Consider the following 56,866-nt stretch of genomic DNA (forward strand, 5'->3'; position numbering starts at 1 on the left):
ATGTGGAATACAAGAACCAGGCCTTCTTGGATGACGAAATCCGCGGAACCACGTGGGTGGCTGCCTACGGAAAAGTGGCCAGCTTGCGCAAGTGCCGCTTTGAACGCGTCTCTGACGGCAAGGTGATTTTCGAATCAGAAACCCAGTGGGTGCTTGTGGACATGAAGCGTGGACGCCCCATGGCCATTACCGACGAAATGAAAAAACTCTACGTCGGGCACTAAAGTGATTCTGGCGTGCGAAGCGCGCCGGAAACCATCCATTTCATTATTAAAAGTTCTTCAAAAAAAATTTCATAAGCCTCTGCATTTTTGCGCGGAGGCTTTTTTCGTTGTCTTTGTGGTAGGGCGGGTAGAAGAACTGCATGGTGTCGAATGCACCTTGACGCATCACGTTGCGTTCGTGACTGAAGGTCTTGAAACCGTAAATTCCGTGATAATTGCCGGTGCCGCTCATGCCCACGCCGCCGAAGGGAACCGAGTTGTTTGCGATTTGTAGAATGCAATGGTTCACGCAGGCGGAGCCCGATGTAGTGCGGGCGATGACTTCGTTGATTTTGTTTTCGGTTTTCCCGAAGATATAGAGCGCAAGCGGTTTCGGGCGGACTTGTACGAATTGGATGGCTTCGTCAATGTTTTCGTAGGCGATGATCGGGAGAATGGGTCCGAATATTTCGGAATCCATAATGTGCATGTCGGCGGTGATTCCCATGAGAATGGTCGCGGGAGTGTAGCGGTTCTCGATGTCTTCGGGTGCGAATTGTGCGCCAATGACAGCCGTTGCTCCCTTGGCGATAGCGTCCTGAATCAACGATTGATGGCGTTCGACGGTGTTGCTTTCGACGATATGCACGAAATTTTCGGAAAGGCGGCGCGCCTCTTCGGTTTCGCCGTACATTTGGGCGATGTTCTTTGCAATTTTTTCTGCAAGCGGTTGTACTAGCTTTTTAGGACAAAGTAGATAATCGGGGGCAATGCAGGTCTGACCGGCGTTGAGTGTCTTTCCCCAGGCAAGTTTCTTGGCGGCATCCTTGATGTTTACGTCTTCGAGGACAATGGCAGGTGACTTTCCGCCGAGTTCAAGAGTGACGCCGGCATGTACTTTTGCGGCGCATTCTGCCACATGGGCCCCGATCTTGGGACTTCCGGTAAAGAACATGTGGTCAAAGGGGAGTGCCAGCAGTGTGTCTCCGATTTCAGAACCTGCGCCCTGCACCACGGCAACTTCGTTCTGCGGAAAAACTTCTTTAACAATCGACTCGATGACTTCCGCAACGTGTGGGGTCTTATGGCTCGGTTTTGCAATTACGACATTTCCTGCCGCAACGGCCGCTACCACAGGCGCAAAGAACAGCAAAAATGGGTAATTCCACGGAGCCATAATCAGTACGCGGCCCTTAGGCTCAAAATGGCTCACGCTCTGGCTAGTGGGGAACAGGGGGCTCCAGCGGCCATCCTTGTCTTCCATCCATTCGTCAAGGTGTGCGACGGTATGGTCTATTTCTTGGAGGGCGGGGAATACTTCGCTGAGCCAGGCCTCGGTTTTCGGCTTGTGGAAATCGGTCCAGACGGCATCGTAAAATTCTTGCTGTCGAGCCACAATGGCCTTGCGGAGTTTCAAAATCTTCGCGATACGCTCTTTGGCGGTACTCTTTGCGACTGCCCAGCGATTTTTTCCCTGTTCTTCGAAAATAGAATTCAACGAGTCGATCATGGAAAATAATATAATATTTTTTTATAAATTATAAACATGGCTAGTTTGATTGAATTCAAGGGTAAAAAGCCCGTTCTCGGCGAACGCGTGTTTATCGCGGAAGGTGCCAAGGTCATTGGCGATGTAGAAATTGGCGATGATTCGTCGGTGTTTTACAATGCTGTCATACGTGCAGACTTGGCCGAAATACGTATCGGTAAGCGGACCAATATCCAGGACAACGCCACCATTCATCTATCGACAGGTGTCGGGGTGCATGTGGGTGACGATGTGACGGTAGGCCATAATGCCATTTTGCATGCTTGCGATGTGGACGACCACGTGCTGATCGGTATGGGGGCAATCCTCATGGACGGTGCGCATATCAAGTCGGACAGTGTGGTGGCTGCCGGTGCGGTGGTGACACAGAATAAGGAATTCCCGGAACGCAGCCTGATTGTGGGGGCTCCGGCCCATGTGGTGCGCGAACTCACAGAAGACGAAATTCGCAAATTTCACGAAAATGCGGAACATTATTTGGTGATTAAAGACGAGTTGAGAAATTCTTAACGCTTTTTTGCTATAAAAAACTTTGCGTTGAACACGATCTCCGATATAATTATATTTTACACATAAATGTATAAGTTTGTCTTTCTCATCAATCCGATTAGTGGCGGCGGCCAGGGCAAGGTGATTCACCAGTATTTGCCCGAAATTATGTCTTCTCTGAATTACACAGAAGACCAGTGGAAGGCCGAATTTACCAATATCGATGGGTTGGACAATCAAATTCGGGAAGCCCTTGCAAATACCGAAAAGCTGGTGGCCGTCGGTGGTGACGGAACGGTTTCGTCGGTGCTTTCGGTGATGGTTTCGTCGGAGTTTGCAAAATCTGTAAAAATCGGCCTGATTCCCCTTGGAACAGGTAACGATTTAGCCCGAGTGCTGAACCTTTACAAACCTTATGTGGACAAGGGCCTCTTGTTCCTGGTGCGTCGCTTGCTGCAAGCGAAGGCGCGCCCCTTCGATATCTGGAAGGTGAACGGAAAACTGGCCTTTGCCAACTATTTTTCGGGCGGAATCGATGCCCGAATCGCTCACGATTTTAATCGGGCCCGCGCCAATGGAGAATTCAATTCGAATTCCGTGCTGGTGAACAAGCTGCACTATGTCAAGAGCTTTTTCGCAGACCGTTCCTACGCCCTCAAGAAAGGCAAGCTTTCGTTTGTGGACGCCGAAGGCCGCAGCTGGCAAAAGATTTTGGACGGTCACCGCACCGTGATTGTGGGCAATATCCCGAGTTTTGCAAGCGGAGCCAATCCCTTCTACAAGTCGGACATGGCTGACGGCCTGCTGGAAATCGTATGTGTGCCGAACATGTTCAGGTTCTTGCTGGCCATTGCTGTCGGAAACCTGCCTGTCATCGGGAATCTGGTCAAGAAGTATTTCATCAAGACTCGCAAGGCCAAGTCCATTAAGTTGGAATTTGCCGAAGACGAATTCTTGCAACTCGACGGCGAAGACTTGAGCGGCAAGCTTGGCGGCCATGTAGATATCGACTTTGCCTGCAAGGTGCAGATTATGGCGCTGGGGGAGTGATGTTTTCGGTCGAAGCCATCCTCGAATACCTGCGCACAAGTGAATCAATGGAATGTAAGGTCTTGCGTGCGTCTGCGGACGGCGCAACCTTGAGCGGATTTGCCGCCCTTTCTCAGGCTACCGAAAACGATGTGAGTTTTTGGGTGGGCCGCATCGAAAGCGTGACTCATGCGAATGGTCCGTCTAACGATGAACTTTTGAAGGTGCGGGCGGGGCTCCTGTTCGTGCCCATGGATTTGGCTGAACAGAATGCTGCTGAGACTGCGTCGGAAGTTTTTCCGCATGTGAAGAACCTTGTGGCGGTAGCCGAACCCTACCATGCCATGGTGAAGTTCTTGGAACATTTTGTGGGCAATTCCTTTACCGAGAATATGTCTGTTGGTGGCGAGATTCACCCGACTGCCGTGGTAGAAGGCTTTGTGGATGAAGGCTGCTTTGTGGGCCCCGGCTGCGTCGTGATGCGCGGTGCCAGTGTCGGCCGTAATTGTCGCCTGGAATCCAACGTGACCATTTACCCGAATGTGGTGGTGGGCGAGGGCTGCATCTTTCAGGCAGGAGTCGTTGTCGGTAGCCGCGGATTTGGATTCTACGAGCATGAAGGCGAACGCCGCATGGTGCCGCATTTTGCAGGAGTCCGAATCGGGAACCGCTGCAGCTTTGGCGCAAATACCGTTGTTGCGGCAGGCTTTATTTCTCCCACCACGATTGGCGACAACTGTCATCTAGATTCCATGGTTCAGATTGCGCACAACTGCGTTCTCGGCAATAACATTTACATGGCCTCGCAGACGGCGCTTGGCGGCACCACGATTCTCGAGGACGGCGTGCAATTTGCAGGCGGAGCAAAGGCCGCGGGCCACTTGACCGTGGGTAAGAATGCCATCGTTACCGCGAAAGCGGGCGTGACCAAGAGCGTTCCCGCAGGCAAAACTGTGGCCGGATTCCCGGCCATCGATATCGAAATCTGGCGTCGTCAAATGGTTGAACTCCGCCTGATGGCGAAGAAAAACCTGAAGTGATTTGCAGTTTTCTATTTTATACTGCTAAATGTCTAACGAAATTGTTTTTAAATCTCGCAGCCTGAGTTTCGGGCAGACTTCTGTGTCGGTGGAACCGCTTGAAAAGGACCCGCAGAAAACGCCCTATGTGGATTGGAATGTGGGCGGCAAGCCTTTTTACCGCTCCGATTGTCCCAAGCTTTTTTCGGATTTGGAATTTGTGGTGCGCCGTACGGCGGGCTATCGTCTTCGCGACTCTGTGCAGGATTCTTCGGCGCAGTCGAAGGATTCGCTCACGCTTTGGTCACCGGAGCATTTGGCCCCTGTTTTCTTGATGTGGCCACACCGCCGTTTCCGCGTGAATCTCGTAGATGGTGCTCAACCCGAAGTCCCCATGATGGACGGCTCTGCGATTCCGTTCTTCTGCCAGCTCCGCCGTCTTTGCGGCGCGCCCGAAGAATTGCTCTTTTACGATGCCCCAGTTCATGCCGAATGGGATTTGCATGCCTTCGGCACGTCATCGCGAGGAGCCGTAGGTGACGAAGCGATCTATGGCCATGTGCGCATTGCGCCGGCCGAGACGTTTGAAGTGGAATACGTGCTGGACCGCAATACCGCCCGCGACGGGTACGAATTGCATTCGGCCGCATCCGTTTCCATTTATTCGCCCGAGAACCTGTACCAGATTTTCATGGCCCGCACCTTTATCCACCAGGTAGAACTGGACCGTGCCCGTGCGGCAGGCCTGCTTGCCGGTGTCGATGAATCTTGCGGCCTCTTGCTCGATGCGGGGGATTGCGCTCAAAATAGTGTGTGCTCCACCAAATTCCGCATTGCAAACGAACCTGCGATGCATAAAATACTAGATTTGATTGGAGACTTAAGCTTTATTTGTCCGGCCCTTCCCAGGGTCAGAATCGAAATCACCAACGGTGGGCATACTTCCCACCACCAAATCATGGAGAAAATCATTCCTTATGTCAATGCTGGAATCTTTACCCAAGTCTAACGTCGATGGAATCCTTTACGATGCCGAAGTCGTTCACAGCGTGCTTCCGCAGAAGGCTCCGTTTGCCTTTGTCGATGAAATCTTGAGCCTTGATGCCGAAAACATGGAAATCGTTGCCAAGTGGCACTTGACCGGTGAAGAAGGTTTTCTCAAGGGACATTTCCCGGGCAATCCGGTGCTCCCGGGCGTGATTCAGATTGAATCCATGGCCCAGGCCGCTACGCTCCTCACCATGATTGGTCGCGAAGCCGAAACTACTGGCAAGCGCCCCGCCTTCATGGGTGTGGAAAACTGCCGTTTCCGCGCTCCGGTGATTCCGAAGGCCGAAATCGTGCTCAAGGCTAAGCTCATCATGGCTCGCCACGGCATTTACAAGTACAGCGGCGAACTCCTGACCGTCGATGCCGAAGGTAAAGAAACCCTCTGCACCAAGGCCGACTTCAGCGCCGCTATGGTGTAAATCGCTTTTTAACGGATATAAAGAAAGCCGGGTTTTGCCCGGCTTTTTTATTTTTAAGGATCCAGCAGGTCGCCACGAATTACTTCGACCTGGTCACCGATTAAACTGATGATGTTGGTCGGATTAATTTCGATGGGGCCGCAGTCCACCATCATTTCGACGGAGTGCTCAAAAGTTTTCCAGATTTCGTCGGGGTCGTACATGTCTTCTTCGGTGAGCTTGGCAGCCGTGCTTAGGATGGGTTTGTCAAAGTGCTGGAAAAGTTCCTTGAAGAAGGGGTGCGTGGGCATTCTCACGCCAATTTCAGGGCGCTTGACATCCAGGCGACGGGCGATATGCGGGTCGGCAGGCAGAATAAAGGTGTAGGGCCCGGGCACGCGGGGCTTCATGATGTTGAAGGCGAAGTTGTCGACGCGGGCGTAATCGGTGGCTTTGCGAATGTCCGGAATAATGAGGGCCATGAAGAACTTCTTCATGGGCTTCTTGAGGGCATAAAGCTTGTGGATTGCCTTGGGTGATTCGGCATTGCAGCCGATGGCGTAACCAGATTCAGTGGGGTAGAGTACCAAACCGTCGTCTTCCAGGGCGGCGGCAGCAAGCTTTACGATTCGTGCTTGCGGATTTACTGGGTGTACTTCAAATCGCATGGCGATAAAATAGTAAAAACATAGGAAATTGCAATAGTTGATTTAATGGCCTAAAAACTCAAGTTTCTTGCTGTTCTGCCCGTCAATTTTTCTATTTTGTTAGCCGAAAAATATACGGAGATTTTATGTCCAACTATTGTCCTGTTATCGGTCTTGAAATCCATTGTCAGCTTGCAACTAAAACCAAGATGTTCTGCGGCTGCGAAATCGAAGTGAATACGACCCCGAACAAGCACGTGTGCCCCGTTTGCCTCGGTATGCCCGGCGCCATGCCCGTTCCGAACAAGAAGGCTGTCGAATACGCCATTCGCCTGGGCCTCGCCCTGAACTGCGAAATCGACCTGAACGCCATGTGGACCCGTAAGAACTACTTCTACCCGGACCTGCCGAAGGGTTACCAGATTACCCAGACGGGCGGACTTCCGGTGTACGACCACCCGATTTGCAAGAACGGCTGGCTTGAAATCGTCAAGGAAGACGGCACCAAGAAGCGCGTGGGCATTACCCGTATCCATATGGAAGAAGATGCCGGTAAGCTCATCCACGACATGAGCCCCACCGATTCCCACTTCGACGCGAACCGCTGCGGTACTCCGCTTTGCGAAATCGTGACCGAACCGGATATCCGTAGCCCCGAAGAAGCCGTGCTGGTCCTCAAGAAGATCAAGCAGACGCTGGAATACACCCGCGTTTCCAATGCCAACATGGAAAACGGCAACATGCGCTGCGACGGTAACATTTCTCTCCGTGCCAGCGAAGACGCCCCGTTCGGTATCCGCGCCGAAATCAAGAACTTGAACAGCTTCACGAACCTCGAAAAGGCTCTCTACTGCGAAATGAACCTGCAGGCCTCGACCCTCGATGCCGGTAAGGAAGTGGAACAGTGCACCAAGCGTTACGACCCCAATGCCGACAAGACCATCGTGATCCGCTCCAAGGAAGACGCTCACGACTATAAGTACTTCCCGGAACCGGACATGGTCCGTCTCGTAACTGACCCGGCCTTCGTCGAAGAAATCCGCCGCACGCTTCCGGAACTGCCGGATGCCCGTCGCAAGCGCTTCATGGACGACTTCGGTGTTTCCGAATACGACGCCCAGGTGTTGACCGAAGACCGCGACGTGAGCGAATGGTACGACACCGCCGCCAAGAACTGCAAGAACGGCAAGGTGCTCGCCAACTGGGTGATTACCGAACTCCTGGCCAAGATGAAGGACCTTGAAGGTGGCCTCGCTGCCCTCAAGATCAAGCCCGAAGATCTCTGCAAGCTCGTTAACCTCATCGCCGACAACACCATCAACGGCAAGATTGCAAAGACGGTCTTCGCCGAAATGTTCGAGACCGGCAAGGATCCCGAAGCCATCGTGAAGGAAAAGGGCCTCGTGCAGGTGACCGACACCGGCGCTATCGAAGAAGTGGTCCGTGCCGTCTGCGCCGAAAACGCTGCCCAGTTCGCCGAATTCAAGGCCGGTAAGGTTGCCCTGAAGGGCTTCTTGGTCGGTATGACCATGCGTAAGTCCGGTGGCAAGGCCAACCCGGGTCTCGTGAACCAGATTCTCGACAAGCTCGCGAAGGAATAATGACTAAGTTCGTTCTTGTTGTGGCAATAGCGCTCCTGCTTTCAGGGGTGTCTTTTGCTGCGGACAAGCTCGACAAGTACGACAGCGCTTACGTCAGTACGCTGAACATGTCCGATGCTGAAATTGCGGAAACCTATGGCGTCGACTCCACCAAGTTGAACCAGGGCCCTACGCTTCAGGAACTGAACGAAGAAAATCCGAGCTACGTTAAACGCGAATACAACCATAGGCAGCAGGTCATTGTGGGAAGTGTGGTGATGCTTTGCGTTGCTGTTGCCATGGTGCTCATGAACAATTACAACCCGAAACGATAAACGCCTTTTAGGGGCGTTTTCTTTTATTAATGGGTATGAAGTCGGTTCTTGAATATAAAGATTATCACCTCTTTATGCAGGATTATTATGACGAGCGCAAACGTCTCGGTGCGTTCTCGTGGCGTGAATTTTGCAAAAGTGCCGGATTTACTTCTCCCAATTTTTTAAAGCTCGTATGCATGGGCCAAAGTAGGCTCAGTCGCCCCAAGATTGCCAATGTGGCTCATGCCATGGGACTTGTCGGTTACGAAGAAGATTACTTCCGCGAACTCGTTACATTTTGCAATGCCGAAAATGATTCCGTTAAAAAGGCCGCCTTGCTTGAAATGGAAAGAATCGCGCTGGAGCATAAGGTGCGCGTTGTCGATAGTGAGGCGTTCCAGTATTATGAATCCTGGAAATATCCTGTAATTAGGGAACTTGCCCCGATGATGTCCGGCGCCAATCCTCGTGATATTGCCGATGCGTGCAAGGAACATGTGTCGGCCGAAGAGGTCCGCGATGTCCTGGATTTCTTGGTCAAGGCAGGATTCTTGAAAAAAGAGGCAGAAAAGGTCTATTCGCAGACAGAGCAGACTGTGGTTGGCTCGAAAGAGGCAATGCCTATTGCAATCCGCGCCATGCATAAGGAAATGGCTAGCATGGCGGCCCGTGCCGTTGACCGCTATTCTGCTGGCGAACGCCATTTTACGGGTGTTACCTTCAGCGTGAACGAAGAAGCCTACAAGAGGATTACTGAGGAACTTGATGCGTGCTGTAGGAAGGTTCTTTCTATCGCGAACGAGTATAAAGATCAAGACCAGGTTTTCAGAATCAATTTCCAACTTTTCCCGGTTACCGATAAAATCAAGGAGCCGCACAATGCTTAAGAAAATAGCTTTGGCCATTAGCCCTGTCGTCGCATTATTTTGGGCCGCGTGCTCCAGCAACGATGCTGACGATATTGCGGGCGGGACAATCGATCCGAACACCATTGCCGAAAACAGCAGTTCTTCAAAAGATAATCTTGATGTCACTTCAAGTAGTTCTTCGCAGAACGCTGAGACGATTAGTTCTTCAAGTGTACGCAGTGACGATTCGGGCTATTCTAGTTCGTCAACACGTGGTACAAATATTAGACCTGAAAGTTCTTCGGATGGTGACTCTAAAAACATCAATGTATCTAGTTCTTCTGAGTATCCGGATATAGTGTCGGAAAGTTCTTCGTCAGAGTTTGCTGATAATTCGTCTCTGCTGGTAACGGATGTCAGCATCCAGTGCATGATATCAAAAGAAGATTCGTTGCTAGAATCTTCTAGGGATGATATCGATTATCCGCTACCGGAAGCTTTTAGGTATGTCGGTACCGAACGGACTGGCTTTACCATCAAATGGTTGGAGCTTACCGCCGGCGTTGAGGCGAAAACCTTCGATGTCAGTGTGTTTGGTGATACGGTCTATGTATCGGCGATGTTTGATTACTCGAATGCGCAAAGGCACAAGTGTCTCTCCCAGATTGACTTTGCCGTGGATAATGATGCTGCCATCATACATGCAACGCTACTCAATTTCCAAAATAGCTCTGATTCCAGTTCTTCGGGTGTTCTGCGAATTATTGATATGGATGTGATTCCTGAGTAACCGTTCGAATAAATCTTGAAAAACAGCTTTCTTGGAAGGCTGTTTTTTTTGTATTATACAGAATGTATAATATTTGCAATTTTTGTGAATAAAAATATTTAAAATTCTTTGAAATTTGTTAAAATTCTTTAATTTTGTATAATATTCTTGTTTGAATTTATGTGGTTAAAACTTATATTATATACAGAAATCAGAAAAAATGGAGGTCATTATGAAAAAGGTTCTTACTACTGCTGCGGCTCTTTCGCTTATGCTCATTGCCTGTGCCGACGATTCGTCTTCGAGTACGGCTCCCGCTATTAGTGGGGGAGACAGTTCTTCGTCGATAGAAGAATCGTCTAGCTCGGAAAATTCTTCTTCGGCAACAACCCCGCTTTCTAGCGCGACGATTGAATCTTCATCTTCTGAAGAGATTGAATCGTCTTCATCTGCGATTTTTACGATTGAAAATCAGGTGAAAAATCTCAGTGCAAAATGTATGTACAGTAATGCTGAAGTGGCTGAAAATGATCCAGCTGAAATTGTTGACGGTCCTGGCGGACTTCCTCCGGTATCTACGATTACGATTGATGTTAACGAGGGGTTTGTGACTGTTACTTTGGATGTAGGAGACATTCCGTGCGGCTCGACTTACGAGAATATTAAGGTCTCGGTGGAAAACGATACGCTTCTTGTCGTTGGGGATTTCATCGATTCGTATGCCGACTGCATTTGTCCGACAGTTGTTTCATTCGACGTGAAATACGATCCCGCTTTTACGGCGGCCAACTATACGAAATTCAACAATCAAATCGTTTTACCGTTGCATGAAATAGATCCGTCGATTGCACAGGAGCTTGAACCCTCTTATAGCATGGTGACAAAGGCGTTTGATGCCGAATGCAAAGATCATCTCAAGAAGACTGTTGAAGAATCTGTGGACTTCAATGATGACGACTTGGTCGCTCAGATCGATACTGCGTGGAAAACCGATATTGCCTCAAGAGAGACTTTGGTGGCGTGGTACATCAATGGAGATGGAATGACTACTATCGTTATAGACGAAGTCGACATGGCTTGTGGAACCGTTTTCACTGGTTTTGATGTGGAGGCTAGGGGGGAGACTCTCTATGTTGAACCGAAAATTGATCCGGCAAGTCCGATTCAAAGATGCCTTTGCCCGACGCGTATTTCCCTTGAGATTGAGCAACACCCGAATGTTGGTTCGCTGAACTACCTTATGTTCGCAGGTTCTCAGCGGTTCGTTCTGGCTGAAGCTACGTCAAAGATTGATTAACAAGGGTCTTTTTTTAAAAAAACAAGGAGGTTCTGCCTCCTTTTTTTATATTTGTTACCATGAAATACACAGACGAAGCAAAACAGAATTTTAAGGCCCTCTCCAATAACCCCTATCCTGGCCGTGGCATTGTGCTTGGCACCAGCGCCGATGGCAAGTCCTACGTGCAGGTCTACTGGATTATGGGTCGCAGTGTCAACAGCCGTAACCGCGTGTTCGAAATGGAAGCCAGGACCGGCTTCATGAAGACCAAGGCTTTCGACGAATCCAAGCTCACTGACCCGCACCTGATTATCTACTATCCGGCTCGTCACACGGCTGATGTCCAGATTATCACCAACGGTGACCAGACCGATACCATTTACGACGCCATCAAGCTCGGCGGCACTTTCGAAAGCGCTCTCGCTACTCGCCAGTACGAAGACGATGCTCCGAACTTCACTCCGCGTATCTCCGGCATTCACTACAAGAACGCCCAGCCGGCCCTCTACAAGCTCTCTATCCTCAAGAGCCGCAACAACTGCGAAGACGCAGGCTGCGAACGCATGACGTTCGAATTCGAAAAGGCTCTGCCGGGTCTCGGCCACTTCATCAGCACCTACGAAACCGACGGCAACCCGATTCCCTCCTTCAAGGGTTTCCCGCAGCTCATGCCGATTTTCGATAACGCCGAAGACACCCTCAAGAAGTACTGGGCAGCCCTCGACAAGGACAACAAGGTTTCCCTGATGGTCAAGTGGATCGACCGCAAGACTTTCAAGGCAAAGACCTTGATTGTGAACAAAAACAAGTAATTGTTGTTGTCTTTATTTTTCCACCACGTTCCCGAGAATGTGGTGGATTTTTTTGATGCCGTCAAAAGCCGAAGGACTGCTGATGTAATAGAACATCTGCTCCACAAGCGCATCGGTATTGAAGTCGTAAGACGGGATGCGCAGCAGGTAGCTTTCCATGGAATTGTCGAAGGCGATGTAGTTCGGTCCGATATTCGGCACGGGAATTTCCATGTTGTTTTCTTCCACCATTTCCATGAAGATGCCTGCCACTTCGTCGTTTACGCAAATCCAGGGCATGTTGTTGCCGTTTGCTTCTTGAAAGGCGAGAGCTTGTTCTGCGAGAGCCTTTAGCTTTTCTTTTTCGAGGGTGCGCGCCATGATTTCTACGGAGAGCTTTTCGACTTTCTTGCGGGCAATCTGCTTGTAGTCCCAGGGACTTGCAAATTCAGAGTCTACGTAGGAGTGAACCACCAGGCCAGATTCTTCAAGACCGGTCAGGCGGTCCTTGGACCAGGAACTATTGTGGTAGGGCGAGAAGTAGCCCACTTCCGTGACGCCGAGGCCAAGCAGGTAGCGGCCGATTTCTTTACCGGGTTGCTTGCCGAAGGTGGAGTTGAAGAATACCCAGTTGTCCTTGCGCATAAAGCTGCGGGGGACCGCATCGATGGGGTGTTCCCACCACACGGCCACGGGGAATTCTGCGTCGGCAAAGAACGTCAAAAGCGGCCTGAAGTTCTGCACCAGAAGTGTCGAAAGAATGGCACCCACGGCATTCGGGTGTTCCGAAAGTTTGCAGGGCTTGCCGCTTCGGTCAATAAGCTTGCCCGAGGCATCGTTGATGCCGAAAAGGGTCAGCTTGTAATGGTTTTTACCGGCGGTCTTGTAAATCAGTCGTAAAAAGTCCAGTTCTCGTTCGCTTTCGGCGGTAAAGCCACCCCAGCTGTTGCAGCGCGTTACGAAAATGAGTTCGCTTAGCGGCGCGTCATCTCGCTTTTGCTGCTTGCGGTAAAAGAGGTACTGGCGTCCTTCTTTTTTCAGGATTCCGCGGGCAACCTTTTCTTCCAGGAATTTGCGGAGAGTTCCCTGGGATACGTTGTAGCGGGCGGAAAGTTCCTTCGAGAGGGGGAGGGGTTGAGAAGGTTTGATAAACCCCTGTGCAAAGTCTCGCTCGAATGCTTTGGCGAGTTTTTCCGAAACAGTCTCGTGCACATAGGGAATCTGGTTCTTGAGCGGGGTATTTCCCCAGAAACAGCCTTTTCCCTGGATCTTGCAAATTTTGCCAGCGGTTTCCAGCTCGGTTAGGGCGGCCTGCACCGTTCCAGACGACGCCCCGAATGATTTAATCATGGAACGAACCGACGGCAATCTATCGCCGTCATCCAAGTTCATATCGAGTAAAGCCTTAATAATCCGCTGCTTCATAGCTGAAAATATAATAAACAGTCGTGCGATCTATAAACAAAAGACCTGCACAGGGGAGGTTCCTATGCAGGCCGGGGTTGTTTGGGGTTGGATGAATTAGAAGTTAAAATCGACCTGGTAATGAGCCTTGTTGGCTTCGTTCACGCGAGCACCCTTGGCGTTAACGGTTCCGCGGATTTCCTTACCCGGCATCTGCTTTGCGCGGTTCGGCATGATTCCGGTGGATCCGCTAGAAGAACTGAAGGGGTTAAATTCGCTGCTGGAGCTTGTCGGCGGAACATTGCTGGAAGAGCTCAAATTTTGCTGGCTGCTAGAGGATTCCGGAGAGGGTTCGTTGTCTTTCGGAACCTGGCCATTGAAGCTTTCCTGACCCTTGCGAGTGAGGGCGAGAATTACCATGCCGTCCTTGGCATAAATATTATTCGGGGTCAAATCAACACGGTTTTCTTCAAATGTCCAATTAGCCTTGCTCCAGCGACCTTCGTCAAAGGTATTGAAATCATCTGTCCAAAGCAACTTGAAATCGGTGCCGTTGTCGCCTGCACCCTTTTTATATTCGTAGACCTTCACCCAGTTGATGTACTGGTAAAGCGGAAGTTTGGATTCGTCAAACTGGCCGACCCAATTGGCATCAAGCGCAGACCAGAGATTGAAGCGGAGGCCCTGGGGCTTCTTGCCAAGATCCTGAACTTGGTTCTTGTCATTTTGTCCCTTGACCGTCTTGCGAACTACTTGGCCGTCCAAAGTCCATGCAACATAGTCAGGAGTCCATTCCATGCCGTAGGTATGGAACGATGCGTTGGCGGCGGGATTGATTGCGTGGTGATCTTCGCTAGTCACCTTGCGGTTAGGCTGTCCGTCACCAGGACCGTAGCCCGTAATGATGTTCGATTGGAAACTGTTGGGATTTTTGCCTAAAATTTCAATATCGACTTCTACCCACGGTTCGTTGCCACCTAGATAGGAGTCGTTGTGGTAAAGGAACATGGAACTGACTGTGCCGGAACCTGCTGCCATCATCATGCGGGCTTCGAACTTACCATACATCCACGTATCGTTTGTATAGAGCTCTGCTCCAGAATATGCTTTGTCTTGAGCCATGGTTGCCGCTGCTGCGATTGCGATTACAGATAGGGTTGTTTTAAGTGACATTGTTTCCTCTTGGAGACACATCCATTCACCATAAACGAATTTATAAAGAAAAGACACCCTTAGCAATGCTCTGGGGTGTCATAATGTCAAAAGTGTAGCGAATGTTTTGCTTACAAATTCAGCGATTCTTGCGCACTGGCTTCGGCAAGTGCTTGCGGAATGGTGCGGTGGAGCATCTCGTAGGCGGTGCGCGTGGCGGTACGGCCACGCGGCGTTCGCGCGAGGAGCCCCTTGCGAATCAAATAGGGCTCGTAGACTTCTTCCAGGGTGTCCGGCTCCTCGCCGAGCGCAGCCCCGATGGTGCCCAGCCCCACGGGGCCACCGCCGAACTTGTCGATAATCATCGACAAAATCTTGCGGTCCATGTGGTCCAGGCCTTCGCCGTCAATTCCGAGCATTTCAAGTGTCTTGCTGGCAGACATCAAGTCAATAACGCCTGTACCGCGGACCTGCGCCACGTCTCGGCAACGCCTTAACACGCGGTTTGCAATTCGGGGTGTTCCACGGCAGCGACCGCTCAAAAGCTTGGCAGCATCTTCTTCAAGCCCAACGTTCAAAATCTTCGCGCTGCGCATCAAGATGCTCTTGATGTCGTCTTCATCGTAAAGTTCCAGGCGGTACTGCAAACCGAATCGGTCGCGCAGCGGGCTAGTCAAGAGTCCACTGCGGGTCGTCGCACCCACCAGCGTAAAATGTTTCAGCGGCAAATTCACGCTGCGAGCCGCCGGCCCGGAATCCAGCATAATGTCAAGCCTGAAATCTTCCATGGCGGGGTAGAGGTATTCTTCTACCACACGGTTCAGACGGTGAATTTCGTCAATAAACAAGATGTCGTTCTCTTGCAGACTCGTCAAAAGCCCCGCCAGGTCGCTGGCTTTTTCAAGCACCGGGCCGCTGGTAATATGGATGTTTACGCCCATTTCCTTGGCGATAATTCCTGCCAGCGTCGTCTTGCCAAGTCCCGGAGGCCCGCAGAATAGGCAATGGTCCAGCGAATCGCCACGATGTCTTGCGGCTTCAATAGCAATCGAAAGGCTTTCTTTGATGTTCTTCTGGCCGGTAAATTCTTCAAGGGTAGGCGGTCTCAGGGAACGCTCTACATCGCTTTCGTCGCCGGCCCTACGTTCAGGAGATATGATTCTTTGATCGTCCATTTAAAACTTCCTGCCTTTTTTGGATTGCTTCGTCACGCTCCGCGTTCCTCGCAATGACGTGCTTATAAATACTTCAATGCTTCCGGAATCAGTGTCGCGGCATCTGCCGAATCGCCCAGGATTTCGGCCGCCTTCATTACGGCCTTTTCTGCTGCCGGATCCTTCACACCCAGCGTATGGAGTGCCAGAACAGCTTCCATCTTCGGGCCAGTCAATGCACCCATGCTGGTAATGCCGGAACCTTCCACATCGCCCAAAGCCGAGAGCATGGCTCCTGCCTTGTCCTTCAGCGAAAGAACCATCTGTTCGCAAGTCTTTTTGCCCAGTCCCTTGATCTTGCCGAGGGCGCTCTTGTTGTCGCTGGCAATCATGTTCAAAAGGTCGGCGGGGGAGCTGCCGCTCAGAATGCGTTGGGCAAGCTTCGGGCCAACGCCATTCACTTCCAGCAGCATGATAAAGGTGTCTTTCTCAGTTTTATCTGCAAAACCGAACAGAGTCATGGAATCTTCGCGTACCACCAAGTTCGTGTAGAGCGTGACTTCGCTTTCAACCTCGGGCAACTTACCCGCTGTGTAGGCCGAAATATTCACGCCGTAACCCACGCCGTTCACGTCTACAACCACGAAAGTGGGGGACTTTTCAACCAAAATTCCGCGAATTCGTTCAATCATGACTACCCTATAACGATAAACATCTGTTCACTGCACAAATATATACCATTTTTTTAGGTAATTGTCAAGTCAATTTGTATTAAAAAGTTCTTTTCCCGCAAAAAAATACTATTTTGATACTGGGTATGGACTCGCTTGTGACATTGTTAATTGTTTTGGGGGCTATTCTGATGGTGGTAAACATCGTCAGGTATTACCTTTTTGTAAAAAGCACCCATGATGTCCTTTCTGCAGGCAGTCGCCGCGACCATATTTGGAAACTTATTGCCGGTATTCTGCTTTGCTTTTTCTTGATCGGCTACCTGTTTTGTGCGTTTGTGGGGGAGCCGGACTTGATGATGGCGCTAATTCTCTTTGGCGGGAGTGTCTTTGTGGCCATCGTCCTTACGCTCATGTTTAACCTGCTGGATACGGTCAAGTCCAGAAGTATCTCCATTGCTGAAGTCTTGGTGGGCGTTATCGACGCCCGTGACCCGAACCTGAATGGACATAGCCGCCACGTACAGCGCCTGACCATGCTCTTTTTCGAATATTTGCCGGCTTCGCTAAAGCGTGGCATTAATCCGGTTAGCCTGGAATATGCAGCCCTGATGCACGACGTCGGAAAATTGGGCGTGCCTGAAGCTATTTTGAATAAGCCTGCGCAGCTTGATCCCGAAGAATGGGTCATCATGAAACAGCATCCTAAGGTCGGCGTCAAGATTTTGAAGCCCCTCCAAACCTTTGCCCATATCATGCTCTGGATTCTGTTCCATCACGAACGAATCGATGGCAATGGTTACTACAAGTGTCCTGGCGACAAGATTCCGCTGGCGGCAAGAATTATTTCCATTGCGGATACTTATTCGGCTATTACCATGCGTCGCTCCTATAAAGCTCCCAGAACTCATGAAGACGCAATCCAGATTATCAAGGATGTGGCGGGCACGCAGCTCGATGCTGAGCTGGTCAAGTATTTCTTGACGATTCCCAGGGAAAAGCTCATCCAGTGTATTCCTGAGCAGATCAAGTATTGATTTCTTTGTTGTATGGCGGGAAACCGCCTTCTTTTAAAGATTGTTTAGTTTACATAATACGCATAAGGGGAATCGCTTGAGAATAATCACATTTTCAAGGCGGTTAAAATGTCTCAAACTACTACATTCTCGGTCATTCGCGCGGAGTTTCCCTCCGGGCTCTCCTCTTCCTCCAGGATTCATCTTATAGCCTCGCTCTCCCGTTGGTGCGATAGGTATCCGGGTCGCGTTATCAGTAACCCGGATTCTTCCTTTGTTGTTACTGACCTTGACGGGCTTGCTATCGGCGGCTTTACTCACATTCTCGAGTGTAACGGCTGTGTGTATTCTATCCGGCTTGTTAGTCGGGCTTTCTTTGACAAACTTTTTGAGAGCGATTTTGCCGAGGTGGGTTAGTATGGTTTTCCAGGTTATCGACTCTTTCGGCCTCCCGCTCTCTCCGGCTCGCGCTTCCTTCTCGGACGCTATGGATGATAAGCGCCGTCTTCGCCGTTCCGGCTTTGTTGGCCTTTCCGTTCGCGTGTTCTATTCGGCTTGTAATAACTAAACATCAACAATCAACCAAAAGGCGGTTAAAATATGCTAGTGGCTCAATTTGACAAGTGTGTCGTTCTCTCTAAGCGTAAGTCCGAAGTTACGGACGAAAAGACGGGCGCAAAACGCCAGTTTCTTTTCCTTACGGGCTTTGACGCTGTGAGCGGTTCCGTGTTTACGGACTTGGCTCTTCTCGAGGGTTCTCCGGTCGCGTTCGATGACATTCGCGAGAATGTAGTCTTCGATGCGCAGTTTTCCTATAGCAATGTCAACGACGGCAAGAACGTTAAGCGGCTTTCTTCCGTTAAGCTCGTCCAGGCTATCGGCGAACTGCAGGTGAAACCTATCAAGGGTTAATTTGTTTTTGGGTAAATTCAGCGTAACTGAGTAGGTGTTAAGCTTTTCCGGAGTATTGTAAGTATGAACGACTCTCTTGCTGTCGAGCTCTTCAATAGTTCGTTCTCGCTTGGCGTTGACGTTGGCTCTAAGTGCCTTGTCTTCGTGGTTGTGGGATGCCTTCTCGCGTGTGCCTTTAAAGGATTGAGGTAGCAAAATGAAAAAGATTGCTCTTGCCGTCCCTGCACTTCTTGGCGTTGGCTCTGCTTTTGCCCAGACTTCGGGTATCACTACCTATACGGACCCGGCTGACGCTATCGCGGCTATCGGTACTACCGCTACGAGTGCTTTTAACACTTTCGGTACTACCATTGTCCCGCTGTTGCTCGGTGGTCTCGTCGTGGTCGGTGGTCTCACTCTTGGTAAGTGGGTTATCAAGAAGATTCGCCCGTAATGGCTTTACCGCCCGTTTCCGCGTTCGTATAAATGCGGCGTGCCGATATGGTCGTGCCCTCGGTTCCTCGCACGTTAAACAAGTAATACCGGGCGCTCGCTGCGAAACTGCGCGTCTCCCCCACGTTACGGGGGCTTTTTTTTGGAGGTCGCATGCTTGACACTTATCTTTCCTTAGATGCCGCTCTGTCTGCTATTCACGGGCATTACTCTGTTTGTCTTTCGGCGTTTTGGCACCTTGTCGGCGTTATTCTTGGTGGCCTCGTTATCTGGCTTGGTTTGCTCTTTGTCCGTTATCTTCAGGTACATTCTACGCCGCGTCGGCGGGGGAGGCGTTAGACTATGCTCGCTTTTTCGTTTTGCTTGGGCTTTATGACGGGTTTTTTGCCTATCGTGTGTTTTTGTATTCCCTTTGTCTGTTTTGCCCTTTAGGGGCTCTTTACGGCGGTTAATATGCATGGTGTTTTAATTCTCTTCTTTGCTCTTCTCGCTTGGGGTTCCTCGCTGTCGTGGGGTTCTTGCGGCGAGGTGGGTTATTATAGTAGGTGGTCTGCTAGTCAAGGCTGTAATGACTTATCCGGTAGCATTATTGTTTGTGGCGGTAGTTCTCTCCAGCAGGGGTCTTGTGGCGGTGATGGTTCGAATTTGTGTAAATATTGTGACGGCTCTTCGGACTGCTCTGCGTCGGGTTTTAGTCCTGGTTGCGGCTCTTGGACTTTGTTCACGAATTGTCGGCAATGTTCGAACGCTTGTGAGGCGGACTCTATCCGTTGTCTTACGTCCTCTAGTGGTACTTGGAATAGTGATAATTGCACTTGTGACACTCTTGTGCCTCCGGACACTTCCTATAGGTGTGTCAATGAGTCTATGCCCTCCAGTACGTATGGTGAGCGGCCTATAGCCCGCATATATCGTTGTATTTCTACGGGTTCTTCTTCCGATGCGTGTACTTTGACTAGTACTTTGAATGGTACTTGTGACGATTGGGACTTTTGCGAAGAGAATGTCTCTTCGTGCATTATTCCTCCCGATGACTCTACTCATAAGGTTCCCTGTACTCGTTCGGGTGCCGGGACTACCTCTTCTGGGCGCTGTTACTATCAGTGTCCGGACGGGTCTGCATTGAGTTGCAAGCCTACTGGAACGGAGTATGTTGCCGGGGCTATTTGGGTCGGTACGTGCCCGGATAGGCCGCCGTCTTCTTGTCTTCCTCCTTCTCCTGGTTCCTCGACTTCTTCCCTTTCTTCGTCTTCGGATATTTTGTCTTCGTCTTCCGAAGTGTTCGACACTATCCCGCCGGATACTATCGACCCGGGTGTAAATATTGACTATACTCAATTGTTAAACGCTATCCGCGACACTCTCCATATTGCTAATAAACAAAGGGAGATTCTTAAGGATTGGGACGTGGACTTTATGCAACCGGTTAAGGAGTCTATAACCAATATCGAGGATTACTCTTTGTATTCCTGGCAGAAAGAATATGAGATAAATAATAACCTCACCGGATTCCAGGACCGCGGCTTTAATCTTTCCGCTGACGTCAAGTCTGATTTGGATTCTTCTCGCCTCCTTCTTGACGAGATTAAGCAATTTTTGAAGAACGACTCTCTTAAGACCTATTCCACGGATACGACGTATAACCCGCTCTTGCGCGACATTGCTAATAGGATTGACTCAACGGGCTCCGTCGATTCTACTTATGGCCTCCTTAAGCCTTTTTTCAAGGATTCTGGTCAGTATAAGTCACCTATTACCCGCTTTCTCGAGTCCTTTTCTAGTAATTTCGAGCGGAGTAATGAGGACATGGACTTTTGCTCCTCTTACTACTCTTGTTTGAGCGGTGGCGGTCGTGATTGTCTTACCAGGTTCCCGGGCGCGACTTCTAAGTGTATTGAGGGCGGTTCGCCTTTTGATGGCGTTATTAACATAGAAATGGGGATTCTTGAAACTATCTGGAGCGCTATCTTTGGTGCGGACTCCACTCCGATTCCTTCCGATGATGATTCCGACTCGGTCGATGTGTTGCCGCCTGGTTATTCTTCCGTGTCTGCGGAACTTCAAAGCGCTAATTCTTCTCTTCTGTCGTTTAACCTCGGTATTACTCTTGACTCTATGCGCTCTATGCTCGACTCTGCCCGGAAAATGAATAAGGACACTACTAAGATTCAGCCCGATTCGCTTTGGCTTGATTCTTCGGAGGCTCGTCAGTATGTCGAGCACATTCTTTTGCCCTCTGGTACGGGTACGGATTGTTTCGTTTGTCACGCCGATTTGGGGACCTTCGGCGGGCTTACTGACACTACTTTGAAAATCCATATAGATTTCTCGAATTTTGGCGGCTATAACTGGTGTGAGATTATCCGCGCGGTTGTGCGTATTGCGACGCTTGTCGTGTGCATTTCGCTTACTCTCGGTTCCTGGGCCGCGGCCTTCGGCTATAATCCTAAAAACGACGCATAGGGGGTTCTATGAAGCAATTGCTCGTTCGTCTGTTTGCCCGTCTCGGTGACGCTTTCCTCGGCCCGATTCGGAACGCTGTCAAGAAGATTAATAAGAAGTTGGACCCGTTCTTCTCCTTCTCCTGGGAGCTCGGGTCCCTCTTCGCTAAGCTCGGTTTTGTGTTCCAGGGGCTCATTACTATCGTAATGGGTATCTTCTCGCTCATTATGGTTATTCTCAATTTCTCGTCCATTGTGGACGTCATAAAGGGCACTATGGAGGGCCAGTCTTTTTGGCTCGAAAAACTTGAGAATGTAATAAGTGATTATCCCTCCTTTCAGTCTCTTATCACGTCTATGGACGCTAATTTGGCCTCTATTGGTACTTACTTTAGTCCGCCTCTTACGTTCTCCTATATTCTTCGTGTGACGGGTATCGGCGACGCCGTTAATACTATTATCGTCTGCGCTGTGCAGGGTCTCGCGTTCGTTATCTCTATGCGTTTGCTCTTCTGGTCTCTCGGTCGTGTAAAACTTCGTATGGTTAAGCCCATTAAGTAGGGGAGTGTATTGAATGGCGGTATCTAAGGATAGAATAGGCGGCTTGTGGCTTGTCTACGGGATTCCCGGGACTGGTAAGACCTTGCTCGGTGGCATTGCTGACGGCTTGATTCCGGCGGTTCGTTCTGGACGCCGTGTCTTTACTAATATTACCGGGCTTTCGGTTGCCGGGATTTCTTCTGTTGCGGGTGTTCCTCCTCTCTCTGTTGATGTTGAATTTATTGAGGATATGTCCGACATTTTGACGGCTTTCGATTCGGATTGTGCGACGGGTTCCCTCTTTATTCTTGACGAAATGCGCTCCGTTCTCGGTGCTGACGAGAAGAACGTCAACTGGCTTTCTCAGCGTCTCAACATTATGAGAAAACGCGGTTGTGATTTTATAATGATTGCTCAGGTTCCCGGCTACATTGACGAAGATATACGCAAGTTGGCTAAGGGCTGTTCGCTTTATATGCGTCTTTTTTCGTTCGGTTCGAAGTCTAAAACGCGCGAGTATCGTTGGGACGGCGGGACGCCTTCTCTGTCTAGGAACAAGCCCGTAGACTATGCCGGGTTTTCTATTCGTTCTCTTGATTCTACGCTCTTTCCGTGTTATGGTTCCTACATAGATTCCCAGATAAAAGGCCGGGAGGATTCCGCGCGTACTAACTTGGTTTGGACTTCGCCTAAGGCTGTTGTGGCGTACTTGTTTATTTTGTTCGTAGTTGTATTTATCGGCTTCGGCCTCTATATGTTCTTTAACATTAAGGATTCTTTTGGGACCCTTGGCACTAACCTTTCCGGGCGTGCTCCGGCTCCCGTTTCTTCGGTGGATTCACTCAATAAGGCGGTAACTTATGACCCTTCTAAGGAAAATCCTTGTTACACTTACATTATCTGCGATTCGGTCGTTTGTAAGACATCTCTCGGGGCTTTCCCTTCCGATTCTTATAATCGTGACCTCAACAGCGTTATTACTCCTGGCGGGGTTCTGTCACTCTGCGACCATTCCCACTAGCTACCAGGACTCCGGCACTTGCTTTGACTTGGCGGGTCGTTATCTCAAGTTTTCCGGGTTCCCGTATGTCATAGACTCGCGTCTCAAGTCCTACGAGTGTAACTGGAATTTCCAGGGGAACACGCTCAAGGACTTCGAGACGTGGTGTAGGTATTCCGGGCTCCGCTGTGGCGGCAATCCCTACTTTGTCGGGTTCGACTCTACCTGGTATAATGGCGAGTATATGCCCGTAATGCGTGCGGAGCACCTTCGCTCGGAGCGTCGCCGCTCGGATAGCCTGGAGGCTTTCTCGGCCTCTCTCGCGGCCCTTGAGCGCCGTCGCGTCGATTCGCTCGCCTCCCTTCCTCCCTTGCCGCGTAAGCGTGTTACTATCGAGTATCTTGAAATGGGCCGCTCCACCGCGGAGCGTCTCGGCTTCTCTTATTCGGACTTTATCGGGTCGGCCCGTTTCTTCGAGTATAGCGACCTCTTTTCTGTCACCCTCCAGGCTCTCGACGTGGGGGACACTTCCTTTGTTTACCGGACTTACTCTTCGCAATATGACTCTACTCTTTCCGTGTTCTGGGGTGGTCTCCGGGACCGCCTCGCCTCCTCGAATATCACGTCTTCGGGTATTGTTTCGAACAACTACGAGCGGGAGTCTTTCGGCTTGACTTTCAAGCTCAATGGCCTTAAGTACCATTACGAGCACTCTACGGACTTCGAGCACTCTATAAACGGCGACGGCCTTCTCGATATTGGTGTTAATCACATTTTCGGTACTTACCAGTATGACTCCCAGGAGGAACGCGGGGTCCCGTTCCTTCGTTCCGTTCCGGTTCTCGGTTTTCTTTTTCGTCACGTCGTGGACGTTCACGAAGTGCGCTATATGTTCATTTCTGTGTATGTCGCGGAGCTTCTCGAGGAGTTGGGGGAGTGATTTATGCCGGTTATCTATCCTATAGATTTACGTTACGACGAGTCCCTTTCTTGTAATAACGGGCACCGCCGTGTCCCTGCTTACCAGGTTCCCGCCTCGGAGGTTCCGCTTATCTGTTCCGGTAAGGAATGGGAGGAAATCAAGCGCCGCGACTATCCCTGGCTCTACGACGGCTCTCGCGTCCACGTTGCGGGGGATATTCCTCTCTCGGAGCTCTGTAAGCCACGTAATGAAAATGATTCTTACGAGCGCGGTTTTGTGCGGCAGAAGCGGGCGGGGCGTTGGGTTGAGCGTCGTCTTACTTCGTGTGTCTCCGGCGGTTGCAAGATTCGCCGTCTTGAGGATTTTGTGGACTTTGAGACGGGGGAGCTTCTCCGGCCTTACGTTCGTGTTTCCGATATGGACTGGGACGGGGAGAACCTTCTTTACTCCGAAAAGGACGTGCGCTTTATGGAGCGGCACTCCTCTCGCTCGGATAATATGCGGAGTGTCCGGGAGTCTTGCGAGCGCTTCAAGTGGCTTGTACGTGCCAATGAGCGTAAGGTTCGGCTTTTTGTCACTCTCACGTATGCCGAGAATATGAGGAACACTCGTAGGCTCTACGAGGATTTCCGGCGGTTCTGGGCGAAGGTCCTCCGGGCTTTCCCTGGTGTCTCCGGTTACCTCGCCGCCGCCGAGCCCCAAAAGCGCGGGGCCTGGCACCTTCACGTCCTTCTTCTTTCGAATAGTCCGTCCCTTTACATTCCTAATAGGCAACTTAACAAGAAGTGGGGCCACGGGTTCACGAAGGTTCAGCGCGTCCGCTCTATCCGGGACGTGGGCCACTATCTCACTAGCTATCTTTCGAACATCAAGGACGGCAAGGGCACTAAGAAGGGCGCGAGGCTTTCTCTTTATCCGCTCGGGTTCCGTTTCTGTCGTTGGTCCCGGAATGTCCGGCGGGTTTCCGAGTCTACCTGGTACGGCGGTTTCGGTGACGCTTTCTGTGGACTCTTCGGCGGGTCCTACGAGCTTTGTTTCGACTATCAAAAAGAGACTAGAAAAGAAGATGGAATTTGTATAAAATCTAGGGTTGCTTTATTTTGTAAAGAAAAACCAAAATAAACTAATTTCCTTTCTTTATGTTGTCTTTATAAACAAATTATTCCCTTTATTTATGCGGTTTTTCGCTTGTTTGTACAAACAAAGTAAATACTTACTTTGTTTGTAATATTTCAAACAAAGTGAAAATTTTTAAACCAAAATAATTTTATTTTGGTTTTTCTTTACTTTGTATAAAAATATGTAGGTGGTGGGGTTGGGTGGTTGGGTCCTGATGCGCGCCGCGCGCGCGTGTGTTCCGCTCCGGTCCGGCGGGTCTGGACTTTGCTCCGGCGGTGTGTCCCGTCTGGCGGCTTCCCGGGAATTGTCCCTGGTTCCTTGCGGCTGTGTCCCTTGCGCGGCGGTCTCTCCGTTGGCGGGTTCCTTCCCGCTCCCGCCCCAAGAAAAAGAAATGCGTGTACGCCTGCGGAGCTGGCCCTAGCGACGGCCTCCGTCCGGCCATTAGAAGGGGTCCCCGCTGCCGGGTCCCGTGCGTGTGTGTCGGTGTCGCGGTGGTCTTCTCCCTGCTTTCCCTGGTATCTGTGCGCGTGTGGTTGGGGGGCGCATGGGTGCGCGGGGTCGGTTGTTCGCGGTGTCCCGGTCTGCGGCCGGAGTCTGGGCCAAATACTGCATAGTAGCGGCCTTCCGTTCCCTCTCGGTCTGCCGCTGTCTGTGGCGTGTCGCAAGGTCGAGCGGAGCGAGGACCCGCCGGACCGGAGCGGAGCGGAACGCGCGGCGCGGAGCGCCGCTTTAACTTGACTATAGAGAAAACAATAACACGCGGATTTCGTACAAATTACTAGATTTCCGGAAAAAAGGCGGTTATATGGTCTTTCTCCTGTTCCTTCTCAATGTTGTTTGCATTTCGTTCACGCTCTGGAGCGTGGCGGCTTTCTGCCGGGAGTCTTCCCGGCGTCTCAAGTCCCTCGACGAGAATTTTCAGTTGTTTATAAAATTTTACTTGACGGGCGGCAAGGATTAGTTATATTTACTTCCGAGCGGTTCCGCTCTTGCTTTTATGTTGTCCGTCTCGGTTTACATAATCCGCATTATCGGCAATAAAGTATAGAAAAGACGGGGAGGGGCGTCAAGGCCATTGTTTTTATGCACAACCGAGTTCCACCTGGTGTGAAAACGACTTCCACCTAGGAACTTTCGGATCGGCTGGGCTATGGACTGGTCGGAACTAGTCGAACATGTCCCAACGAGCGTACACGTCTCATAGATTCTCCGACACAAACTGGACGGCGTAAGGTGCCAAATTTGCCGAAATTCGGCAAGAATCGGCAAATATCGCACCGGATGCCGTCTGTAAGGATAACTGATGATGTCTGAAGTCGAACTGCTGGAACCTATGGCCGAATCGACGGTCTATTAGGGTCAGCTAGTGGAACTTTTGTTTGCCCCAAGATGGATGCACACCGTGCTACAGAACAGCCATTTGGAGCCTATTTGTATGACTTTTTTTATTATATTGTCTTTTAAAACGATAATATCGTATGGTGAACAAAGAAATGAAGAGTTTTAGAAAAAACGAGCCCAAAAAGATTTTGGTGTTGCTCGCTGCCCTGGCTTATTTGGCCCTCTTTTTATCGGGCTGTGCAGCTGCCAAGAAACTTTCTGCGGCTGATATCCTTTCCAAGACGAAGCTGGAATTCGTGAGCCTGTCCTTGGATTCGGCGACGCTCAACAAGGATCTTTTCCCGAAATCCGACGACTTGATGAAGGGCCTTTTGCCGAACCCCCACGTGGTTGCCTTGGTGCAGGATTTTGCCCGTGGAATCCTCGAGAAAGAAATCGGCAAGGCTTATTTGACTGTAGGACTCAATGCTAAGAACCAGGGCCAGGATACGCTCTGGATTCGTGGCCTGATGGCAAACCTGGTGCTGGATTCCCTGATGGAACTCCCCGTAGCGCTTCGTGATTCGGTGAAGCTGGTTCCCGGCGACAACCAGGTGATTCTGGTAACTGAGATGCCCATCGACCGTCGTATATTCAAACTCATGGATGTAAACGTGGTTCACATCGTGGGCCGTATGGATGTTTCCCTGGAAGCCGCAGATGAGGCTTTCACGTTGGATTTTGATATGGATCGCAAGATCAGCCAAGAAGAAAAGCAGGCCCTTGCCGACAAGGCCCGCACCTCGGTTTTGGACAACATTGTAAGCGATTGGGTAGGAGCAATCGGTTTTTAGAGGATGTTATGCGTACTTTTGTACCTGAAAATTTTAATGTAGACAACGTCAAGGAAGTTGAAAAATTATACCAGAGCCTTTTGGACGAAAATATCCCGAACTCCCCTGACGCGCTCCGCGCCTGGATTTTGAAATGGAGCGAATTGGGCTCGGTGCTTTCGGAAGTTTCTTGCCGCCGTTATGTGGCCATGACCGTAAATACCAAGGATGAAGCTGCCGCCAAGGCCTACGAAGATTTCGTCAGCAACGTGGATCCGGTTTCCAATGAATTCAGCGACAAGCTGAACAAGAAGTTGATGGCCCACCCTGCCAAGGATCAGCTGAAAGACGAATTCGGTGTATGGTTCAAGAGCGTGCAGGTTTCCCTGGACCTGTTCTCCCCCGCCAATATTCCCCTTGAAACCGAAGAAACCATCGCCATTCAGGCCTACCAGAAGATTACCGGCGGCATGAGCGTGGAATTCGATGGCGGCGTCAAGACCATGCAACAATTGAGCGCCTACCTGGAAAAGACCGACCGCGACCTTCGCGAACGAGCCTTCCGCACCATGTGGGACCGTCGTCTCAAGGATAAGGAAGCTCTCGATGCCTCCTTCGACAAGCTTTTCCAGATCCGCAACAAGATTGCGAAGAACTCTCACTGCAAGAACTTTATCGACTACATTTTCTTGGCCAAGCGTCGTTTTGACTATACTCCGGCCGACTGCAAGAATTTCCACGAAAGCGTGGAAAAGCTGGTGCTCCCGCTCCTCAAGGAAATCTACAAGAAGCGTGCCCAGAAGATGGGCCTCCAGACGCTCCGCCCTTGGGATTTGAGTGTCGATCCGCTGAACCGCGCTCCGCTGAAGCCCTACAGCAACGGCGATGAACTCATCGAGAAGGTGGACCAGATTTTTGAATCGATTCACCCGCAGGCCGGTAAGTGGGCTCGCGAAATGCAGGCCAAGAAGCTGATTGATCCGGATAGCAGGCTTGGCAAGGCTCCCGGTGGCTACCAGATTGGCTTCGACGAAAGCCGTCTCCCCTTCATTTTCATGAATTCGGCGGAAACGGACCGTGATATCTACACGCTTTTGCATGAATCGGGCCATTCCTTCCACCAGTATGCCCTGGCCAACCAGCCCATTCTCGCCTACCGCGACGTGCCCTCGGAATTCGCCGAAGTGGCCAGCATGAGCATGGAACTTATCGGTACCAGCAACCTGAAGCCTTTCTACGGTGACGACGCCGAGGCCATTCGCCGCAGTATCGAAGGCGAACTGGAAGACGTGATTTGGTTGTTCCCCTGGGTGGCTAGCATCGACAGCTTCCAGCATGAACTTTACAGTCGTCCGAACCATACGGCCAAGGACCGCGAAGAGATTTGGAAGGGAATCATGGACCGCTATGATGCCGGCGTGGACTATACCGGCTTTGAGGCTGTCCGCAACAACATGTGGCAGAAGCAGTTGCACCTGTTTGAATGCCCCTTCTACTACATCGAGTACGGTATTGCCCAGCTCGGAGCGCTCCAGGTGTGGGCAAACTTCAAAAAAGACCCGAAAAAGGCCATTGACGATCTGTTCTATGCCGAAAGTCTGGGGGATAGCCGTCCCCTGCCGGAACTTTTTGCCGCTGCAAACATCAAATTTGACTTCACGGCGAAGACCATTGAACCGCTGATGCGGGTGGTGTGGGACGAACTTTGCAAGTAAACGGAGATGAGAGGCTGGATATTAGTGGTAGATGGTTAGTTTTTTCAAGTTTTTTTAATTTTTTTGCAAAAAAACGGCAAAAACGCTTGACAAACTAAAAAGAATAACCTATATTTGGCGCACATCCTGGAGGGATGGCCGAGTGGTTGAAGGCGCACGCTTGGAAAGCGTGTTTACCTCACGGTAACGAGGGTTCGAATCCCTCTCCCTCTTCTAAAACATTTTCAGAGGTACCTTAATGGCTGAAGAACAGAGAGTCTATCTTGATGACATTTACGCAAACGAACAATGTCAAGGCTCCGTTTTCCGCGCAGTGGTCATGATGGCCCAGGAAGCCCGCTTTGTTAACAAGCAGGCTACTCAGGGTTACATCACTCTTACCAAGAAGCCGACCACCATCGCCATGTACAAGTTCAAGGAAGGCAAGCTTTCCATTTCCGATAAGAAGGCTAACGACCAGGCTGAAGCTGTCGCCGTTGCCGAACCGGAAATGACCTCCGAAAACGTGGCTCAGGTTTCTGCAGCAGCTGATGACGCCTTTGGCGCATAATTGCTGAAACCTTAGCAAAGAAAATTGAAAAGCGGCTCAGTGAGCCGCTTTTCTTTTTTTCTCCTCCCCCTTTTAAGACCGTTCCCTTTTAAGACCGTTCGGCTTTACACCTCCGCGCTTTTGCGGTAGTAAGCCTCCGGGAATGCCTTGGCAGCGCAATGGTTGCAGAGCATACGGAGTCTGGTCTCGGCGACAGAGGTCACGCGGATCTGGGCTCCGCAGTCGGCGCACTTGGCCAAGAAGACCATGGACAGCGGTGTCGTCTGGTTTTCGGCATTGATGCCCTCGCCTACCCTGCGGACGGTATTGCGGAAAATGATTTCGCCATCGGCATTCTGGACGATTTCACGCACGATACAGCACTCGAAGCTGCGCCCGCGACGATTTCGCATACGGGTGTTGAAGCTGGAGTTGACGGTGTCGTTGCGGAACTTTTCCCAGTCGCTTATGTAGCGGTACAAGTCCGTCACGTAATGCCACGGGAGTTCCGACTGTTCGAAGCCGAACATACGGCAGAAGCGCCTGTTTCCGCTAAGAAGGCGGCCGTGTTGGTTAACTTCGAAATATGCAAGATCGATAGTGTTCATCATTGTGCGCCTCCTTATTGATAGTACCTGTAGAGTACATCTGCTGAAGTGATTGCTTTTTCACCCAATCGCACATCCTTCAGTTTCAAATCCAGTTCTTCATCCCCAAATACAAACGGTGACGTGCTGAAATCTTGCGGGGGCATGTAGCCTATATATTTTTGAGCAATCTTGAATCCGTCCTTGTACAGCATTAACATCTGTCCCTCAAAGGTTCCTGTGAGGGACACCTTTTTGCCGGTTTCGACTGGGGCCGTAGAAATCACGGCCTCGCGGCAGTCGAAGCTTCCGTAACGGAGGGAGAAGAGTGCGTAGGAAGGTGCTTCGGTTCCGCAGATTCCGTTGATGATTGTTAGTGCGAATACGCCATTGGAACCCGTGAATTTTCCGAAGATATTCTTGCGGTAGGAGTTTTCGGAATCGATAGAGCCCAGTTCAAAGTTTACTTCGACCGTCCATTCTGAGTACCAGTAGATCTCCTGATTCGTGTTCTCTTCGGTAGAGCCGTTTTCGACTGTTTCCCAGCGGTAGAGAACGCCGTAGTCAATGTCATGGGGCAGTTCGTTTGTAGCTATTGCGGCTGATTCGGAGCTTAGATAGCTAATCTGGGCGGAAGAACTTGAATACTCCGGTTCCGGATCTGGATCCGGATTCGGTACGGGCGGCTGGCCAGGCGTTCCTGCGCTAGGACCATCGTCGTAGTCGAAGTTCTGTAAAGCGGGTTCTTCGAAATCGGATTCCTTTATGGAGGTGATTGCCGATGAAGGAACAGGACCAAGCAGGTCCGTGTCGGTCAAGGAATTCTTCAGTAAGTAGGCGACATCGTTAGAATTGCCAGAAGAAACAATTAACGGATAGACGCCGACAGGTAAACCATCTAGCTGGAAGTAGCCAGAAACATCGGTTTTGGTAGAGACATTGCCGCCATTGGTGAGCTTGACCGTAATATTCAGGGCTTCTCCATCGACATTGCTCAACCTACCTGTAAAATTATGAAGTTCCGTATCGCTGGTGGTAGGAGGGTTCGTTGAGCCCTCGTATACAGGGGCAGGATCGGTATCGATAACTTGAATCGGTGTTGCCGTTTTTGGGGGAGGGACGATTTCGATGGGCTGTTCGCTGAAGAAAGACGTGTCTACACCGGCGATGAGGCTGTCGGCCGAAGAAATTGTACTACGGTCAGTTCCGTTTGGATTTGCTGCTGCAACGGTGTTGTTTTCTTCGTCGACGCCGCCTGCCCAAAAGACACCGCATGCCGACATGGTAAATGCGACAGAGGCAATTGCCCAAAGTTCAACGCGGCTTGCTATTTTAAATATCTTAAGCATGGCGTTCCTCCTTCGGCAAAGTGCGTGTAAGGGGGAATAGCTGCACGTTCAGGCGGTAAACTCGTTCTTCGCCGGAATCTTCCATGACAATGGCGCTGATACGGCGGCGGAAGTCCGCGATTTCTTTCGTAATCTTTTCAAAAGCGCTATCGGAAATGCCGATGGTAAGGCCTGAAATGTCTCGTTCGTTAACGGGAACCTGATCCAGGCTTTGGACACCCAGCTCGCCCATCTGTCGGTGCATTTCGCGAATGGCCAGCGAGGTGACGTCAAGATTGCCCGTGGTCACGGAGCGGCTGCTTTGGCTATAATGGCCCTGCTCGTCTTTTTCCAGAAGACCGTTCTTTTCGAGTAATTTGAGAGAGCTTTTTACATGGGATGCGTCGCTGTCAAAGACGAGCTCCCCCGCCATTTGGGCGGGTGTCGCGCCGTCTAGGCGCGGGGCCATTTCGCGGAGAACCGGGTTCAGCCAGCTTCCGTAATAATCGTATTGGTCTTCGCCCACCAACGCAAAGGAATTCTCGTTGGCAAGCTTGCGCATTTCGGCAAAAATCTTCTTTTTCGTGGCAGAGGACTTTTCCTGGTTGAATGCCACCAGCTGCCGGAAATACTGTAAGTCAACGCCAACAAGTCCCATTGCGGAGGCAACGCGTTCAATGCCCGCCTCGCTCAGGTTTGCCTTGCTGTCGCAAACAAGCTTCAGGAACACCGGCGAGGAATACCCTGCGGCCTTCGCGAAATCACGCCACGTAAAACCATAGCGCTCTTTGCGCTCGGCATAGTAGTCGCGAATATAGACGCGGTAGCTTGTGTATTCCATTACGGGTTTCATACCTCGTAATATATATTCTTTTGGTTACAAAGTCAATAGTCTATGATACAAAATATCTAAAAATGTTCGTAAATGCAGAAATTTTGCTTAAATCTATTGAAAAATGCGAAATTTCTATGATACAAACGTGCAAAAAACAATGATTCAAGTCAAAATTATCTGCAAAAAAAGCCCTCGGACATCGTTCGAGGGCTAAATCTTGTATCATGGGACCTGCGGTCTTGTGTCTTTACCCACGGCTGTGGGCGTAGTTCGTCTTCTTGTCCTCATACATGAGGGCATCGGCTTCGCGCATGGCCCTACGGATATCCCCCGCTTTTTCGTCATAGAAGAATCCGATAGCGAAGCTCACGTTACCCTTGATCTTGGATTTATCGCGGAGCTTTTGAACTCTGGCTTCAAGACTATCCTTGGGGATATCGATAGCGACTACCACAAATTCGTCGCCGCCGGCACGGTAGATTTCGCAATCGCGGAATGTTTCTTTTAGAATTTCCGCGGCGCTCCTCAAGAGGGCGTCACCGGCATTGTGGCCTTCGTTGTCGTTGATGGGCTTGAGGCCGTTCAAGTCTGCGAATACCACAGAAATGGTTCTATAGTTGACTTCACCGCCAACAAACTGGAGCACCCTGTTGTTCATGGCATTACGGTTGTTCACGCCCGTCAGCAAATCTTCGTTGCTCAAGAATCTCAGGCGCTGCACTAGCTTGTAGCTGGCCACTTCAGAGGCGATAAAGAAAGTCACCAATTCAAGCGTTTCTTTAATGCGCAAAGCCTTGGAGGTGTCGAAGTTGGTTGTCCAAATGAATCCGATAAATTCATTATTGTGCATCAATGGCAACAGAACCAGACTTTCAACACCGGCCTCCATCAACGTTTTGTGCCAGTCCGGGTTTCTCTGGCGAATAATATCCATATCCGCTTCGTTCTGGATAATCAGACAGTTGCTGCCCTTAAGCGTTTCAATCCAGGATTCAGCAATATAGATATAGCCATTGTTGAATATCTTATCGAGAGGAAGCGGTGGCATGTCTGGCTTTCGAGCACATGTCAAAATGGAGCAAGTCCTTTCCTTGAAGTCTGTCAAAAGCACGCTGCAAGTGCTTGCGTCACAAATCGTGCGCACATCTTCAATTACTTCATCTATGGTTTTCTTGAAATCCTTGGATCCGCGCAGCTTGATGCAAGCCTTCAGCACGTTTTGCGAAATTTCAGATGAAAGTCTTGTTGATGTATCCAGGTCTTCTTCGGGCTGGATTTCAAGCGTAAACACGGAATAGCCCTTTTCGTCATCTTCGACGTCAACGGGCATCAAGAATTCATTAATGCAGAAATTAAAGCGTTCCGGGCGAATGTAAGCGTGGACTGGCCTTTGTAGAATGGCACTCTGGTAAACGAACTTTTCGAAGTTCAGTTCCTTTTCCATGTAACGTTCGTAATTGGTGCCAGGAACAAACGTTTGACTGAAAACAGAATTGCCATCGTTGTCTCGACTTTCCATGGACTTGATATAGGCTTGGTTAGCCGCTTCAATACGGATTGTCCCGATACTTCCATCGGTACGCTTTTCTACCGATAGAACGCTCGTCATGGTCGGGAACGATTCAACGAATTTTTGCAATTCTTCTTTTTTCATTTTCTCCTCGAGTCCGGGAAGCGCTCATAGAAGTGTTTTTTATCTTCGTACATGAGGGCGTCTGCCTCACGCATAGCTGCACGAATATCGCCGCCCTTGTCGTCGTAATAAAAACCTATAGCAAAACTAACATTTTCTGGATCCAGAGAATCCCGGCGAAGCTTTTCGACATGCTTTTCGAGTTCATTTTTGGGCTTGTCAAGGGCTACAATCACGAATTCATCGCCACCGGCGCGGTAAATTTCACAACCTTCGAACGTCAATTTGAGAATCAAGGCGGCTTCTTTAAGCAGGCAGTCCCCCGCATTATGCCCTTCCTTGTCGTTAACCGGCTTAAGCCCATTCAAGTCGGCAAAGACAATGCCGATGGTTTGAGGGGCACGTTCCCGACCGGTCACCATGCGAAGAACTCGGTTATTCATGGCGTTGCGGTTCAAGACTCCTGTTAACAAGTCCGTCGAACTTAGCATTTCAAGGCGCTGTAATAGTTGATAGTTTACTATTTCAGAAGCAATGAAGAAGGTTGTAAGTTCAAGAGTTTCCTTGATTTGATCGGTATCCTTTGTATCGAAGTTGGTAGTCCAAATAAAGCCGACCGTTTCACTGTTGTAGTGAAGCGGGAAGAGGACAATGCTGTCTACTTCAGCGCTTTTCAAAGATCTGTACCAGTTGGGGTTACGTCGTTTGATTTCGTCCATGTCGTCAGCATTGCGAATAACCAGGCAATTGCTTCCGTCAATGGTTTCGAGCCAAGACTTGGCGTATTCAATAAAGGAGTCGTCCAAGAAATTCTTGAGAGAATGTTGCGGCACGCCTACGGCAATGTCTTCGCTAAGAAGACTGCAAGTCTTTTCCTTGAAATCTGTAAGCATGACACAGCAATAGCTTGCCTTGCAAGCAACGCGAATATCACGGATGATTTCATCCATGGTTTTCAAGAAATTTTTGGAACTGCGAAGCTTGATACAGGTCTGCAAAACTTTCGAAGCCGTCTCTGCTGACAAATTGGCCATCTGTTCCGTATTGGCCTCGGCAGAGAGTTCCTGGGTGTAGGTACAGTAGCACTTATGGGGGTCGTCGATGTTTAACGGCAGACTAAAAATGTTGAACCACACCGGGAATCGGTCCGGATGGATATAGGCGTGCATGGGCTTCTTGTCGACAGCGCTAGCACAAATAAAATGTTCGAAATTCAAATCTCTCGGTAGATAAGCCGTGTATTCGAGGCCTGGGACGAAGCCTTTTCCCCCATTCATCATGGCAGGTGAATTGGACTGTTGCTCGAAAGTGGATAGATAGGCTTTGTTACCCACTTCGATTCTGATTTTCCCGTTGCTCCCATCGGGATTTTTTTCGACAGACATAATACAGGTCATCGAATCGAATTGATTGACATATTCCTGTAAATCCATATAACATCCCTCCACCGCGTATTACGCTAGAGAATTTTTCCTTCTTTGAGTATTATAATAGCACTTTTTCAAAGAAAAAGTGCTTTGGTTGTAAAAAAAATAAGACTTTTTTTATTTCAAGTTGGAATATTCACGGGAGTGGTGGTTATTTGGTAAGGTCCTTCACCACCATGATGCCGCTGCGTTCGATCTTCGGGTACTGGCGCATGCCCTCGCCGCCATGCCCCTTGTCAAGGACTTCCAAAAGTTCGCCCTTGGTAGAGTACAGATGCAACTCCCAGGGGGTGTTCGGGGCGTTAAAGTAGCCGGAATTCTTCTGGACGTTGCGCTGGAAGGTGCGGTTAAGGCGGTCTTCTACGCTGCGGGCCTGCACAAGGGAAATATCGCTGAGTTCCCAAGAAATGGGCACTCCCCCCATATCGTAAATCAGCAGGGCTTCCATGTCGGAATCTTCCTTCATGGTGAACTTCCAGCTAAAGCTCTGCCAGCTGGTGCTCAAGTCCAGAATACGGCCGTTGGCATACGGAGTGTATTCTTCGGAATCGCGCTTGATATTTACGTTCAGGGTGCGGGGCTTGTCAGCCTTGGCTCGCATGCTGAAAATGTAGGTGACTCCTTCGCGGAGCGAAAGCTTTTGCTTGAACTGCAGGTTCCAGGATTCCTTGCCGGCTTTCTTGATATCGAAGCGGACAACGCCGTCGGTAACCTTGACGTCGGCCTTGCCGCCCCAGAAGTCCACCTGCCAGTTGGCCAGGGGTTCTTCGCCCGAGAATTCACCGTTCTGGATCAGGTTGGCACCGATTGCCTGGGAGCCTGTATCGAAGTTCTTTTCTTGAATGAAGGTGGGAATGACGCTGGTATTCTGGATGCCGTTGGGGTTGTCGACGCAGACATCCTTGCCCCAGCCCACCAGGGTATTAAAGGAACTATGGACGGTCATGTCCATTTCGGGGCTGTCGAAGTTACCCGGGCCCCAGCTCCAGGCGAGCCAGCCGATACTCAGACGTTCGGCTTCGGACATGATGAATTTGTACGGGATTTCCCTCACGTCGCCAGCGGCCACGGGAGCGAATTCGCCAACGATCAAGGGTAGGTTCTTCTCGACGGATGCTTCGAGTACGCCGCGAATGCGGTCCTGGACCGTTGCATAACCTGTAGCCTTGGGGTCATGGCGTTCTGTCGGCCACCACATGTGGAGCGAGAACAATAGGTTGTGTTCCGGGTCGGCCTGCAAAAGCTTGGGGCCAACCTTCAGCAAGTTCTTTTCGCTTTGTCCCCACTGGTCCGCGTCAATCATCAAGGGAATGCGAATGTTGGCGGCACGCATCCTGGTGACAATGGAATTGTAGACGGTAAAGAACTCGTCTGCGGACTTAGATTCTGCGCCCGGTTCGTTACCGATGTTCAGAATCAGGTACTGCTGATGGTTAGAAATCATCTGCACCGTTTCTTCACGGAGCCAGAAATCGACAGCTTCGCTCAAGCGTTCCCAGTTGCCGGTGGTATCATGGATTTCGGGAATGGGAATCATTCCGTTGGAAATGCACTGTACAATGATGTTGTCCAGGTCGCTGACCCGGCCGCGGGTATTCCATACGATTCTGACGCAGTTGGCGCCCGTCTTGGCTATTTCGGGAATCGTCTTTCCTTCGCGGTCTGTCCAAATAAACATGTGGTTGACACCACGAAGAATGACCTTTTCGTTATCCTTGCTATATAAAAAACGATCCTGAACAAAAAATCCTGGTTTGGCCGAAACCATGTTCATAACAACTCAATCTCCATTTTATTTCAATGGAAAAATACAATTATTTATATCAACAAGGGTATTTTTTTTGAAAAATCACACAAAAATGGTTGGAATGACTTCAACAGCGGGAAAATTGCCTTTCGGGCAGGTGCTTCCAGTAATACACCGGAAGACATCGTTTTAAAAGGCGAGGGTTCTCGCGTTCCTTGATGGCGATGGACTTGTAGTAGTCTTGCCAGAGCCGTACCATTTCGTCGGGAGGCGTGGTTTTTGTGACGTCCGCAAGGTTCGGGATGGTGATTTCTGCCAGTTGATGCCCCGCGTAGTACACTCCGTAGCCGCGCTTGGAGTCGTAAATAGCCCATTTTTCGTTGGCGAATCGTCCTCGAAAATGCCCTACAATCAGGTCCAAAATGTCGTATTTTGGCTCAATTTCGGCAAAATAGGTGCCGTCGGAGGTCTTGCTGAAGCGTACGAGGCCCAGCATGCCGCCGGCCTCGTGCCGTACGGCCCGCGCCGTCATGAACAGCGGGAGCATTTCGTCGGAAGTGGGGTTCTTGGCATAATTCGGGTCTTTGCCATCAAATACTTTGCGAAGGTAGGCAAGAATCTTCATCTCGATGCCTTCTTCTTCGGAGCGGAAGGCCACATGCAAAAGCTCCAGGATTTCGGCGCTGGCGTAGTTTTCGATAGCCCGCTTGAGTCTGGCCGCTTCTTCTTCGGATGTTTCGATGCGGAAGGGCTGCGAAAACAGGTCGCACGGGGCGGTACTGCGGTCACCATGAAATTCGCCCACATCTAAATGTTGGCGGTAAATCTCGAAAACCGCGCTCAAGAATCCGTCGAATGTAGAATCGTATGAAATGGAAAGCATGATTTTACGCCGGTAACGCTAAAGGTTGATTGGAGAATAGGTCGAGTTGCTGCGGCTGGGGCTTGGGCAGCAGCAAAGGCCGAACCATTTCAGGATAAAGCCTGCGCAAACAAGCTGGAGTATCCGGGTGGTAAATGAAGTATTGCGCCCGCTTAAGCACCACACCCATCTTTTTCAGGTGTTCTAGCCTGATTTTAGAGAATCTGCGCCCCGAAGCAATCAATTGGGCCGATTTTACGCCGATGCCCGGCACCCGCAGGAGCATTTCGTAGTCGGCAGTTTGAATGTCGATGGGGAAAAATTCCGGGTGACGCAAGGCCCAGGCTGCCTTAGGGTCTAGTTCCAAGTCCAGATTCGGATGAGCATCATCGACCACCTCGTCATAACCGAACTTGTAGAATCGCATGAGCCAGTCGGCCTGATAAAGCCTGTGTTCGCGAAGCAGAGGCGGCTTTGTCGTGAGTGCGGGTAGGCGCTTGTCGGCGTTGATCGGTACATAGCCCGAAAAATACACGCGCTTCATTTGCTGTTGCTTGTAGAATCTGTTGGAAAGGGTCAGAATTTGCAAGTCCGACTCCCCCGCCGCTCCTACAATCATTTGGGTGCTTTGCCCTGCCGGCAAGAACTTGGGCGAATAGCGGGAATGGTCCGCCTTGTATTCCAATTTCTTTTCGGCAAGGAAGTTCATGGGCGTCATAATGGAGGCGTGATTTTTTTCGGGAGCTAGGTATTGTAGTGCCCTATCGGTAGGAATCTCGATATTCACGCTGCTGCGGTCGGCATAAAGCCCTGCCTGGTACAAGAGTTCGCGGCTTGCTCCGGGAATTGCCTTCAAGTGAATGTATCCGCCGAATTTATGGACCGTGCGCAGTTCCTTGGCTACTTGAATCAGCATTTCCATGGTGCGGTCAGGCGTGCCTACCACCGCAGAACTCAAGAAAAGGCCTTCGATATAGTTACGGCGGTAGAATTCCAGCGTTAGGTTGATGAGTTCCTTAGGCGTGAATGTCGCCCGCGGAATATCGTTGCTTCGACGGTTGATGCAATAGGCGCAATCATACTTGCAGGCGTTGCTCATGAGCACTTTCAGAAGCGAAATGCACCGCCCGTCAGAAGACCAGGTATGGCAAATGCCTGCGCTACAGGCACTCCCCAACCCACCTTGGGGCGCTTGTCGCTTGGACCCGCTCGAGGAACACGACACATCGTACTTGGCTGCCGCCGAAAGAATATTCAGCTTTTCACGAATGTCCATTTTATTGCCTTTTTGTTTAGTTGCACCTTTGTTCACTAAATATAAGTATAACTGCACAAAAAAGCAAGTGAGAGTGTACAAAAAAAATAAGACCCCGAAGGGTCTTATTTTTCCATGCCAAAGGCTTGTATTTTTGATTATTTCACGCTGATTTTGGCCGTACGGGCATAGCGGTCGCTTTCGATACGCACCACGTAGTTGCCCTGGTTCAGGTGTGCGAGGTTAAAGTTCTTGGAAGAAACCACCGATTCGGCGAAGGTTTCTACCACATGACCCATCAGGTCGAATACCTGCACGCGAACCATGGCGGGTGTCGGCAGTACGACAGACAGTTCGTTGTTGGTGTAGCCAAATTCAAAACTGGGCTTGGCGGCAACGATGTTTGTCGTATATTCTTCGCTAGAAGAGGATTCTTCTGCGGAAGATGAACTTACTTCTTCTGTGGAAGACGAACTTGCTGCACTGCTAGAAGAAGGTTCCACAGCAGAGGAACTGCTCTGTTCCTTGGAAACGACATTAATCTTGCCCGTTACAGTCTTCGTATTTTCATAATAATCCGTCAATTCAAGCGTATAAGTATATTCATAGGTAGCCGATTCAGGATTAATTGTTCCATAAATCTTAACTTGCTTTTTCCCTTTATCCTGTTCCACCTTTAAATTAGCGGGGAGAGTTCCCTTCACAGAATACATGTGGCTGTACTGATAAACTATCGGAGTAATGTCTTGGCCTGCAACAACCGTTTGATTATCGCTCCCTTCAACGAGATCAAATGTCATAGTCGCTGGAATTACTTCAATCGTTGCTTTGGCTGTCGCTTGATTTTCGGGACCAATGACAGAAAGTACAATATCATGCAGTCCCTTTGAACCTTCTTGAATCAGCCCAATAATAGTCACCGTATCATTCTTTTCCATACGCTCGTAACCGCCCGGAAAATTCGGGAGTACTAGTTCCAGAGCGTGTTCTTTATAGAAAACTATTGGCTTAATAGAATCGCCAGCAGTCACCTTCTGCGATTCATTTTTAATTACAGTAATCTTCGTCACGACAGGCTTATGAGACACTTCAACCGAAGCAAAAGCAGTATCACAGTTGTTTTCGCCCTTTACGATAATCTTTATCGAGTATGAACCATCCTGCATGTTTTCATCGACGGTTCCACTCACGGTCAACTTATCACCTTCTACACTATACTTAAACTTTCCTTTTAAAGTCCCTTCATCTGTTTTAAAAGCACTCAAGTTTTCATCGACACGGACATTTTTAAACAGGAACACAACCGGTTTAATCTCATTGCCCGCCACAACCTTCTGTTCTCCGTTTTCAAAAATTTCTATATCAGTCTTACCCTCGCCGCCTGTCACGGAAATCTTTCCTGTTTGGCTAGCAGTACCACCGGCATCATTCTCTACAGTGACTTTGTATTCATAATCACCGGACATTATATCTTTATCTACAGTACCGGTAATCAAGATTATTTGATTTGCTTCATCAATAATATAAGTAAGTCCAGACGGGAGTCCGCTCACACTGTAACTTGTTATTCCCTTATAATCGAAAACGATAGGCGTAATAGATTTGCCAGCCTCGACATTCTGGTCCGCTTCACCGCTACGATTACTCAACTCTAAAGAAATCGGAGGGAGCGGTTTTTCTTCCACTATAAATGTTAGTTCTGTCTTGAAAAATTTTCCAGCTGTATCTTTGACTACGATATAAGCATTGTACGTACCGGCGACAATATCATCCCTCATCTGTCCAGAAATTTCACAAATAGGGCCTTTAGTCCACCTTTTCGTCAAGCCAAAATTATCAGTCAACTTGGTCGATCCTTCTTTATATTCAGGATCGTAATTCTCTGCGAAGCCAGTATTTTCATACAGAATTTGAATGGTCTCAATATTTTCGCCAGCAATCACGGTCTGTTCAAGGTGGCCTTTCAGAACAGTTTGCTGGATCGTTTCCGAAGCATAATTTTGGGCAGCGGCGGTCACCGCAAAGAACAATACTATTGCCAATGAAATCAGTTTTTTCAAGATTTCCACCTCAATTTCGCGAATGAATCTTCGATTTTGTGAAAAACTAGAAACTTTTGAGAAGCTTTGCTAGAGTCTTCGGCAGACATTAGCCTGTGAGCTTTATTTTTTTTATTTTATGGGCATGGAATTCGTGAATAAATTGCGGGAAAAGCCCGCTGTTCAAAAAATTGAAAAGTTTTTCCCGGCAATTGCCTTTTTAGGTGGTTTCGCATGGGATTCCATAACCCTGGGCCAAATGGTTTATGGCACGGATATTTTGATTTTATTGGCCTATTATACTGGTGCGCTCATTTTGGTTCTCTTGCTTTCGGCCCAGCTGGAACACCCTGAAGGCTGGACTACCGAACGGTTGCAGGCTCTGGCCAGTGCTCAGCCTAAGCCTAAAAAGCAGAAATCAGCTAAAGCGCCTGCTGCAGCGAAGGTTTCGACTGCCGTTGTTGCTGAAAAAGAGATTCCCGAAACCCCTGTTCAGGAATCGGTTGCGCCAATTGAATCCGAAGTCGAAGAAGACCAGCCTAAAGATGTTGGTGAAACGACGTTCACCTCTAGGTTCAGGAACAGGGCTTCGCAGATAGCGGCCAAGGCTACCGACAAGGCAAAAGTCGCCGCAGCCCAAGCAGCAAACCGTGCTGCGCTCGAGGCTAAGGAAGCTGCCGCTAAGGCCGCCGCACTGGCTTCTGCCCAGGCAAAAGATGCTGCAGTCAAAGCAAAGGGAGCTGCCTCCAAGTTGGCAAAGAACGTGGGGTACGAATCCACGGCTATCCCCGAAAACGCCATCGTGGTTCGTCACCGTTTCTTGGATCGTGAATGGAGCGAAACCTGGAAACAGCGTTTTACCTGGGCCGTGCAGTTCTGCTTCGGTGGTCTCTTCAGTGCCCTTGTGGTGTGCTATTTTAAGAGTAGCGGTTCCCTCGCCTCTTTCTTGCTGGTGATTTTGCTTGCCATTCTCCTTGTGGGTAATGAATTCCTGCAAAAGAAGTACGAAAGTTTCGGAATAAGTCTGGCGTTCTTCTGCCTGCTGGGAACCATGTTCATGAACTTTGCCATTCCGCACCTGGTTCACCGCATCGGGTTCATCTGGTTCTTCTTGAGTACCCTGCTTTCTTTCGGAATGTGCGTTTTCATCTGGAAAATTTCGCACCGTAAAAAGGGCATCTTGGTGGCTCCGGCCCTTATCAGCATTCTTTTGGTGGTAGCCTACATTATGAACTGGGTGCCGCCGGTACCCTTGGTTCTCAAGCAAAAGATTGCCTGCCAGAATTTTGACAAGGCCAGCTTTAGCTGCGATATCGACGACCCGAGTTTCTTGCAGATGGTGGGTCTTAAAATTCCCAGCGTTCATCATGTAGATTCCTCCGATGTGTATTTCTTGGCCTCGGTCTATGCCCCGGCAAAGCTGAAGGCCGAACTGGAATACCTGTGGTATTACCAGAATCCCTCTACCGGGAAATATTCCCTTATTGACCGCATTTCTTCTAGCCGCATGACCATCAACGGCGGTCGTGAATCGGGCTTTAGGACCTTTACCCGCAAGAAAAACGTTCCGCCTGGCAAATACCGTGTGGAAGTTGCCTACAAGAACGGTGCCGTTATCGGCTCGGGAACCTTTGAAGTCTTTGATGGAGCATCTGAAGATGGCTTTGTCCGCGATACATTGAGGTGATTATGATCGATCCGGAAAATGACCCGATTCTAAACGCGAGTTCTATCAATAGTGAAGACTATTGGTTCTTGAAGTTGAACAATAATAATCTAAATTTGGAACATGAACAAAATCAAGACAGCAACCCTGCAGGGCAAGTGGACGGGGAATCCCGAAAGCAATAATCAATGGTACGTTGAACAGGCGCTGGCGCTTAAGGGCAAGGGAATCGACCTGGTCGTTCTCCCCGAAATGTTCCATACGCCGTATTTTCCGTTCGAAGAAAATGCCGACTTCTTTGACATGGCCATCGAAAAGGATAGCCCCATTGTTAAGCAGTGGCAGGGCATTGCCAAGGAAATCAATGCTGTTATCGTGTTCCCGTTCTTTGAAAAGCGGGCCCGTGGCATTTACCATAACAGTGCCTTTGTGTTTGAACGCGACGGAAGCATTGCCGGTCTTTACCGCAAGAGCCACATTCCCGATGATCCGGCTTTCTACGAGAAGTACTACTTCATTCCGGGCGACACGGGTTTTGAACCGATCAAGACCTCTGCCGGCACGCTTGGCGTGCTGATTTGCTGGGACCAGTGGTTCCCCGAAGCAGCCCGAATCATGAGCCTGAAGGGCGCTGACATTCTGATTTACCCCACCGCCATTGGCTGGATGAAGTCTGAACCTGCCGAAATTTACCCGCGCCAGCAGGACAGCTGGGTGACGGTAATGCGTGGTCATGCCATTGCGAACCGAACCTTCGTGCTTTCGGCCAACCGTATCGGTACCGAAGGTGAACTCACCTTTTGGGGCACCTCTTTTGTGGCGGCTCCCGATGGTTATTTGATTCACAAGTGCGATACCGATTTCCTGGGCGCAAGCATTGTGGAAATTGACCTGAAGGAAACCGAAGAAAATCGCCGCTGGTGGCCGCATTTCCGCGATCGCCGCGTAGACCTTTATGGCGACATCCTGAAAATCTGGTGCGAAAAATGATCCCATAGTGTCATTCTGAGCGAAACGAAGTGTAGTCGAAGAATCTAAAGAATCTTTTGTATGGCAAATAATTTGAGATACCCCGCTGAATGGGAACCGCAGGCAGCCACTTGGCTGGCTTTCCCCCACAATCCTAAGAACTGGTACGGCGAACGCGCTGTCAAAATCCGTGAATTCTACTTGAAGCTAATCCGTACGATTACGGAATTTCAGCCGGTGAATGTGATTATTCCCTGCCAGAAGTTCTTTAGCGAAAGCGAAAAGTCTTACCTCGCCGATCGCCCCTTTCCGGCCAATATCATTGTCATCAAGAACAACGATATCTGGATTCGTGACTACGGTCCGTTCTTCTTGAAGAAGGGTGCAAAGACCGTGATTGCGCAGACGGTGTTTAACGCTTGGGGTGCAAAGTTCCCTCCCTTCGGTGCCGACAACAAGGTTCCCGAAGCTGTTGCCGCAAAGACGGGTTATCCGCTGGTGACCAGCGTTCCCTACATTTTTGAAGGCGGTGCGATTGAAGTCAACGGTGACGGTCTCGGCATTACCACTCTGGATTGCTTGATTGGCAAGAACCGCAATGACGACAAGGATTTGAAGAAGGTTGTCAAGGCGCTTTGCAAGGCCTTCGGGCTCCGCGACATGCTGGTGCTCCCCCACGGTTTGCACGGCGATCATACTGACGGCCATATCGACAACGTGGCGCGTTTCGTGTCTAAGGATCGCATTGTGATGTGCGAAGCCACCGACAAGCGCTCTCCGAACAATATTATTCTGACAGAAGCAAAGTACTTGATTGAAACCTGGCTCAAGAGCCATTATGGCAGCAAGGCCAAGGTGGATACTTTGCCTTTGCCGCCGCAGCGCAAGCTTGATGACGGGCAGATTTTGCCTGCTTCGTACATGAATTTCATTTACGCCAATGGCGCATTGATTTTCCCGAAGTACAAGTCGCCGAACGATGCTGTCGCCAAGCGCTATTTCGAAAGCGTGTACCCCAACCTAAAGGTGATTGCTTTGGATTGCCGCACGGTGATTGAAGAGGGCGGTAGTTTGCATTGCATGAGTAAGCACGAAAGTCTTTAGGAGAAAATCCTAAAACCTTTTAAAATGCGGGAGGGGCCCTTGCTCAGAGTTGCGAAGGCCGCCCGGCCCCCTCCCTGCACCCTCCCCTTCCCTGGCCAACGCAGTCAGGACCTTGTCGATGAAGAACATTTCTTCACTTTATCTATCAGTCCTCACAACAAAAAAAACTGCGACTTGAAAATCGCAGTTTTTTATTTAGAAGATTTACATTGTCTCGTCTTCGAGGAGTTTCTGCACATATTGTGCATACGATTGCAAACTCGGATCACGCGCTCCCATTAAGAGGATGGTGTCGCCGGGCTGGGCGTATTCGACCATCTTCTCGGCGCATTCGTTGCGGTTCTCGATGTAGATGGCTTCGCAGCCCTTGAGAATTAGGTCGTCAGCAAGGTCACCGGCGCTGATGTCGCGGGTGACGGTGCCGCCGGCATAGTAGATTTCGCTGAAGAACATCACGTCGTTTTCGCGGTCGTCGTCAATGGACTTCGGGCGGAGCGTCTTCGCGATGAATTCCACCAAGTCCTTGCGGAGGAATCGCGTGGGGCCAAAGCCGTGAGGCTGGAACCAGGCGATGACGCGGCCATCGGTAAAGTCCTGGGCGCTCTTGATGCTGGCGGCAATTTTAGCCGGGTTGTGGGCGAAGTCGTCCACGAGAGTCACGCCGTTAAAGGTTCCAAGAATCTGGTGACGGCGAAACACGCCGGGGAATGTCGCAAGGGCGTCGGCGCAAGTATGCAATGTGACGCCCGCGCGGAGGGCGGCAGCCGTTGCGGCCAGCGCATTTTCCATATTGTGCTTGCCCGGGAGCGGAACCACGAACTTCACGAGTTCTGCCTGATGGCGAACGCGGAACTGGATGGAGGTGCCGACAGACTTGAAGTCCGTACCCTGCACGCCCACATAGTTTTCAAAACCAAAGTCGAATTCGCGACCGGCGCTGAACTTCTTTGCCAGCGGGTGCGCGTCGTTCACAATCAGAATCTTGCCGTTATCCAGGATGTTGTGGCTGAACTTGAGGAAGATTTCCTGAAGTTCATTCATTTCCTTGTGGTCCTTGTCCACATTCAAAATCAAGCCGATTTCAGGTTCGTAACGGACCAGCGTTCCATCGCTTTCGTCAGCTTCGACCACGAGCCATTCGCCCTTGCCGCTGACGGCGTTACCGATTTTGCCTTCTTTTTGCAGATTCACGAGGCCAGCACCTGTCATCACCGACGGCTGGAGACCCGCATACTGCAAAATATGATAAATCATGGCGGTTACGGTGGATTTTCCGCTGGTACCGCTGACAGCGATCGTCTTCGCTTCTTTAGAAATCTTCGCAAGCATTTCGCTGCGGTGCATCACCGGGATTCCCAGCTCCTTGGCGCGCTTGAGGTCCGGATTTGTGTCTTCGATAGCGGTACTCACGACCACCGCATTCAAGCCCTCTACGACGCCCGAGCCATCCTGCGGAAAGCACTTGACGCCACATTCTTCCAGCTGGTTCATGACGAGAGGCTTTTCTGCCGCTCCAAACTGGCGGTCCGAACCGCTAATAGAAACACCCTTGCCAACAAGATACTGGGCAATGGCACTCATGCCTACGCCCGCAACACCGATAAAAAAGTAAGATTCCATGCTAGGAAATTTAGTATAAGGCGAACATCGCGGCAATTAAAACTTGTTTAAATTGCCATGATTGAGCCAAACTAAAAGCACTCCATAGGAGTGCCAATGTAGTAAAACCTTGCATCCTGTCGCTCATTTTCCATTGAAGCAATCATCTTTCAGCAACCAACTGCGGTAGTAGGCCAATGAATATACAGCCATTTCGGCAACACCTAGGCTTCGAAAGAATGGCCCAAAACTCAGGAAAACATCCAATATTTCTTTTTTTCTGCGTAAAAACGCTTGCGAGCCCGCATAAATAAAGGTTTATTCAAAAAGTAGATCTTATAGGAGCTCTTTATGAGCCGAAATAAAACCAAAGATTCTGCATAGGCGGGACACCGGATTTCAAAATATAGGGCTTCATCCCTAATTAAATTAGTCCACATGCATATTAACTTGGCTGGATTTTGCTAAATTTCAAAATATGCGTAAGATACTTGCATTAGTTGCCGCACTGGCAGGGGTTGCAATGGCCGATGGCCCGATAGACTGCCGCCAGGTAGAGAAATATGTCGTTACAGGCATATCGGGTTGTCGCTGTATAATCCACGACGTCGGCACGTTTGCTGACTCGGTGCAGCGTCGCAACATAGTGCAGTTCTGCGGAAGGTCAGGACGAGCTGGAAGGTGGATGAAGTGGATGACCAGCGTCCAGATGAGGGTCACGAATCAGAAATGGTTTGCGTACGAAATAGACGACTGTACTCTACTTGAGGACGACGAAAACGTCTCATGCAGGGGTGAGAATTTCCTCGATGACGATGACGAACCCCAGTACGTGTCAACCGATCTCGATAAGTACCTGCTGTTCTTGTATACCACTTACGGTCGGAAAAAGGTTGACTACTTGATGGGAGTCAAGGAATAATAGAGAAGGCCCCGACGGATTCCGCCGGAGCCTGAATTTTTATGCCTACATGGTGCCGCCCCAGCTTGTCGGGATCTGTGTCATTTCTGCGTGAATCGGCGCATCCTGTGCAGCGGAGCTTCCACAGCATCTTATAGGGGCTCTTTATGAGCCGAGATCAAAACAAGATTCCCTCTTTTCTCAGTACATAAACAAATCAGCCCATTTTAGGTTAATTGAAGAAATGTGACTATATGAGTATTAAGAAAACACCCCCTTTTTCATTACGGAAAAAATGAAAGGCTACAACGCGGAAGAAGCATCCCCCGCTCCGTTTATAAAAAACATTTTACTTTCATAGTCGGTATAAACCGCTCAAAATCAGCGTGTATATATAAAGATAGGGACAGTCCCTATTTGCCCAACGGGGGCATTCCCGAAAACAAAAAACTTGATTATGTTGACATATTCAAGATAAAAAAGTATATTATGGAAAGTACATTCAAGGTTGTAAAACTTGATGCCGTAAATCGAGAAATTGCAGAACTGCCGCAAGAACAACAGGACCTGTTGAAATCAGAATACAATCTGATTGCAACAAAGGGCATCGAATATGTTCGTGTCAAACATCTGCAAAACAAAATTTTTGAGATTAAATCAAAGGAATTGCGTTCTCTGTTTAAGTATCAAGAAGGCAGAATCATAATCATTGGCGTAGTGTTCGTCAAGAAAAGTCAAAAGACGCCAAAGGATAAAATCAAACTTGCTAAGCAAAGGCTGAAAGAGGTATAACCATGCAGTATGTATATGTCAAGGATTCAGAAGGTTATGTTTCCAAGAAACTGAAGTCAGAAGTTTGCAAGGGTGAAAAAATCATCTCGGAAAAGGCTTACCTGAAAGCTTCGGGGCTCGCTTACTACGAGAAGGAATTTGGTCATGGCGGAGCAAGGGAAAACGCCGGTCGAAAACCGAAATTTTCTCAACCTTTAAAAATCCAGATGCGGGTCACGAAAGAAGAAAAAGATTTCATCTCTTACGCCCGCAAAAACGGATTAATTCTTGCCAATCTGATGAAGATTTAAAAAGATTTTATATATTAAAGTCATGAACTTCTCGGATTCTAGATTCACAACGGTGGCGCATCGCAATTTGTGGGGCGAGTGGACTTTTGTGTTCGAAAAATCCAAGTTGTGCAGTTTGCGCTATACTGGCGAAGAGGCTGCCCCTAGTGCGGTTCAGGCCTGCGCCTATGCAGAGCCCGATGCGGTCCATGAACTTTCTTCGACGGTGGCACGCGCCTACCGTAAAGCGGTTCAGCAGTTGAACCTGTACCTGGCCGGAAAGCTTCACGAATTTTCGCTCCCGCTCAAGATTTACGGCACCGATTTCCAGAAGAAAGTCTGGGATGCCATTACGCAGATTCCTTACGGGGAAACGCGGACATACCAGCAGGTGGCCGAAGCGGTCGGAGAGCCCCGCGCCACACGTGCCGTGGGCGCCGCCCTCAGCGCGAACCCGTTACAGCTGATCCTCCCCTGCCATCGCGTTGTGGGCAAGGGCGGAAGCCTGGTCGGCTACGCCCTGGGGCTCGATCTCAAGCGCAGGCTCCTCGTTATAGAGGGCGCAATCCCGCAGGAACTATTGCTTGAATAAGCTTTCTTGCCGAACTTTGGCAACAGACATTTTTCATAATTTGTAAAAAACACCCCGGTTTCCCGAGGTGTTTTCAACTAAAGGCTTATTTGCCCGTCGTCGAGGCTTTAGGCTTACGGCGTAGCGGGTGCAGTCGAATAAATTTTTTACCGCTGTGGACCGGGAGCGGTTTTACTCCCTCGCCAACATGCGACACGCGGACCTCCCCTGCCAGTTCCGTCTGCCCAGTAAATAGGTTATGATTGATAGCCATACTTTGAATTTACTAAAAAAATTTTATCTGTCAACTATTCCAAATTAAACTACTTGGCGAGAACAACGTCTTTGGGCGACTCTCGTTTTTTTTATATTGTTAGAGCAAAATTTGGTTGCGCCCATGGCGGACCGCAAAAAAGGAAAAACTATGAGAAACTCGCTCAAAATCGAAGGTCAGGTCAAGACTTATCTTAAAGAAGACGAACTCCCGAAGGCATGGTACAACGTCCGTGCCGACATGAAAAAGAAGCCCGCTCCGCTCCTGAACCCGGGTACCGGCAAGCCGGTGACTTTCGAAGACCTTCAGCCGGTTTTCTGCGACGAACTCATCAAGCAGGAACTCGATAACGACACTCCGTACATCGAAATCCCTGAAGATATCCGCACTTTCTACAAGATGTACCGTCCGTCTCCGCTCGTTCGCGCTTACTTCCTCGAACAGGCTCTCGGCACTCCGGCACACATCTACTACAAGTTCGAAGGCAACAACACCTCGGGTTCTCACAAGCTCAACTCCGCTATCGCTCAGGCTTACTACGCCAAGAAACAGGGCCTCAAGGGTGTGACGACTGAAACGGGTGCAGGCCAGTGGGGCACCGCTCTTTCCATGTCCAGCGCCTTCTTCGGACTGGACTGCCAGGTTTACATGGTGAAGGTTTCTTACGAACAGAAGCCCTTCCGCCGCGAAGTGATGCGCACCTACGGTGCATCTGTGACTCCGTCTCCTTCTATGAACACCGAAATCGGTAAGAAGATTAACGCTGAATTCCCGGGCACCACTGGTAGCCTTGGTTGCGCAATTTCTGAAGCCGTTGAAGCCGCCGTGAAGCAGCCGGGTTACCGCTACGTTCTCGGTTCCGTGCTGAACCAGGTGCTCCTCCACCAGTCCGTGATTGGTCTTGAAACCAAGGCTGCTCTCGACAAGCTTGGCGTGAAGGCCGACCTCATCATCGGTTGCGCTGGCGGTGGTTCTAACCTCGGTGGTCTCGTGAGCCCCTTCATCGGTGAAAAGCTCCGTGGCGAAGCCGACTACGATATTCTCGCTGTGGAACCGGCAAGCTGCCCGAGCTTCACTCGCGGTAAGTATGCCTACGACTTCTGCGATACCGGTAAGGTTTGCCCGCTGGCCAAGATGTACACTCTCGGCTCCAGCTTCATTCCGTCTGCCAACCACGCTGGTGGCCTGCGCTACCACGGCATGAGCAGCATCCTCTCTGAACTCTACGATCAGGGCCTCATGCGTGCAACGTCTGTGGAACAGACCAAGGTGTTCGAAGCCGCCAAGCTCTTCGCTCAGACCGAAGGCATTCTCCCGGCTCCGGAATCCAGCCACGCTATCCGTGCTACCATCGACGAAGCCCTCAAGTGCAAGGAATCTGGCCAGGCCAAGAACATCGTGTTCGGCCTCACCGGTACGGGTTACTTCGACATGGTTGCCTACCAGAAGTTCAACGACGGCGAAATGAATGACTACATCCCGACGGATGAAGACATCGCCAAGAGCCTCGCTCAGCTTCCGAAAGTCGATGGCTAATTAGCCATTTGTCATGGCGGACTTGATCCGCCATCTCATTACAAATTTAAAAGCCCCGGATTTAATCCGAGGCTTTTCTTTTATGCATTAAAGGTTGTTTAGCGAACGTTGACGCGAGTCATGTTGCTCTTGTTCCGCACGATGTACACGCCATTCTTGTAACCTGCGGCACGGAGCGTTTCGTTCAACGATGCTCCCTTGGCCATATTGACTGTACCGAGGCGTTTGCCTGTCAGGTTAAAGACATGGAAGCTTTCGTCCGTTGCCTTCAAGCCGATGTCTTGTGTAGGCGTAATGGAAGCGACTACGGGCTTTTGCACTCTGTAGTAATCTTCGTAAATCCTGTACCATTTTGCATCTTCGATGCTGGCGGTTACTTCTACCATGGGTTCCGTACGGTTTGCGCCATAACCATCTTGGTTCAGCATTTTCTCGTCAACCAGGCCGTAGTAAACGCCACTTTGGAGTTCTGAGGAGAATGTGGTTTCCAAGTCACCGCGCAATTGTGCCGTGCCGCCAACAGTGCTGCTCACAACAGGCCACATTACACCATAAACTTGAGCGTAATCCTCGACTGTCGTACTCCAAATGACCGAAAGGGCCCCGACCTTTGCGTTTCCGCTTAGCGTTCCGCTTACCAGCCAGGCGTCTTCTTCAAGGATTGCATTGTCTTTGATGGTGCCATCTGTTACCAAGGCGCGGCCACGAATAATTGCGTTCCCGGAAATGGAACCGTTTTCGACAACGGCAAAATCTTGAATTTGGACATTGCCAGAAACCCTTCCGCCTTTTACTACGGCATTGGGGCCAACATAAACAGAGGGGGCCACATAAGCGTTGTTGCTTACCAGGCCACCGCCATTATGATGTCTTGTATAGTTGCTTGTATCGGCAGGCACCCAGAAGTTTTTGTTGTAACCTTCGGGCTTTCCGTTATTGACCTGAATCATATATGGGAATCGATAAAGACTGTAATAGAACTGATCCCACATGATTGATTGCATTTCTGATGGGGTTGCGGCAACAACGAGCCACAAAGCCTTATCGTCGGCCCTGGTTTCGATATCGAGATTGAATGCAGTACCGCGTTTCATTTCGCTATAACGCGGAGTGCCATCGGCACCTTCGGCCACTAGGCCAACTCTCCAACCCGATGCCGCATTAGGCACAAAGTCCGGTGAAAGATTGCACCAATCGTATGATTTTCCTAAATGATAATCGTGCTGGTCGCCAAAACAAGAGTAACCTTCAATTGTTTTTTCTTCTTGCACAATGCCTCGGAACTTGACTTTTACGCGGCCGACAGTATCAGGATAAATACGAACCAGGTTATAGCCCCAGCGTTGCGGTGCCCAATAGCTTGGCGAAATGTAGCGGTTGTCCACAGAATCGAGCAGGTTCATCATCGTGACACGACCATGACCGCTATAGGGGTAACCAAAGCCTTCTCCACGGCGTGTTGAAAAATCATAGCCGCCCCAGGCTTCACTAAACATCGCCTTTTTGGCTGGTTCGTATTCGTATGTTGCTTGTTTCATGGCGAAACGGCCGAATTCATTGTTTAGCGTATCAAGCGGCCAGCCGTAAACCATTTCCATTGCTGTAAATGGAGTCTGCTCCATTCGGCCTTCTTGCCCATCACGAAGAGATTCTATCCATATGCGGTTTACTTCCTTGGCTCCTTTTAATCCGCCGCCAAATTTTTCTTTTAAATGTTCCAGGAAATGCCAGTTACAATAACGGGAACGTGTAGAACCATAGTACAAATAAGGGAAATTGATCACATATTCCGTGCATCCAATGACTTCTTCTGGTACGAATTGATGCGCCATCCAATTTGCATGAGATTCGGCAAACCAATTGGTGTAAGCGTTACTGCCTAGCCAGCCTGAATAACTCTGTAAGCCGTGGGCATATTCATGCGCAAGCGTTGAACGGCTTCTCAAACTAGATTTGCCAAGCCAAATGCCCGGTGAACATTCTTTATTGATGCATGCGTCATAATGGTCTCCGCCTACGGGCGATTCAATTTTGTCGTCATTGAATACATAGACGACGGATTTTACCTTACGATTTGGGCTGCTTGGCTGAGGTAGATACCATTCCAATGAATCGTGATAAAACTTGAAAATATCTTCAAGAATATCCAACGCTTCTCTTGCTTCGCTAGTATACATGCCGAGGTTATTGGGTGTTCCGTCGTTATTATAGGCTTTTCGGCAAATCTCAAAATGCTCTGAAGATGCGATCAGTCTATGCCCGTTTCTTACACAGGTCGATTCCCAAGTTACAGCCTCTGCGCACGCGAGGCCGCTTAAAAGTGCGATTCCCATCGCAATAGATTTTTTCATAATGACTCCTATTCCCTCAAGGGACCATTCCCAAAGGGAATAGAAGGAAAATAATCTATTTTGTACTTAAATGATTAAAGACAAGTTTTGCATAATCAAAATAAAATAAAGGCCATCTTACGAAAGATGACCTTATCAATATTTTAATTTATTTGTGCTATTTTATAAATCGTTTGGTAAAGTTGCCCGTTCCTGTTCTTACGATAACGTAATAAATTCCTTGCGGAAGATTCGTTATAGACAACGTAGTCGCTTTGCCATTCCGCTGTATAAGAGTGTGACCGTGAATATCTGTAATTGTAATACGGTGTGTGTCGTGCGGAAGCGCAAAGTGCAATTTGTCGGCTGTTTTGTGAATGACGATTTCATGATTGATTTTGCGGTGAGAATCGATAAGGGTGACTGAACTTGTAGAATCGTCCTTGACGGCGTACCATTGGGCGTTTTCGATGCTGGCGGTTGCGTCGGTGGGCGGAGTCGTTAAATTTGCGCCATAATTAGCGTTACTCAGCATTCCGTCGTCAACCATACCGTAGAATACGCCCTTGGAAATTTCCTTGGTGAAGTTGTTTTCCAAGTCTCCCCTGAGTTGGGCGGTGCCGCTCATTTTTTTGTCGGTGACAGCCCACATGATGCCGTAGACTTGAGCGTTGTCTGTTACTGTGGTGTTGCCCGCAATAATCGAGAGTGCGCCGACTTTCGCTTTTCCGCTAATCGTTCCGTTTACGAGCCAAGCGTCTTCTTCGAGAACGGCATCATCTGCTATGGTGCCGGCGCTTACGAGCGCTCGCCCGCGCACAATCGCATTGTCGCCGATGGTGCCGCCGTTTACGACTGCAAAATCTTCGATGCGGGCGTTGCCAGAAACTGTTCCGCCGTTCACGACGGCATCGGGCCCTACGTAGGCGGTGGCGGCCACTTTCGCCTTGGAGCTCACGAGGCCTCCCCCGTTACTGTGCTTGCTGTAACTGTTCGCATTGGCGGGCTTCCAGAAATCCTTATTGTAGCCTTCGGGTGCCCCGTTTACGACTTCGATCATGTATGGGTAGCGGTAAATACTATAGTAGAATTGATCCCACAAAATCGTCTGCATTTCGGTGGGGGTGGCCGTTACGGCAAGCCACAACGCCTTGTCGCTTGCCTTTGTTTCAATTTCCAGATTGAATCCGGTTCCGTGTTTCATTTCGCTGTAACGGGGTGTTCCGTCGGAACCTTCTGCAACGAGGCCCACCGTCCAGCCCGAAGCGGGATCCGGCAAGGCATCTGGTGCGTAGTTGCACCATTTGTAGGTTTTGCCCTTGTAGTAGTCCGTATTGTCGCCAAAACAGGTGTAGCCCTGGACCGTGGGCTTTTCTTGCACAATGCCGCGGAACTTGACCGTGACTTTTCCGGCGGAATCCGGATAGATTCGCACCAGGTTGTACCCCCAGCGCTGTGGAGCCCAATAACTCGGCGAAATGTAGCGGTCCGCGCATTTCTCGCCCGCCGCGCATTCCATCTTGTTCAGCATCGTTACACGCGGATGCCTGCGATACATGTCTCCCCAACCCGAGGCGTCGCGACGGGTGGCAAATTCATAATCGCCCCAGGTTTTCTTATAGAGAGCCTTTTTCGCGGGAGCATACTCGAGCGTCGCGTTCTTCATGGCGAACTTGCCGAATTCATCGTTCAGTTGTTCTAGCGTCCAGCCGTAAACTTTCATCATGGCGGTAAAGGGCGTCTGTTCCATACGGCCATCTTCCCCGTCGCGAATGGATTCCATCCAAATGCGGTTTACCTTGGCTGCCCCCTGGTTTCCGCCACCGAATTCTTCTTTCAGGTGTTCCAGGAATTGCCAGTTGCAATAGCGGTCGCGCGTAGAGCCGTAATACAGGTACGAAAAATTAATCAGGGCCTCGGAGCAATAATGGGCATCTTCCGAAATGTACTGGTGGGCCATCCAGTTCGCATGGGATTCCGCCATCCAGCCCGTATGACTGTTGTTGCCGAGCCAGCCGGCCACCCCCTGCAAGCCGTGGGCGAATTCGTGGGCCATGCCCCAGCGGTCCTTGAGCGACCCGACTCCAATCCACATGCCCGGCCCGTATTCTCCGTTCAAGTCTTTCACGTAGTCCTGCCCGCCGTAAAGGGCGGCCATGACGGAATTGTCGTACACGTAAACGTTGCTCTTGAGCTTTTTTTCGGGGCTTTTGGGGAACGGCAACATCCATCCCAGAGAATCCGTATAGAACGAGAATACGTTTTCTAGTTCGTCAATGGCGGCCTGAGCGTCTGCGGTACTGATGGTGACGTTGTTCGCCTGGCCATCATCTGTGGTAGGTTTCTTGCAAACCTCGAAATGGGCCGATTCGGCGATTTGAGTAAAACCGTTACTAGCGCATTGGGGAACCCACTCCAAAGCGGCAAAAGAGGCGTTTGCACCCATTGCCAAGACGATCCCAGCCCTAAAAACGGCATGATTTTTCATACCAAAGTGTTTATTCATACAATACTTCCCAAACAACACCCAACCCGGGCGTCTATTCTTAAATATACGCTCTTTTTAGAGAATGGGATTTATGTGTATAAATTTGAACAAAGCATCGGTGTGTCTTGTTCAACAGGCCGAATTATTTCTTTGCAGGGGCCTTGGCTGTCGAATCCTTGGATTTTTGATCGTTAGCCTTGGCGTCCTCGCTCTTCTTGCCTTTTTCGGGGCGGCCCAGGTTCTTGAAATTAGGAGTAAGGTTGATACAGGCTGAATTCTTGGGCGGTTGCCTGTAAAGGGCGATTTCCTTGGTAAATACGCCCTTTGCCTCGGAATAAACACTCCATTTGGTGCCTGCCGGGCAATTTTCGAGGGGAACCCTGGAAATTGCGGTAAACCTGGAACCAGAAATCTTGTATTCAAAGTAGTCTGTAGAAGAAGTGTCCGCCAGCTGCAGCGCCTTTGCGTTTCCGACCGTCTTGGTTTTGCCAAAATAGGCCTTTTGGGCCTTGATATAAGTAAGGGCCTGCTGTTGCAGTTCTTCGACGGCAGATTCCACGGAAGCTTGCTTGGAGGATTCGTGGCAGCTGCGGATTCCGAAAATGCCCACAATAATCACAAGTATTACGGCAAAGGGTATTGCCAATTTCTTCAGGGGAATCTCCCCTATGTTGGTCAGGATTTCGCGGAAAGACGCTTCTCCGTCTTCTTCTTCGTTACTGTCGGATTCCCATTTCAGGAGCTTGATGGCCACCAAGATATGCACAAAAAGCTTGGGCAGGGCAAGCCCTACCAGGGATATTGCCAACAAAACTATTGCGATAAACAGTAAAAATGTCAGGGCGACATCTGCCGAGGGTAACAATTCTTGAACGTCCTGGAGCAACTTGTATAGCTGGCGGTCTTCGGCAAAGTTCTGCAATGCCATACGGCCCGTGAAGCTGTCGTAACGGGTAAGGCCCAACTGGACGCCATCGGAGGCCATTTGTAGAACTGCAGAAAGCGTGCGTTCAAGCAACAGGAAAACCATGCCCATCAGGGCAAACAGCGAGGCAACAAGACGTGCCGTACGTACTGGAGTCAGTCCTTGAATCTCTTTTTCTTCAGTCATAGGCCCTTCTTAATTTGTGTTACTTCACTCCGGCCAGTTCCTTGGCCACCTTCTTTGCTGTGGTAAAGTCGGCCTTGCCGGTACCCAGCTTCGGCACTTTTTCGACGGCAAATGCGAGGGCGGGCAACATAATCGGCGGGAAACCGCTGGCGCGGAGTTCTGAAAGCACCTGCTTCGGGTCCTTTTCGCCCTGGTAAAGGAGCACGATCTTTTCGCCCTTGGCGGCGTCGGGTATGGTCGTAATCAGGTAGTCGCAACCTTCCAGAACCGGGGTGTCCTGGATCTTCTTTTCTACGGCACCCAAGCTCACCATTTCGCCACCCAGCTTTGCAAAACGGCTGTAGCGGTCCACGATGGTAAGGAATCCGTCTTCGTCGAGGTATCCCTTGTCGCCGGTGCGGTAGTAACGGATGCC

At 50.0% G+C, this 56,866-nt stretch carries 53 protein-coding genes and 1 tRNA gene (2 of these 54 only partly in view); 32 read left to right on the plus strand and 22 right to left on the minus strand.

Features of this window, described 5'->3' with window-relative positions:
- A protein-coding gene (locus ACJMNB_RS04570) for an acyl-CoA thioesterase (RefSeq protein WP_405339443.1) crosses the window boundary here: on the plus strand, positions 1–224 show its 3' portion. The gene continues 208 nt to the left of window position 1, outside the view; 224 of the gene's 432 nt are visible here — the last part of the coding sequence; its start codon lies beyond the left edge, outside the window; the stop codon is at positions 222–224.
- 46 nt (positions 225–270) lie between these two features.
- On the opposite strand, the gene ACJMNB_RS04575 is transcribed toward ACJMNB_RS04570, so the two are convergent.
- On the minus strand, positions 271–1,713 hold the full coding sequence (locus tag ACJMNB_RS04575; RefSeq protein WP_405339445.1) for an aldehyde dehydrogenase family protein: 1,443 nt from the start codon (positions 1,711–1,713) through the stop codon (positions 271–273).
- Between the two features lie 36 nt (positions 1,714–1,749).
- Between ACJMNB_RS04575 and ACJMNB_RS04580 the strand changes: the two genes are divergently transcribed.
- The 5 genes from ACJMNB_RS04580 to ACJMNB_RS04600 all read left to right on the plus strand — a co-directional run bounded on the left by ACJMNB_RS04580 (position 1,750) and on the right by ACJMNB_RS04600 (position 5,758).
- Positions 1,750–2,262: a gamma carbonic anhydrase family protein gene (locus tag ACJMNB_RS04580; RefSeq protein WP_405339447.1), complete on the plus strand. Its 513-nt coding sequence runs from the start codon at positions 1,750–1,752 to the stop codon at positions 2,260–2,262.
- A 66-nt stretch (positions 2,263–2,328) separates the two neighbouring features.
- Entirely contained in the window at positions 2,329–3,291 is a 963-nt protein-coding gene (locus ACJMNB_RS04585; protein ID WP_405339449.1) for a diacylglycerol/lipid kinase family protein, read from the plus strand.
- Positions 3,291–4,310, plus strand: a complete 1,020-nt coding sequence (locus tag ACJMNB_RS04590) for a DapH/DapD/GlmU-related protein (RefSeq protein WP_405339451.1) — start codon at positions 3,291–3,293, stop codon at positions 4,308–4,310. The genes ACJMNB_RS04585 and ACJMNB_RS04590 overlap by 1 nt, the downstream gene beginning before the upstream one ends.
- A gap of 28 nt (positions 4,311–4,338) precedes the next feature.
- On the plus strand, positions 4,339–5,298 hold the full coding sequence (locus ACJMNB_RS04595; RefSeq protein ID WP_405339453.1) for a UDP-3-O-acyl-N-acetylglucosamine deacetylase: 960 nt from the start codon (positions 4,339–4,341) through the stop codon (positions 5,296–5,298).
- A complete protein-coding gene (locus tag ACJMNB_RS04600; RefSeq protein ID WP_283429302.1) occupies positions 5,273–5,758 on the plus strand; it encodes a 3-hydroxyacyl-ACP dehydratase FabZ family protein in 486 nt (161 codons plus the stop codon). The genes ACJMNB_RS04595 and ACJMNB_RS04600 overlap by 26 nt, the downstream gene beginning before the upstream one ends.
- A 53-nt stretch (positions 5,759–5,811) precedes the next feature.
- Here the strand turns inward: ACJMNB_RS04600 and ACJMNB_RS04605 are convergent, their stop codons facing one another.
- A complete protein-coding gene (locus ACJMNB_RS04605) occupies positions 5,812–6,405 on the minus strand; it encodes an L-threonylcarbamoyladenylate synthase (protein ID WP_405339456.1) in 594 nt (197 codons plus the stop codon).
- Between the two features lie 125 nt (positions 6,406–6,530).
- On the opposite strand from ACJMNB_RS04605, the gene gatB reads away from it, so the two are divergent.
- From gatB to ACJMNB_RS04635, 6 genes are all read left to right on the plus strand, one after another.
- Positions 6,531–7,985 (plus strand): Asp-tRNA(Asn)/Glu-tRNA(Gln) amidotransferase subunit GatB, encoded by a 1,455-nt coding sequence (gatB, locus tag ACJMNB_RS04610; RefSeq protein WP_405339458.1) that lies wholly within the window; start codon positions 6,531–6,533, stop codon positions 7,983–7,985.
- Positions 7,985–8,299, plus strand: coding sequence for a hypothetical protein (locus tag ACJMNB_RS04615; RefSeq protein WP_405339460.1), 315 nt, complete (start codon positions 7,985–7,987; stop codon positions 8,297–8,299). Before gatB ends, ACJMNB_RS04615 begins: the two co-directional genes overlap by 1 nt.
- 35 nt (positions 8,300–8,334) lie before the next feature.
- On the plus strand, positions 8,335–9,168 hold the full coding sequence (locus ACJMNB_RS04620; RefSeq protein ID WP_405339462.1) for a TIGR02147 family protein: 834 nt from the start codon (positions 8,335–8,337) through the stop codon (positions 9,166–9,168).
- Entirely contained in the window at positions 9,161–9,919 is a 759-nt protein-coding gene (locus ACJMNB_RS04625) for a hypothetical protein (protein ID WP_405339464.1), read from the plus strand. The genes ACJMNB_RS04620 and ACJMNB_RS04625 overlap by 8 nt, the downstream gene beginning before the upstream one ends.
- Positions 9,920–10,130: 211 nt before the next feature.
- A complete protein-coding gene (locus ACJMNB_RS04630) occupies positions 10,131–11,195 on the plus strand; it encodes a hypothetical protein (RefSeq protein ID WP_405339466.1) in 1,065 nt (354 codons plus the stop codon).
- A gap of 59 nt (positions 11,196–11,254) precedes the next feature.
- On the plus strand, positions 11,255–11,989 hold the full coding sequence (locus ACJMNB_RS04635; RefSeq protein WP_405339468.1) for an IMP cyclohydrolase: 735 nt from the start codon (positions 11,255–11,257) through the stop codon (positions 11,987–11,989).
- Positions 11,990–12,001: 12 nt separating this feature from the next.
- On the opposite strand, the gene ACJMNB_RS04640 is transcribed toward ACJMNB_RS04635, so the two are convergent.
- From ACJMNB_RS04640 to ruvA, 4 genes are all read right to left on the minus strand, one after another.
- Positions 12,002–13,393 (minus strand): GntR family transcriptional regulator, encoded by a 1,392-nt coding sequence (locus tag ACJMNB_RS04640; RefSeq protein ID WP_405339470.1) that lies wholly within the window; start codon positions 13,391–13,393, stop codon positions 12,002–12,004.
- Between the two features lie 96 nt (positions 13,394–13,489).
- Positions 13,490–14,545, minus strand: coding sequence for a family 16 glycosylhydrolase (locus tag ACJMNB_RS04645; protein WP_405339472.1), 1,056 nt, complete (start codon positions 14,543–14,545; stop codon positions 13,490–13,492).
- Between the two features lie 110 nt (positions 14,546–14,655).
- Positions 14,656–15,699, minus strand: a complete 1,044-nt coding sequence (gene ruvB / locus ACJMNB_RS04650; RefSeq protein ID WP_405339474.1) for a Holliday junction branch migration DNA helicase RuvB — start codon at positions 15,697–15,699, stop codon at positions 14,656–14,658.
- A 62-nt stretch (positions 15,700–15,761) separates the two neighbouring features.
- Positions 15,762–16,370 carry a Holliday junction branch migration protein RuvA gene (ruvA, locus tag ACJMNB_RS04655; RefSeq protein WP_405339476.1) on the minus strand — a complete coding sequence of 203 codons (609 nt, stop codon included), beginning with the start codon at positions 16,368–16,370 and terminating at the stop codon, positions 15,762–15,764.
- A gap of 125 nt (positions 16,371–16,495) precedes the next feature.
- Here ruvA and ACJMNB_RS04660 point away from each other — a divergent pair, with 125 nt between their 5' ends.
- From ACJMNB_RS04660 to ACJMNB_RS04695, 8 genes are all read left to right on the plus strand, one after another.
- Positions 16,496–17,386: an HD domain-containing phosphohydrolase gene (locus ACJMNB_RS04660; RefSeq protein WP_405339478.1), complete on the plus strand. Its 891-nt coding sequence runs from the start codon at positions 16,496–16,498 to the stop codon at positions 17,384–17,386.
- Positions 17,387–17,783: 397 nt separating this feature from the next.
- Entirely contained in the window at positions 17,784–17,933 is a 150-nt protein-coding gene (locus tag ACJMNB_RS04665) for a hypothetical protein (protein ID WP_405339480.1), read from the plus strand.
- A gap of 38 nt (positions 17,934–17,971) precedes the next feature.
- Positions 17,972–18,277: a hypothetical protein gene (locus tag ACJMNB_RS04670; protein ID WP_405339482.1), complete on the plus strand. Its 306-nt coding sequence runs from the start codon at positions 17,972–17,974 to the stop codon at positions 18,275–18,277.
- 196 nt (positions 18,278–18,473) lie between these two features.
- Positions 18,474–18,710: a hypothetical protein gene (locus tag ACJMNB_RS04675; RefSeq protein ID WP_405339484.1), complete on the plus strand. Its 237-nt coding sequence runs from the start codon at positions 18,474–18,476 to the stop codon at positions 18,708–18,710.
- A 962-nt stretch (positions 18,711–19,672) separates the two neighbouring features.
- Complete coding sequence (locus ACJMNB_RS04680) at positions 19,673–21,172, plus strand: hypothetical protein (RefSeq protein WP_405339486.1); 1,500 nt, start codon at positions 19,673–19,675, stop codon at positions 21,170–21,172.
- 8 nt (positions 21,173–21,180) lie between these two features.
- Positions 21,181–21,711 carry a hypothetical protein gene (locus tag ACJMNB_RS04685; protein ID WP_405339488.1) on the plus strand — a complete coding sequence of 177 codons (531 nt, stop codon included), beginning with the start codon at positions 21,181–21,183 and terminating at the stop codon, positions 21,709–21,711.
- A gap of 13 nt (positions 21,712–21,724) precedes the next feature.
- Positions 21,725–22,711, plus strand: a complete 987-nt coding sequence (locus ACJMNB_RS04690) for a zonular occludens toxin domain-containing protein (protein WP_405339490.1) — start codon at positions 21,725–21,727, stop codon at positions 22,709–22,711.
- Positions 22,650–23,630, plus strand: coding sequence for a hypothetical protein (locus ACJMNB_RS04695; protein ID WP_405339492.1), 981 nt, complete (start codon positions 22,650–22,652; stop codon positions 23,628–23,630). Before ACJMNB_RS04690 ends, ACJMNB_RS04695 begins: the two co-directional genes overlap by 62 nt.
- A gap of 27 nt (positions 23,631–23,657) precedes the next feature.
- Here the strand turns inward: ACJMNB_RS04695 and ACJMNB_RS04700 are convergent, their stop codons facing one another.
- On the minus strand, positions 23,658–24,659 hold the full coding sequence (locus tag ACJMNB_RS04700) for a hypothetical protein (protein WP_405339494.1): 1,002 nt from the start codon (positions 24,657–24,659) through the stop codon (positions 23,658–23,660).
- A 1,550-nt stretch (positions 24,660–26,209) separates the two neighbouring features.
- Between ACJMNB_RS04700 and ACJMNB_RS04705 the strand changes: the two genes are divergently transcribed.
- From ACJMNB_RS04705 to ACJMNB_RS04720, 4 genes are all read left to right on the plus strand, one after another.
- The gene (locus ACJMNB_RS04705; protein WP_405339496.1) at positions 26,210–26,905 is read left to right on the plus strand and encodes a hypothetical protein; all 696 of its coding nucleotides are present in this window, start codon (positions 26,210–26,212) and stop codon (positions 26,903–26,905) included.
- Between the two features lie 8 nt (positions 26,906–26,913).
- Positions 26,914–28,599 carry a M3 family oligoendopeptidase gene (locus tag ACJMNB_RS04710; RefSeq protein ID WP_405339498.1) on the plus strand — a complete coding sequence of 562 codons (1,686 nt, stop codon included), beginning with the start codon at positions 26,914–26,916 and terminating at the stop codon, positions 28,597–28,599.
- A gap of 128 nt (positions 28,600–28,727) precedes the next feature.
- Positions 28,728–28,812: transfer RNA gene (locus tag ACJMNB_RS04715), tRNA-Ser, on the plus strand.
- A gap of 25 nt (positions 28,813–28,837) precedes the next feature.
- Entirely contained in the window at positions 28,838–29,149 is a 312-nt protein-coding gene (locus ACJMNB_RS04720; RefSeq protein WP_073054417.1) for a hypothetical protein, read from the plus strand.
- A 104-nt stretch (positions 29,150–29,253) separates the two neighbouring features.
- Here ACJMNB_RS04720 and ACJMNB_RS04725 read toward each other — a convergent pair whose 3' ends face one another.
- From ACJMNB_RS04725 to ACJMNB_RS04765, 9 genes are all read right to left on the minus strand, one after another.
- Positions 29,254–29,739 (minus strand): PAS domain S-box protein, encoded by a 486-nt coding sequence (locus ACJMNB_RS04725; RefSeq protein ID WP_405339499.1) that lies wholly within the window; start codon positions 29,737–29,739, stop codon positions 29,254–29,256.
- Between the two features lie 11 nt (positions 29,740–29,750).
- Entirely contained in the window at positions 29,751–31,064 is a 1,314-nt protein-coding gene (locus tag ACJMNB_RS04730; protein WP_405339500.1) for a carboxypeptidase-like regulatory domain-containing protein, read from the minus strand.
- On the minus strand, positions 31,057–31,896 hold the full coding sequence (locus tag ACJMNB_RS04735) for a TIGR02147 family protein (RefSeq protein WP_405339502.1): 840 nt from the start codon (positions 31,894–31,896) through the stop codon (positions 31,057–31,059). The genes ACJMNB_RS04730 and ACJMNB_RS04735 overlap by 8 nt, the downstream gene beginning before the upstream one ends.
- 229 nt (positions 31,897–32,125) lie before the next feature.
- Complete coding sequence (locus ACJMNB_RS04740; RefSeq protein WP_405339504.1) at positions 32,126–33,532, minus strand: GGDEF domain-containing protein; 1,407 nt, start codon at positions 33,530–33,532, stop codon at positions 32,126–32,128.
- A complete protein-coding gene (locus ACJMNB_RS04745; RefSeq protein WP_405339506.1) occupies positions 33,529–34,944 on the minus strand; it encodes a GGDEF domain-containing protein in 1,416 nt (471 codons plus the stop codon). Before ACJMNB_RS04745 ends, ACJMNB_RS04740 begins: the two co-directional genes overlap by 4 nt.
- A gap of 145 nt (positions 34,945–35,089) precedes the next feature.
- Positions 35,090–36,712, minus strand: a complete 1,623-nt coding sequence (locus ACJMNB_RS04750; protein WP_405339508.1) for a cellulase family glycosylhydrolase — start codon at positions 36,710–36,712, stop codon at positions 35,090–35,092.
- Positions 36,713–36,812: 100 nt separating this feature from the next.
- Positions 36,813–37,568: a TIGR03915 family putative DNA repair protein gene (locus tag ACJMNB_RS04755; RefSeq protein WP_405339510.1), complete on the minus strand. Its 756-nt coding sequence runs from the start codon at positions 37,566–37,568 to the stop codon at positions 36,813–36,815.
- A gap of 4 nt (positions 37,569–37,572) precedes the next feature.
- A complete protein-coding gene (locus ACJMNB_RS04760; RefSeq protein ID WP_405339512.1) occupies positions 37,573–38,823 on the minus strand; it encodes a putative DNA modification/repair radical SAM protein in 1,251 nt (416 codons plus the stop codon).
- A 137-nt stretch (positions 38,824–38,960) separates the two neighbouring features.
- Positions 38,961–40,487, minus strand: a complete 1,527-nt coding sequence (locus tag ACJMNB_RS04765) for a T9SS type A sorting domain-containing protein (protein WP_405339514.1) — start codon at positions 40,485–40,487, stop codon at positions 38,961–38,963.
- A gap of 499 nt (positions 40,488–40,986) precedes the next feature.
- On the opposite strand from ACJMNB_RS04765, the gene ACJMNB_RS04770 reads away from it, so the two are divergent.
- The 3 genes from ACJMNB_RS04770 to ACJMNB_RS04780 all read left to right on the plus strand — a co-directional run bounded on the left by ACJMNB_RS04770 (position 40,987) and on the right by ACJMNB_RS04780 (position 44,580).
- Positions 40,987–42,528, plus strand: coding sequence for a DUF2914 domain-containing protein (locus ACJMNB_RS04770; protein WP_405339516.1), 1,542 nt, complete (start codon positions 40,987–40,989; stop codon positions 42,526–42,528).
- A 102-nt stretch (positions 42,529–42,630) separates the two neighbouring features.
- Complete coding sequence (locus ACJMNB_RS04775) at positions 42,631–43,497, plus strand: carbon-nitrogen hydrolase (RefSeq protein ID WP_405339518.1); 867 nt, start codon at positions 42,631–42,633, stop codon at positions 43,495–43,497.
- Between the two features lie 60 nt (positions 43,498–43,557).
- Entirely contained in the window at positions 43,558–44,580 is a 1,023-nt protein-coding gene (locus ACJMNB_RS04780; protein ID WP_405339520.1) for an agmatine deiminase family protein, read from the plus strand.
- A 204-nt stretch (positions 44,581–44,784) separates the two neighbouring features.
- On the opposite strand, the gene murC is transcribed toward ACJMNB_RS04780, so the two are convergent.
- Positions 44,785–46,200 carry a UDP-N-acetylmuramate--L-alanine ligase gene (gene murC, locus ACJMNB_RS04785; protein WP_405339522.1) on the minus strand — a complete coding sequence of 472 codons (1,416 nt, stop codon included), beginning with the start codon at positions 46,198–46,200 and terminating at the stop codon, positions 44,785–44,787.
- A 457-nt stretch (positions 46,201–46,657) separates the two neighbouring features.
- Here murC and ACJMNB_RS04790 point away from each other — a divergent pair, with 457 nt between their 5' ends.
- The 4 genes from ACJMNB_RS04790 to ACJMNB_RS04805 all read left to right on the plus strand — a co-directional run bounded on the left by ACJMNB_RS04790 (position 46,658) and on the right by ACJMNB_RS04805 (position 48,733).
- Positions 46,658–47,101 carry a hypothetical protein gene (locus ACJMNB_RS04790; protein WP_405339524.1) on the plus strand — a complete coding sequence of 148 codons (444 nt, stop codon included), beginning with the start codon at positions 46,658–46,660 and terminating at the stop codon, positions 47,099–47,101.
- A gap of 468 nt (positions 47,102–47,569) precedes the next feature.
- The gene (locus ACJMNB_RS04795) at positions 47,570–47,872 is read left to right on the plus strand and encodes a type II toxin-antitoxin system RelE/ParE family toxin (protein ID WP_405339525.1); all 303 of its coding nucleotides are present in this window, start codon (positions 47,570–47,572) and stop codon (positions 47,870–47,872) included.
- A 2-nt stretch (positions 47,873–47,874) separates the two neighbouring features.
- Entirely contained in the window at positions 47,875–48,162 is a 288-nt protein-coding gene (locus ACJMNB_RS04800) for a hypothetical protein (protein WP_405339526.1), read from the plus strand.
- 22 nt (positions 48,163–48,184) lie between these two features.
- Positions 48,185–48,733, plus strand: a complete 549-nt coding sequence (locus tag ACJMNB_RS04805; protein ID WP_405339528.1) for a methylated-DNA--[protein]-cysteine S-methyltransferase — start codon at positions 48,185–48,187, stop codon at positions 48,731–48,733.
- Positions 48,734–48,818: 85 nt separating this feature from the next.
- On the opposite strand, the gene ACJMNB_RS04810 is transcribed toward ACJMNB_RS04805, so the two are convergent.
- Complete coding sequence (locus tag ACJMNB_RS04810) at positions 48,819–48,986, minus strand: hypothetical protein (protein ID WP_405339530.1); 168 nt, start codon at positions 48,984–48,986, stop codon at positions 48,819–48,821.
- Between the two features lie 150 nt (positions 48,987–49,136).
- On the opposite strand from ACJMNB_RS04810, the gene ACJMNB_RS04815 reads away from it, so the two are divergent.
- Positions 49,137–50,522, plus strand: a complete 1,386-nt coding sequence (locus ACJMNB_RS04815; RefSeq protein WP_405339532.1) for a TrpB-like pyridoxal phosphate-dependent enzyme — start codon at positions 49,137–49,139, stop codon at positions 50,520–50,522.
- A gap of 98 nt (positions 50,523–50,620) precedes the next feature.
- On the opposite strand, the gene ACJMNB_RS04820 is transcribed toward ACJMNB_RS04815, so the two are convergent.
- From ACJMNB_RS04820 to ACJMNB_RS04835, 4 genes are all read right to left on the minus strand, one after another.
- Positions 50,621–52,873 (minus strand): DUF6055 domain-containing protein, encoded by a 2,253-nt coding sequence (locus ACJMNB_RS04820; protein WP_405339534.1) that lies wholly within the window; start codon positions 52,871–52,873, stop codon positions 50,621–50,623.
- Between the two features lie 157 nt (positions 52,874–53,030).
- Entirely contained in the window at positions 53,031–55,358 is a 2,328-nt protein-coding gene (locus ACJMNB_RS04825; RefSeq protein WP_405339536.1) for a T9SS type A sorting domain-containing protein, read from the minus strand.
- A 124-nt stretch (positions 55,359–55,482) separates the two neighbouring features.
- On the minus strand, positions 55,483–56,451 hold the full coding sequence (locus ACJMNB_RS04830; RefSeq protein ID WP_405339538.1) for a hypothetical protein: 969 nt from the start codon (positions 56,449–56,451) through the stop codon (positions 55,483–55,485).
- 19 nt (positions 56,452–56,470) lie between these two features.
- On the minus strand, positions 56,471–56,866 hold the 3' portion of the coding sequence (locus tag ACJMNB_RS04835) for an MFS transporter (protein WP_405339540.1). 3,033 nt of this gene lie beyond the right edge of the window; 396 of the gene's 3,429 nt are visible here — the last part of the coding sequence; its start codon lies beyond the right edge, outside the window; its stop codon occupies positions 56,471–56,473.

It is taken from the genome of Fibrobacter sp. (assembly GCF_045131395.1).
In the GTDB taxonomy this organism is placed as follows: domain Bacteria; phylum Fibrobacterota; class Fibrobacteria; order Fibrobacterales; family Fibrobacteraceae; genus Fibrobacter.

Excerpts from the sequence above, each read along its gene's own strand:
- ACJMNB_RS04740 (WP_405339504.1), bottom strand. The coding sequence starts at position 33,532 with ATGAAAAAAGAAGAATTGCAAAAATTCGTTGAATCGTTCCCGACCATG.
- ACJMNB_RS04690 (WP_405339490.1), top strand. The coding sequence starts at position 21,725 with ATGGCGGTATCTAAGGATAGAATAGGCGGCTTGTGGCTTGTCTACGGG.
- ACJMNB_RS04760 (WP_405339512.1), bottom strand. The coding sequence starts at position 38,823 with ATGGACATTCGTGAAAAGCTGAATATTCTTTCGGCGGCAGCCAAGTAC.
- ACJMNB_RS04820 (WP_405339534.1), bottom strand. The coding sequence starts at position 52,873 with ATGAAAAAATCTATTGCGATGGGAATCGCACTTTTAAGCGGCCTCGCG.
- ACJMNB_RS04675 (WP_405339484.1), top strand. The coding sequence starts at position 18,474 with ATGAAAAAGATTGCTCTTGCCGTCCCTGCACTTCTTGGCGTTGGCTCT.
- ACJMNB_RS04750 (WP_405339508.1), bottom strand. The coding sequence starts at position 36,712 with ATGAACATGGTTTCGGCCAAACCAGGATTTTTTGTTCAGGATCGTTTT.
- ACJMNB_RS04810 (WP_405339530.1), bottom strand. The coding sequence starts at position 48,986 with ATGGCTATCAATCATAACCTATTTACTGGGCAGACGGAACTGGCAGGG.
- ACJMNB_RS04720 (WP_073054417.1), top strand. The coding sequence starts at position 28,838 with ATGGCTGAAGAACAGAGAGTCTATCTTGATGACATTTACGCAAACGAA.
- ACJMNB_RS04790 (WP_405339524.1), top strand. The coding sequence starts at position 46,658 with ATGCGTAAGATACTTGCATTAGTTGCCGCACTGGCAGGGGTTGCAATG.
- ACJMNB_RS04795 (WP_405339525.1), top strand. The coding sequence starts at position 47,570 with ATGGAAAGTACATTCAAGGTTGTAAAACTTGATGCCGTAAATCGAGAA.
- ACJMNB_RS04660 (WP_405339478.1), top strand. The coding sequence starts at position 16,496 with ATGGACTCGCTTGTGACATTGTTAATTGTTTTGGGGGCTATTCTGATG.
- ACJMNB_RS04685 (WP_405339488.1), top strand. The coding sequence starts at position 21,181 with ATGAAGCAATTGCTCGTTCGTCTGTTTGCCCGTCTCGGTGACGCTTTC.
- ruvB (WP_405339474.1), bottom strand. The coding sequence starts at position 15,699 with ATGGACGATCAAAGAATCATATCTCCTGAACGTAGGGCCGGCGACGAA.
- murC (WP_405339522.1), bottom strand. The coding sequence starts at position 46,200 with ATGGAATCTTACTTTTTTATCGGTGTTGCGGGCGTAGGCATGAGTGCC.
- ACJMNB_RS04815 (WP_405339532.1), top strand. The coding sequence starts at position 49,137 with ATGAGAAACTCGCTCAAAATCGAAGGTCAGGTCAAGACTTATCTTAAA.
- gatB (WP_405339458.1), top strand. The coding sequence starts at position 6,531 with ATGTCCAACTATTGTCCTGTTATCGGTCTTGAAATCCATTGTCAGCTT.
- ACJMNB_RS04575 (WP_405339445.1), bottom strand. The coding sequence starts at position 1,713 with ATGATCGACTCGTTGAATTCTATTTTCGAAGAACAGGGAAAAAATCGC.
- ACJMNB_RS04645 (WP_405339472.1), bottom strand. The coding sequence starts at position 14,545 with ATGTCACTTAAAACAACCCTATCTGTAATCGCAATCGCAGCAGCGGCA.
- ACJMNB_RS04730 (WP_405339500.1), bottom strand. The coding sequence starts at position 31,064 with ATGCTTAAGATATTTAAAATAGCAAGCCGCGTTGAACTTTGGGCAATT.
- ACJMNB_RS04620 (WP_405339462.1), top strand. The coding sequence starts at position 8,335 with ATGAAGTCGGTTCTTGAATATAAAGATTATCACCTCTTTATGCAGGAT.
- ACJMNB_RS04615 (WP_405339460.1), top strand. The coding sequence starts at position 7,985 with ATGACTAAGTTCGTTCTTGTTGTGGCAATAGCGCTCCTGCTTTCAGGG.
- ACJMNB_RS04825 (WP_405339536.1), bottom strand. The coding sequence starts at position 55,358 with ATGAATAAACACTTTGGTATGAAAAATCATGCCGTTTTTAGGGCTGGG.
- ACJMNB_RS04595 (WP_405339453.1), top strand. The coding sequence starts at position 4,339 with ATGTCTAACGAAATTGTTTTTAAATCTCGCAGCCTGAGTTTCGGGCAG.
- ACJMNB_RS04800 (WP_405339526.1), top strand. The coding sequence starts at position 47,875 with ATGCAGTATGTATATGTCAAGGATTCAGAAGGTTATGTTTCCAAGAAA.
- ACJMNB_RS04600 (WP_283429302.1), top strand. The coding sequence starts at position 5,273 with ATGCTGGAATCTTTACCCAAGTCTAACGTCGATGGAATCCTTTACGAT.
- ACJMNB_RS04605 (WP_405339456.1), bottom strand. The coding sequence starts at position 6,405 with ATGCGATTTGAAGTACACCCAGTAAATCCGCAAGCACGAATCGTAAAG.
- ACJMNB_RS04830 (WP_405339538.1), bottom strand. The coding sequence starts at position 56,451 with ATGACTGAAGAAAAAGAGATTCAAGGACTGACTCCAGTACGTACGGCA.
- ACJMNB_RS04635 (WP_405339468.1), top strand. The coding sequence starts at position 11,255 with ATGAAATACACAGACGAAGCAAAACAGAATTTTAAGGCCCTCTCCAAT.
- ACJMNB_RS04705 (WP_405339496.1), top strand. The coding sequence starts at position 26,210 with ATGGTGAACAAAGAAATGAAGAGTTTTAGAAAAAACGAGCCCAAAAAG.
- ruvA (WP_405339476.1), bottom strand. The coding sequence starts at position 16,370 with ATGATTGAACGAATTCGCGGAATTTTGGTTGAAAAGTCCCCCACTTTC.
- ACJMNB_RS04630 (WP_405339466.1), top strand. The coding sequence starts at position 10,131 with ATGAAAAAGGTTCTTACTACTGCTGCGGCTCTTTCGCTTATGCTCATT.
- ACJMNB_RS04775 (WP_405339518.1), top strand. The coding sequence starts at position 42,631 with ATGAACAAAATCAAGACAGCAACCCTGCAGGGCAAGTGGACGGGGAAT.
- ACJMNB_RS04735 (WP_405339502.1), bottom strand. The coding sequence starts at position 31,896 with ATGAAACCCGTAATGGAATACACAAGCTACCGCGTCTATATTCGCGAC.
- ACJMNB_RS04725 (WP_405339499.1), bottom strand. The coding sequence starts at position 29,739 with ATGATGAACACTATCGATCTTGCATATTTCGAAGTTAACCAACACGGC.
- ACJMNB_RS04585 (WP_405339449.1), top strand. The coding sequence starts at position 2,329 with ATGTATAAGTTTGTCTTTCTCATCAATCCGATTAGTGGCGGCGGCCAG.
- ACJMNB_RS04625 (WP_405339464.1), top strand. The coding sequence starts at position 9,161 with ATGCTTAAGAAAATAGCTTTGGCCATTAGCCCTGTCGTCGCATTATTT.
- ACJMNB_RS04580 (WP_405339447.1), top strand. The coding sequence starts at position 1,750 with ATGGCTAGTTTGATTGAATTCAAGGGTAAAAAGCCCGTTCTCGGCGAA.
- ACJMNB_RS04590 (WP_405339451.1), top strand. The coding sequence starts at position 3,291 with ATGTTTTCGGTCGAAGCCATCCTCGAATACCTGCGCACAAGTGAATCA.
- ACJMNB_RS04710 (WP_405339498.1), top strand. The coding sequence starts at position 26,914 with ATGCGTACTTTTGTACCTGAAAATTTTAATGTAGACAACGTCAAGGAA.
- ACJMNB_RS04805 (WP_405339528.1), top strand. The coding sequence starts at position 48,185 with ATGAACTTCTCGGATTCTAGATTCACAACGGTGGCGCATCGCAATTTG.
- ACJMNB_RS04780 (WP_405339520.1), top strand. The coding sequence starts at position 43,558 with ATGGCAAATAATTTGAGATACCCCGCTGAATGGGAACCGCAGGCAGCC.
- ACJMNB_RS04745 (WP_405339506.1), bottom strand. The coding sequence starts at position 34,944 with ATGGATTTACAGGAATATGTCAATCAATTCGATTCGATGACCTGTATT.
- ACJMNB_RS04755 (WP_405339510.1), bottom strand. The coding sequence starts at position 37,568 with ATGCTTTCCATTTCATACGATTCTACATTCGACGGATTCTTGAGCGCG.
- ACJMNB_RS04640 (WP_405339470.1), bottom strand. The coding sequence starts at position 13,393 with ATGAAGCAGCGGATTATTAAGGCTTTACTCGATATGAACTTGGATGAC.
- ACJMNB_RS04665 (WP_405339480.1), top strand. The coding sequence starts at position 17,784 with ATGGTTTTCCAGGTTATCGACTCTTTCGGCCTCCCGCTCTCTCCGGCT.
- ACJMNB_RS04770 (WP_405339516.1), top strand. The coding sequence starts at position 40,987 with ATGGAATTCGTGAATAAATTGCGGGAAAAGCCCGCTGTTCAAAAAATT.